General features: G+C 69.6%; 51 protein-coding genes and 2 tRNA genes (2 of these 53 running past the window's edge). 24 read left to right on the forward strand and 29 right to left on the reverse strand.

Annotation, left to right across the window (positions count from 1 at the left end):
• The 7 genes from DA085_RS09295 to DA085_RS09325 form a co-directional block, all read left to right on the forward strand.
• Window positions 1-421 carry the 3' portion of an ABC transporter ATP-binding protein gene (locus DA085_RS09295; protein ID WP_109472689.1) on the forward strand. It extends 290 nt beyond the left edge of the window, so the window shows 421 of its 711 coding nt (coding positions 291-711); its start codon lies off the left edge, out of view; its stop codon occupies window positions 419-421.
• Window positions 421-2,007, forward strand: a complete 1,587-nt coding sequence (locus tag DA085_RS09300) for an oxidoreductase (RefSeq protein WP_109472690.1) — start codon at window positions 421-423, stop codon at window positions 2,005-2,007. The genes DA085_RS09295 and DA085_RS09300 overlap by 1 nt, the downstream gene beginning before the upstream one ends.
• Window positions 2,008-2,153: 146 nt before the next feature.
• The gene (locus tag DA085_RS09305) at window positions 2,154-3,293 is read left to right on the forward strand and encodes an alpha/beta hydrolase (protein WP_109472691.1); all 1,140 of its coding nucleotides are present in this window, start codon (window positions 2,154-2,156) and stop codon (window positions 3,291-3,293) included.
• A 27-nt stretch (window positions 3,294-3,320) separates the two neighbouring features.
• Window positions 3,321-4,541, forward strand: coding sequence for a CaiB/BaiF CoA transferase family protein (locus tag DA085_RS09310; RefSeq protein ID WP_109472692.1), 1,221 nt, complete (start codon window positions 3,321-3,323; stop codon window positions 4,539-4,541).
• Window position 4,542: 1 nt separating this feature from the next.
• Window positions 4,543-5,499, forward strand: coding sequence for a beta/alpha barrel domain-containing protein (locus DA085_RS09315; protein ID WP_109472693.1), 957 nt, complete (start codon window positions 4,543-4,545; stop codon window positions 5,497-5,499).
• Window positions 5,496-6,185: a GntR family transcriptional regulator gene (locus DA085_RS09320; protein WP_161958465.1), complete on the forward strand. Its 690-nt coding sequence runs from the start codon at window positions 5,496-5,498 to the stop codon at window positions 6,183-6,185. The genes DA085_RS09315 and DA085_RS09320 overlap by 4 nt, the downstream gene beginning before the upstream one ends.
• Window positions 6,182-6,736, forward strand: coding sequence for an NADPH-dependent FMN reductase (locus DA085_RS09325; RefSeq protein WP_109472695.1), 555 nt, complete (start codon window positions 6,182-6,184; stop codon window positions 6,734-6,736). Before DA085_RS09320 ends, DA085_RS09325 begins: the two co-directional genes overlap by 4 nt.
• Window positions 6,737-6,834: 98 nt before the next feature.
• Here the strand turns inward: DA085_RS09325 and DA085_RS09330 are convergent, their stop codons facing one another.
• The 3 genes from DA085_RS09330 to DA085_RS09340 all read right to left on the reverse strand — a co-directional run bounded on the left by DA085_RS09330 (window position 6,835) and on the right by DA085_RS09340 (window position 10,511).
• Window positions 6,835-7,665: a mycofactocin-coupled SDR family oxidoreductase gene (locus DA085_RS09330; protein ID WP_109472696.1), complete on the reverse strand. Its 831-nt coding sequence runs from the start codon at window positions 7,663-7,665 to the stop codon at window positions 6,835-6,837.
• A 172-nt stretch (window positions 7,666-7,837) separates the two neighbouring features.
• Window positions 7,838-9,436, reverse strand: coding sequence for a S8 family peptidase (locus DA085_RS09335; RefSeq protein ID WP_202619170.1), 1,599 nt, complete (start codon window positions 9,434-9,436; stop codon window positions 7,838-7,840).
• A 166-nt stretch (window positions 9,437-9,602) separates the two neighbouring features.
• Window positions 9,603-10,511 carry a transcriptional regulator gene (locus tag DA085_RS09340; RefSeq protein WP_109472698.1) on the reverse strand — a complete coding sequence of 303 codons (909 nt, stop codon included), beginning with the start codon at window positions 10,509-10,511 and terminating at the stop codon, window positions 9,603-9,605.
• A 294-nt stretch (window positions 10,512-10,805) separates the two neighbouring features.
• On the opposite strand from DA085_RS09340, the gene DA085_RS09345 reads away from it, so the two are divergent.
• Complete coding sequence (locus DA085_RS09345) at window positions 10,806-11,309, forward strand: ferritin (RefSeq protein WP_109472699.1); 504 nt, start codon at window positions 10,806-10,808, stop codon at window positions 11,307-11,309.
• Window positions 11,310-11,326: 17 nt separating this feature from the next.
• On the opposite strand, the gene DA085_RS09350 is transcribed toward DA085_RS09345, so the two are convergent.
• Window positions 11,327-12,451, reverse strand: coding sequence for an aldolase/citrate lyase family protein (locus DA085_RS09350; RefSeq protein ID WP_109472700.1), 1,125 nt, complete (start codon window positions 12,449-12,451; stop codon window positions 11,327-11,329).
• Between the two features lie 100 nt (window positions 12,452-12,551).
• Between DA085_RS09350 and DA085_RS09355 the strand changes: the two genes are divergently transcribed.
• The gene (locus DA085_RS09355; protein WP_109472701.1) at window positions 12,552-13,949 is read left to right on the forward strand and encodes a DNA cytosine methyltransferase; all 1,398 of its coding nucleotides are present in this window, start codon (window positions 12,552-12,554) and stop codon (window positions 13,947-13,949) included.
• Window positions 13,950-13,958: 9 nt separating this feature from the next.
• Here DA085_RS09355 and DA085_RS09360 read toward each other — a convergent pair whose 3' ends face one another.
• The 5 genes from DA085_RS09360 to DA085_RS09380 are packed head-to-tail and all read right to left on the reverse strand — an operon-like array spanning window position 13,959 to window position 19,048.
• Complete coding sequence (locus tag DA085_RS09360; RefSeq protein ID WP_109472702.1) at window positions 13,959-14,240, reverse strand: hypothetical protein; 282 nt, start codon at window positions 14,238-14,240, stop codon at window positions 13,959-13,961.
• Window positions 14,237-15,112: a hypothetical protein gene (locus DA085_RS09365; RefSeq protein WP_109472703.1), complete on the reverse strand. Its 876-nt coding sequence runs from the start codon at window positions 15,110-15,112 to the stop codon at window positions 14,237-14,239. Before DA085_RS09365 ends, DA085_RS09360 begins: the two co-directional genes overlap by 4 nt.
• A 3-nt stretch (window positions 15,113-15,115) precedes the next feature.
• Entirely contained in the window at window positions 15,116-16,222 is a 1,107-nt protein-coding gene (locus tag DA085_RS09370) for a hypothetical protein (RefSeq protein ID WP_154402150.1), read from the reverse strand.
• Window positions 16,215-18,263 carry a Z1 domain-containing protein gene (locus tag DA085_RS09375; RefSeq protein ID WP_161958467.1) on the reverse strand — a complete coding sequence of 683 codons (2,049 nt, stop codon included), beginning with the start codon at window positions 18,261-18,263 and terminating at the stop codon, window positions 16,215-16,217. The genes DA085_RS09370 and DA085_RS09375 overlap by 8 nt, the downstream gene beginning before the upstream one ends.
• Window positions 18,260-19,048, reverse strand: a complete 789-nt coding sequence (locus DA085_RS09380; protein WP_154402151.1) for a sigma factor-like helix-turn-helix DNA-binding protein — start codon at window positions 19,046-19,048, stop codon at window positions 18,260-18,262. Before DA085_RS09380 ends, DA085_RS09375 begins: the two co-directional genes overlap by 4 nt.
• A gap of 1,143 nt (window positions 19,049-20,191) precedes the next feature.
• On the opposite strand from DA085_RS09380, the gene DA085_RS22015 reads away from it, so the two are divergent.
• Window positions 20,192-20,620, forward strand: coding sequence for a very short patch repair endonuclease (locus tag DA085_RS22015; RefSeq protein ID WP_109472707.1), 429 nt, complete (start codon window positions 20,192-20,194; stop codon window positions 20,618-20,620).
• 70 nt (window positions 20,621-20,690) lie between these two features.
• Here DA085_RS22015 and DA085_RS09390 read toward each other — a convergent pair.
• Window positions 20,691-20,766, reverse strand: a tRNA-Ala gene (locus tag DA085_RS09390).
• Between the two features lie 30 nt (window positions 20,767-20,796).
• On the reverse strand, window positions 20,797-20,937 hold the full coding sequence (locus DA085_RS21325; RefSeq protein WP_202619172.1) for a DLW-39 family protein: 141 nt from the start codon (window positions 20,935-20,937) through the stop codon (window positions 20,797-20,799).
• A 214-nt stretch (window positions 20,938-21,151) separates the two neighbouring features.
• On the opposite strand from DA085_RS21325, the gene DA085_RS09395 reads away from it, so the two are divergent.
• Window positions 21,152-21,412, forward strand: coding sequence for a hypothetical protein (locus DA085_RS09395; protein ID WP_109472708.1), 261 nt, complete (start codon window positions 21,152-21,154; stop codon window positions 21,410-21,412).
• A 164-nt stretch (window positions 21,413-21,576) separates the two neighbouring features.
• On the opposite strand, the gene DA085_RS09400 is transcribed toward DA085_RS09395, so the two are convergent.
• Window positions 21,577-21,653: transfer RNA gene (locus DA085_RS09400), tRNA-Ile, on the reverse strand.
• Window positions 21,654-21,796: 143 nt separating this feature from the next.
• Here DA085_RS09400 and DA085_RS09405 point away from each other — a divergent pair.
• Both DA085_RS09405 and DA085_RS09410 read left to right on the forward strand, forming a co-directional pair.
• On the forward strand, window positions 21,797-22,765 hold the full coding sequence (locus DA085_RS09405) for an ABC transporter ATP-binding protein (protein WP_202619173.1): 969 nt from the start codon (window positions 21,797-21,799) through the stop codon (window positions 22,763-22,765).
• Window position 22,766: 1 nt separating this feature from the next.
• Complete coding sequence (locus DA085_RS09410; RefSeq protein WP_161958468.1) at window positions 22,767-23,606, forward strand: ABC transporter permease; 840 nt, start codon at window positions 22,767-22,769, stop codon at window positions 23,604-23,606.
• Between the two features lie 107 nt (window positions 23,607-23,713).
• On the opposite strand, the gene DA085_RS09415 is transcribed toward DA085_RS09410, so the two are convergent.
• The 9 genes from DA085_RS09415 to dnaA form a co-directional block, all read right to left on the reverse strand.
• The gene (locus tag DA085_RS09415) at window positions 23,714-24,913 is read right to left on the reverse strand and encodes a ScyD/ScyE family protein (RefSeq protein ID WP_109472710.1); all 1,200 of its coding nucleotides are present in this window, start codon (window positions 24,911-24,913) and stop codon (window positions 23,714-23,716) included.
• A gap of 150 nt (window positions 24,914-25,063) precedes the next feature.
• On the reverse strand, window positions 25,064-25,681 hold the full coding sequence (locus DA085_RS09420; RefSeq protein ID WP_237565412.1) for a DUF3566 domain-containing protein: 618 nt from the start codon (window positions 25,679-25,681) through the stop codon (window positions 25,064-25,066).
• On the reverse strand, window positions 25,681-28,293 hold the full coding sequence (gene gyrA, locus DA085_RS09425; RefSeq protein ID WP_237565431.1) for a DNA gyrase subunit A: 2,613 nt from the start codon (window positions 28,291-28,293) through the stop codon (window positions 25,681-25,683). Before gyrA ends, DA085_RS09420 begins: the two co-directional genes overlap by 1 nt.
• A gap of 128 nt (window positions 28,294-28,421) precedes the next feature.
• Window positions 28,422-30,518 (reverse strand): DNA topoisomerase (ATP-hydrolyzing) subunit B, encoded by a 2,097-nt coding sequence (gene gyrB, locus DA085_RS09430; protein ID WP_109472868.1) that lies wholly within the window; start codon window positions 30,516-30,518, stop codon window positions 28,422-28,424.
• Window positions 30,519-30,735: 217 nt separating this feature from the next.
• Entirely contained in the window at window positions 30,736-31,326 is a 591-nt protein-coding gene (locus DA085_RS09435) for a DciA family protein (RefSeq protein WP_109472712.1), read from the reverse strand.
• Complete coding sequence (gene recF / locus DA085_RS09440) at window positions 31,326-32,660, reverse strand: DNA replication/repair protein RecF (protein ID WP_109472713.1); 1,335 nt, start codon at window positions 32,658-32,660, stop codon at window positions 31,326-31,328. The genes DA085_RS09435 and recF overlap by 1 nt, the downstream gene beginning before the upstream one ends.
• A gap of 40 nt (window positions 32,661-32,700) precedes the next feature.
• Complete coding sequence (gene gnd / locus DA085_RS09445) at window positions 32,701-33,831, reverse strand: phosphogluconate dehydrogenase (NAD(+)-dependent, decarboxylating) (protein WP_109472869.1); 1,131 nt, start codon at window positions 33,829-33,831, stop codon at window positions 32,701-32,703.
• Window positions 33,832-33,887: 56 nt separating this feature from the next.
• Window positions 33,888-35,021, reverse strand: coding sequence for a DNA polymerase III subunit beta (gene dnaN / locus DA085_RS09450; RefSeq protein WP_109472714.1), 1,134 nt, complete (start codon window positions 35,019-35,021; stop codon window positions 33,888-33,890).
• Between the two features lie 643 nt (window positions 35,022-35,664).
• Entirely contained in the window at window positions 35,665-37,212 is a 1,548-nt protein-coding gene (dnaA, locus tag DA085_RS09455; RefSeq protein WP_109472715.1) for a chromosomal replication initiator protein DnaA, read from the reverse strand.
• A 526-nt stretch (window positions 37,213-37,738) separates the two neighbouring features.
• Here dnaA and rpmH point away from each other — a divergent pair.
• From rpmH to DA085_RS09495, 8 genes are all read left to right on the forward strand, one after another.
• Entirely contained in the window at window positions 37,739-37,876 is a 138-nt protein-coding gene (gene rpmH / locus DA085_RS09460) for a 50S ribosomal protein L34 (RefSeq protein WP_109472716.1), read from the forward strand.
• Between the two features lie 68 nt (window positions 37,877-37,944).
• Window positions 37,945-38,262 carry a ribonuclease P protein component gene (gene rnpA, locus DA085_RS09465; RefSeq protein ID WP_419866506.1) on the forward strand — a complete coding sequence of 106 codons (318 nt, stop codon included), beginning with the start codon at window positions 37,945-37,947 and terminating at the stop codon, window positions 38,260-38,262.
• Window positions 38,259-38,546, forward strand: a complete 288-nt coding sequence (yidD, locus tag DA085_RS09470; protein WP_202619174.1) for a membrane protein insertion efficiency factor YidD — start codon at window positions 38,259-38,261, stop codon at window positions 38,544-38,546. The genes rnpA and yidD overlap by 4 nt, the downstream gene beginning before the upstream one ends.
• A 54-nt stretch (window positions 38,547-38,600) precedes the next feature.
• Window positions 38,601-39,611, forward strand: coding sequence for a membrane protein insertase YidC (gene yidC, locus DA085_RS09475; RefSeq protein WP_109472718.1), 1,011 nt, complete (start codon window positions 38,601-38,603; stop codon window positions 39,609-39,611).
• A gap of 208 nt (window positions 39,612-39,819) precedes the next feature.
• Window positions 39,820-40,443 carry a Jag family protein gene (locus DA085_RS09480; RefSeq protein ID WP_109472871.1) on the forward strand — a complete coding sequence of 208 codons (624 nt, stop codon included), beginning with the start codon at window positions 39,820-39,822 and terminating at the stop codon, window positions 40,441-40,443.
• Between the two features lie 166 nt (window positions 40,444-40,609).
• On the forward strand, window positions 40,610-41,458 hold the full coding sequence (rsmG, locus tag DA085_RS09485) for a 16S rRNA (guanine(527)-N(7))-methyltransferase RsmG (protein WP_237565413.1): 849 nt from the start codon (window positions 40,610-40,612) through the stop codon (window positions 41,456-41,458).
• Window positions 41,459-41,733: 275 nt separating this feature from the next.
• On the forward strand, window positions 41,734-42,747 hold the full coding sequence (locus tag DA085_RS09490) for a ParA family protein (RefSeq protein WP_237565414.1): 1,014 nt from the start codon (window positions 41,734-41,736) through the stop codon (window positions 42,745-42,747).
• Window positions 42,740-43,837 (forward strand): ParB/RepB/Spo0J family partition protein, encoded by a 1,098-nt coding sequence (locus DA085_RS09495; protein ID WP_109472720.1) that lies wholly within the window; start codon window positions 42,740-42,742, stop codon window positions 43,835-43,837. The genes DA085_RS09490 and DA085_RS09495 overlap by 8 nt, the downstream gene beginning before the upstream one ends.
• An 80-nt stretch (window positions 43,838-43,917) precedes the next feature.
• Here the strand turns inward: DA085_RS09495 and trxA are convergent, their stop codons facing one another.
• The 7 genes from trxA to DA085_RS09530 form a co-directional block, all read right to left on the reverse strand.
• Window positions 43,918-44,241, reverse strand: coding sequence for a thioredoxin (gene trxA, locus DA085_RS09500; RefSeq protein ID WP_109472721.1), 324 nt, complete (start codon window positions 44,239-44,241; stop codon window positions 43,918-43,920).
• A 105-nt stretch (window positions 44,242-44,346) separates the two neighbouring features.
• A complete protein-coding gene (trxB, locus tag DA085_RS09505) occupies window positions 44,347-45,351 on the reverse strand; it encodes a thioredoxin-disulfide reductase (RefSeq protein ID WP_109472722.1) in 1,005 nt (334 codons plus the stop codon).
• A gap of 188 nt (window positions 45,352-45,539) precedes the next feature.
• Window positions 45,540-46,337, reverse strand: coding sequence for a hypothetical protein (locus DA085_RS09510; RefSeq protein WP_109472723.1), 798 nt, complete (start codon window positions 46,335-46,337; stop codon window positions 45,540-45,542).
• A 241-nt stretch (window positions 46,338-46,578) separates the two neighbouring features.
• On the reverse strand, window positions 46,579-47,115 hold the full coding sequence (gene sigM, locus DA085_RS09515; RefSeq protein ID WP_337189774.1) for an RNA polymerase sigma factor SigM: 537 nt from the start codon (window positions 47,113-47,115) through the stop codon (window positions 46,579-46,581).
• A gap of 49 nt (window positions 47,116-47,164) precedes the next feature.
• Window positions 47,165-50,869, reverse strand: coding sequence for a murein biosynthesis integral membrane protein MurJ (gene murJ, locus DA085_RS09520; protein WP_109472724.1), 3,705 nt, complete (start codon window positions 50,867-50,869; stop codon window positions 47,165-47,167).
• Window positions 50,866-53,547, reverse strand: a complete 2,682-nt coding sequence (locus tag DA085_RS09525) for a DUF6049 family protein (protein WP_109472725.1) — start codon at window positions 53,545-53,547, stop codon at window positions 50,866-50,868. Before DA085_RS09525 ends, murJ begins: the two co-directional genes overlap by 4 nt.
• The gene (locus DA085_RS09530) at window positions 53,544-54,026 is read right to left on the reverse strand and encodes an NUDIX domain-containing protein (protein ID WP_109472726.1); all 483 of its coding nucleotides are present in this window, start codon (window positions 54,024-54,026) and stop codon (window positions 53,544-53,546) included. Before DA085_RS09530 ends, DA085_RS09525 begins: the two co-directional genes overlap by 4 nt.
• A gap of 63 nt (window positions 54,027-54,089) precedes the next feature.
• Between DA085_RS09530 and DA085_RS09535 the strand changes: the two genes are divergently transcribed.
• The 3 genes from DA085_RS09535 (at window position 54,090) to DA085_RS09545 (ending at window position 57,415) form a co-directional block, all read left to right on the forward strand.
• Window positions 54,090-55,637 (forward strand): CCA tRNA nucleotidyltransferase, encoded by a 1,548-nt coding sequence (locus tag DA085_RS09535; RefSeq protein ID WP_109472727.1) that lies wholly within the window; start codon window positions 54,090-54,092, stop codon window positions 55,635-55,637.
• On the forward strand, window positions 55,634-56,314 hold the full coding sequence (locus DA085_RS09540) for a YdeI/OmpD-associated family protein (protein WP_237565415.1): 681 nt from the start codon (window positions 55,634-55,636) through the stop codon (window positions 56,312-56,314). The genes DA085_RS09535 and DA085_RS09540 overlap by 4 nt, the downstream gene beginning before the upstream one ends.
• 129 nt (window positions 56,315-56,443) lie before the next feature.
• Window positions 56,444-57,415, forward strand: a complete 972-nt coding sequence (locus tag DA085_RS09545; RefSeq protein ID WP_109472728.1) for a quinone oxidoreductase family protein — start codon at window positions 56,444-56,446, stop codon at window positions 57,413-57,415.
• On the opposite strand, the gene DA085_RS09550 is transcribed toward DA085_RS09545, so the two are convergent.
• Window positions 57,334-57,520: the 3' portion of a glycosyltransferase 87 family protein gene (locus DA085_RS09550; protein ID WP_109472729.1), read on the reverse strand. 1,166 nt of this gene lie beyond the right edge of the window; the window shows 187 of its 1,353 coding nt (coding positions 1,167-1,353); its start codon lies beyond the right edge, outside the window; its stop codon occupies window positions 57,334-57,336. The genes DA085_RS09545 and DA085_RS09550 overlap by 82 nt on opposite strands.

Consider the following 57,520-nt stretch of genomic DNA (forward strand, 5'->3'; position numbering starts at 1 on the left):
CCTGCTCCTGGGTGCCTTCACCGTCAAGGACGCCGCCGTGCGCGAGGAACGCATGGACGGGGTCTTCGAGCTGTTCCCCCGGCTCAGGGACCGTGTCTCCCAGGCTGCCGGCACGTTGAGCGGCGGCGAGCGGCAGATGCTGGCCATCGGCAGGGCGCTGATGAGCGGTCCCTCGTGCCTCATGCTCGACGAGCCGTTCCTCGGCCTGGCTCCGGTCGTGGTGGACGACGTCGTCGACTCCCTGGCCCGGATCAACCAGGAGTCCGGCGTCACCCTCCTGGTCGTGGAGCAGAGTGTCCGCATCCTCGACATCGCCACGCACGCCTACGTCCTGCGACTGGGTCGGATCCACATCGACGAGCCCGACCCGCGCTCCCTCGTCGACGACAGCGGCCGCCTCGAGGCGTCCTTCATCGGCTGATGTCCCCCTATCCCCACCTCACCGCGCCCCTCGACCTGGGAGGGGTCACCCTGCGCAACCGCGCGGTGGTCACCGCACACGTGACCAACTTCGGGAGCCAGGAGCACCGGGCCACGCCACGCACAGCGGCCTACCTCGCCGAGCGCGCCAGGGGAGGGGTGGGGCTCATCGTCTCCGAGTCCCTGGCGGTGCACCCCACCGCCGGCCCCAACACGTTCTTCCTCCAGCTGTGGGACGACTCGGCCATCGAGCCGCTGCGCGCCGTCACGGAGGCGGTCCGGTCCGAGGGCGCAACCATCTTTGCGCAGCTCAACCACGGTGGCCGCGAGCACAACCCGCTGATCACCCGGCGGCCGCTCGTCGCGCCGTCCCCCATCCCGTCGCCGAAGGGCGGTGAGGTGCCGCACGAGCTGACCGTCCCCGAGATCGCCGAGCTCGTGCAGGCCTTCGCGGCGGCCGCCACCCGCGCGGTGGCGGCCGGCTTCCACGGCGTCGAGGTCCACGCCGGTCACGGCTACCTGATCCAACAGTTCCTCTCCCCGTGGAGCAACCACCGCGCCGACGCCTACGGCGGCGGCGTCGGAGACCGGATGCGCTTCCTCGTCGAGGTCCTCGAGGCGGTGCGGGCAGCGGTGCCACGGCCGACGGTGCTGGGCGTCCGGATCAGCGCCGACGAGTTCGCACCCGAGGGGGGTCTCGGCATCGGGGAGATGCAAGACATCGCCCGGCGCATCCAGGACCTCGGGCTGGTGGACTACCTGTCGGTGAGCCAGGGCAGCTATGCCGACCCAGGAAGCTTCATCCCCGACGCGAGCTACGGCCGGTTGCCGTTCGTGCACCTCACGCGCGCCATCCGTGAGGTCGTCGACCGCCTCCCGATCGTCGCGGTCGGCTCGATCATCACCCCGGACGAGGCCGAGTCCGTGCTGGCCGAGGGAGTGGCTGACCTCGTCGGCATGACACGCGCACACATCAGCGACCCGCACCTGATGCGCAAGGTCGGGCAGGACCGCGCGGACGACATCCGCCAGTGCATCCTGTGCAACGTCGGCTGCTTCGGCCGGCTCCTCAAGGGCCTCGACATCAGCTGCGTCCAGAACCCGGCTGTCGGGCGGGAGCTGGACTGGCCGGAGGATCCGGCGCCCGCCACCGACCGGCCACGTCGTGTCGTGGTGGTCGGCGCCGGCCCCGGAGGTCTGGAGGCGGCCTGGGTCGCCGCCTCACGCGGTCACCCGGTGAGCCTGCTCGAGGCCTCGGACTCCGTCGGCGGCTCGGTGCGTGCGCTCGCCACACAGGAGGACCACCGCGAGTGGGGAGAGATCATCCGGTGGCGTGAGCGCATGCTCGACGAGCACCGCGTCTCGGTGCACACCAGCTGTCCCGCCGACGCCGAGTCGGTGCTCGCCCTCGACCCGGCGGTCGTCGTGGTCGCCACGGGCGACGTCGGCGGCGGAGCCGCTCTGGCCGCTGCCCTGCGAGACCGTGCGGGCCCCGACCTCGAGGTGCTCACCGTCGGAGACGCTGCGGCACCGCGCGACACCCTGGCAGCGATCACCGACGGACACCGGGTGGGCCGTGAGATCTGAGCCGCCACCCACCTGACCGGGGGCCGACGCACCTGCCAGCCCCCCGGCATACCACCGACCGACCGGTCACCGACCGACCGGGCCACCGAGCTCGCTCCCGGGACCGCCGCCCACGACAACCGCACCCGACACCGAAGGACCGACGAATGACCTCACAGGAACTGCTGGCGATCCCGATGCCCTCCGGGGGCCGTCTCGACGTCTACTCGGGTGTCGCGCGGTTGGCCGGCAAGCTCTGGGCCAGCTGTCACCGCGCCCGGCAGGGGGAGAGCCGCACGGCGGTGCTCATCGTGCACCCGACGTCCAACTTCCTGGGTCACTATGCGCTGGAGCCGTTGGCCGAGCGCGGTGTCACGGCGGTCGGGATGAACACCCGCTACCTCGGCAACGATGCCGCGCTGATCACCGAGAACTGTGTCCTGGACGTGGGCGCGGGCGTCCGCTATCTGAAGGAGAACGGCTTCGACAAGGTCGTTCTCATGGGCAACTCCGGCGGAGGTGGCCTGGTCTCGCTCTACCAGAGCCAGGCCGAACGGCCCTCGATCACCGCGACCCCGGCCGGCGACGCGCCCGACCTGACCCAGGCGGACCTGCCCGCGGCCGATGGTGTGATCTGCGCGATGGCCCACCCGGGGCGGGCCTCGGTGTACACCGAGTGGCTCGACCCGGCGATCACGGACGAGGAGCGCCCCTTCGAGCGGGACCCGGAGCTGGACGCCTTCGACCCCCGCAACGCACCGCCCTACTCCGCGGAGTTCATCGAGCGGTACCGGGCGGCGCAGGTCGAGCGCAACCGCCGGATCACCGCCTGGGTGCGGCAGCGGCTCACCGAGCTGCAGGCCGAGGGCCAGGGGATCCAGGACCTGCCCTTCACGGTGCACGGCACCTGCGCCGACCTGCGCTTCCTCGACCCGGACATCGAGCCGTCCGACCGCGAGCAGGGCACCCTGTGGGGTGACCCGTGGGTGGCTAACTTCCTGCCCGCCTCGCTGGGCCACAACACGAGCCTGCGCTCGTGGTTGAGCCAGTGGAGCATCGATGAGAGCAACGCCGACGGCCCGTTCCACCTCGGGCGGGTCAGCGTGCCGGTGCTGGTGGCCTACGGGTCGGCCGACAACGCGGCCTTCCCCGCGCACGCGCGGGCGCTGTACGACGGCGTGGGGCACCAGGACCGGGAGCTCTATGAGATCCCGGGGGCCAACCACTACTTCAAGGACCAGCCGGAGCTGCGGGAACAGTTCGCGGACAAGGTCATCGACTGGCTCGACGCGCACAACCTGCGCTGAGCCACGACACGCACAGGGAGGACGGAGATGACTGCGCAGCAGAGCCAGAGAGCCGATCCGGGCGGGCCGCTGACCGGTGTCCGGGTGCTGGAGATGGGCCAGCTGATCGCCGGACCCTTCGCCGGGCAGCTGCTCGGTGACCTCGGCGCGGACGTGGTGAAGGTCGAGGACCCCGCACGCGGCGACCCGATCCGCAGCTGGGGCCGTGAGCTGCCCCAGGGCCAGTCGGTGTGGTGGTCGATCATCGGCCGCAACAAGCAGTCCGTCACGATCAACCTCCGCTCGCAGGAGGGGCAGGACCTGGTGCGGCGCCTGGTCACCGAGACCGACGTGCTCATCGAGAACTTCCGCCCCGGCACGCTGGAGAAGTGGGGCCTGGGCTACGACGTGCTCAGCGAGATCAACCCCGGGATCATCATGGTGCGGGTCTCCGGCTACGGCCAGGACGGGCCCTACGCCGGCCGACCGGGCTACGGTGCGATCGGCGAGGCGATGGGTGGGCTCCGGTACGTCGTGGGGGACCCGAGCACACCACCGTCCCGGACCGGGATCTCGATCGGCGACACGCTCGCGGCCATGTTCGCCGCGATCGGTGCCCTCGCCGCCCTGCAGGAGCGCCACGTCACCGGGCGGGGACAGGTCGTCGACTCCGCGATCTACGAAGCGGTCCTCGGGGTGATGGAGTCACTGGTGCCGGAGTGGACCTCCAGCGGCTTCCAGCGGGAACGGACCGGAGCGATCCTGCCCAAGATCGCACCGAGCAACGTCTACCCGACCCGCGACGACGGCTGGATCCTCATCGCCGCCAACCAGGACACCGTGTTCCGCCGGTTGTCCGAGGCGCTGGGAGCGCCCGAGCTCGCCGAGGACGAGCGCTACGCCACCCACGTCGCCCGCGGGGAGCACCAGGTCGAGCTCGACACGCTCATCGCCGACTTCACCCGCAGCAGGTCCCTGGAGGAGATGGAGACGCTGCTCAACGACTACGGCGTCCCGAACGGCCGCATCTACCGCCCCAGGGACATGGTCCAGGACGCCCAGTTCCTGGCCCGCGAGTCGATCACCTCCATCGCCCACCCGGTGCTCGGCTCGGTCGCCATGCAGAACGTCTTCCCCCGCCTGAGCCGGACCAGGGGCCGGGTCCGCTGGCCCGGTCCGCGGCTGGGCGAGCACACCGACGAGGTCCTGCGGCGCATCGGCCTCACCGACGACCAGGTCACCGCCCTGCACGAGGCAGGAGTGGTCTGAGATGGCCACGACCGGGACACTGCCCGAGACGATCCGGCTGGTCGAGGTCGGGCTGCGGGACGGGCTCCAGGCCGTGCCGGCGCCGCTGGAGACCGCGGACAAGGTGGCGCTGATCGAGGGGCTCATCGACGCCGGGCTGCGGGAGATCGAGGCGGTGTCCTTCGCCCATCCCCGCGTGCTGCCACAGCTGGCCGACGCCGAGGCGGTGATGGCGGCCGTGCCGCGCCCCGAGGGCGTCACCTACCGCGGCCTGGTGCCCAACCTTCGTGGTGCGCAGCGCGCGGTCGCCACCGGGCTCGACGAGTGGACCCTCGTTGTCGCCGCCGACGAGGAGACCAGCCTGCGCAACCAGCGGCGCACCGTCACCCAGATGCTGGGCGAGCTCGAGGACGTTGCCCGACTGGCCCGGGAGAACGGCGTGCGACTGGTGGTGGCCGTGGCGTGCGCGTTCTTCGCGCCGGCCCGCGGTCCGGTGCCCCGCGAGGAGTACCTGCGCGTGGTCGACGCCGCCGTCGACGCCGGTGTGCCGGCGCTCTACCTGGCCTGCACGACCGGACAGGAGCATCCCGTCGAGGTCGGTGAGCGGCTCACGGAGGTGCGCGAGCGGCATACCCATCTTGAGGTCGGTGTCCATCTGCACAACCGCAACGGGTTCGCCACGGCCAATGCCGTCGCCGCGATGCAGGCGGGCGCCGCCTGGCTCGAGGGCAGCTTCTGCGGTCTCGGCGGCGACCTGTGGTTCCCGGGCGACCCCAGTGTGCTCGGCAACGCCCCGTTGGAGGACCTCATCCACCTGTGCGACGGTCTGGGCGTGGCCTCAGGGATCTCGCTCGAGAAGTACCTGCCGGTGGCTCGCCGGGTGGAGGAACTGACGGGAGTCCCCACGACGTCGTTCGTCGCGCGCGGAGGCACTCGCCAGGACCTGGCGAGCGCGGAGTGGCCGGAGGAGCTGCCGTGACCGAGCCCGCAGGAGTGGAGAGCGAGGCCCAGGACGCGGCCGAGCGTGCCTACCGGGCCGTCCTGGCGCTGATCGTGACCGGCGAGGCGAGCGAGGGGACCTGGCTGCGCGAGACCACCCTCGCCGAGCAGATCGGCGTGAGCCGCACCCCGGTCCGTCAGGCGCTCAACCGGCTCGCCGCGGAGGGCGCGGTCGAGCTGCGCCCGCACCGCGGCGCGCAGGTCGCCTCGTTCAGCCCCGAGGAGATGGCCTCTCTGTATGACCTGCGGGCGCGGTTCGAGCCGCTGGCCGCGCGGCTCGCCGTGGAACGGCTGTCCGCACAGGACGTGGAGGAGCTCGTCGGGCTGGCGGCCCAGATGGAGGCGCTCGTCGGTGCGGGTGAGCCCGATCCGGCGGAGCTGGCCCGTCTGAACGACCAGTTCCATGCGGTCTTCATCCGCGAGGCGGGCAACCGGCACCTGACCCTCGCGATCCAGACCGTGACCCGGCCGGTGTTCGTGGCCCGGACCTTCCAGACCTACAGCAGACACGCCCTGGAACGGAGCATGCGCCACCACGCCGAGCTGGTCGACGCCGCACGGCTGCGCGATGGCGAGTGGGCCGAGGCGATCATGCGCGCACACATCCTGGCGGCCCGCCACGCCTCTGACGAACAGACACCCCAACACACACGAGGAGACACATGAAGATCGGCATCGTCATCGGCTCGGTCAGGGACGGACGCATCGGGGTGCAGGTGGCCAACTGGGTGCACGAGCAGGCCAAGGAGAGGGACGTGGCCTACGACCTCATCGACCTCAAGGAGTTCGACCTGCCCGTCTACACCTCCTCCCGCGTGCCCGCCGCGTCGGACAAGAACTACGGCGACGACCGGGTCAACCGCTGGAGCGGGACCATCGACGCCTACGACGGCTTCGTGTTCGTGACACCCGAGTACAACCACGGCGTGCCCGGCGGCCTGAAGAACGCCTTCGACTGGATCTTCCCCGAGTGGTGGAGCAAGGCCATCGCCTTCGTGTCCTACGGCGCCGCCTTCGGGTTCCGGGTGATCGAGCAGTGGCGTCCGATCGTCGCCAACGCCAACATGTTCGACATCAAGGCGCAGCTGTCGTTCAGCACCATGATCGACTTCGAGGACGGCATCCTCACTCCGGCTCAGCGGCACACCGACGAGGTGACCCGCCTGTTCGAGTCCCTGGAGGCAGCCAGCGGGGCCATGTCGACGCTTCGCCAGTAGCGGCGAGCGGCGGTCGCTCCGCTGGGCTCGGACGACAGGACGGCCGGCAGCTCGCGTGAGCTGCCGGCCGTCCGTCACCGCCTGGCCCTAGGGAGGCCTCAGAACCGCGCGAGCAACCCGGCGTCGACCGGTATCGCGATCCCCGTCACGTAGCGCGCCTCATCACTGGCCAGCCACAGGACGGCATTGCTGATGTCCTCCGGCTCGACCCACGCTGCGGGAAGCAGCGAGATGCCACCGAAGACGCGCTGCACATCCTCCAGCGTCGGCTCCTCGACGTCGGGGACGTAGGCCTTGAGCAGGCGCTGGTTCATCGCCATCTCCGTGTTGACCATGCCGGGGTTGACGGTGTTCACCCGGATGTTGCTCTTGCCCAACTCATTGGCTATGGTCCCCATCAGCCCCTGGAGGCCGTGCTTGGACGCGGTGTAGTGAGCCTGGTTCGGTGCGCCGACCAGACCCGCCGTCGAGCTGATGATCACGACGGACCCGCCACCGTTCTTGACCATGCCGGGCACGACTGCCTTGACTGCGTGCCACGCGCCGACGAGGTTGACCGAGAGGATCTGCTGCCACTGCTCGTCCGTCAGTTCGAGGACCGGGCTCTGGTTGGAGATGCCGGCATTGGAGACCAGGATGTCGATCCTCCCGAACTTCTCCTCGGCCTCGGCCGCCACCGCCTCGAGGGCGGACAGGTCCCGGACGTCGGCCACGCGAGCCAGGACCTGGCGCCCCGCGGCCTCGACCAGGCCGGCGGTCTCGGCCAGTTCCTCCGGAGTGCCTTGCGTGTAGTCCACACCTGTCTCATCGCGCGCCAGGTCGGTGATGACGATGTCCGCGCCCTCCTGCGCCAGACGCACGGCGTGGGCTCGACCCATCCCTCGCGCAGCCCCCGTGATGAATGCGACCTTGCCGTCCAAGCGAGCCATCGTCCTCACTCCTCCTGCGCATGCGCGCAAAACCTCGAATGTGTTGACGGTTCAACAAATTTCGCCTACCCCTTGTTCCACGTCAGACACGCTCGCGGCCGCTCGGACGACAGGACGGCCGGCAGCTCGCGTGAGCTGTCGGCCGTCCGTCACCACCTGGTGGCAGGGCCTGTCAGGGGCGGTCGAGGTCGAAGACGTAGCTCCCCGAGCCGCGGTAGGACTCCACGACCCACGAGTAGTAGCCCGAGGTGCCCGTGTAGGAGACCTGCTCGGTGCTGTCCGAGCTGATGCCCTGTGCGACGGTCACCCAGCTGGAGCCGTTCCACTTCTCCAGGATGAGATCGAAGTCGGTGCCGTCCGGGCCGGTCAGGCACGCGGTGTGCGTGCCCGAGCCGCTGTAGTACATCCCGCTGCTGCCGGGGTGGTAGGCGTAGGCGCCCGACCCCGACAGGCTGCCGGACTCGCTCTCGGGGAGGTCACAGCCAGGAGTCGGCTCGGGCTCGGGACCCGGGTCGGCGCCTCCGCCGAAGGTCGTGTGCAGCAACAGGTTCGGCGATCCCGTCCCGATGCTGCTCAGCACCCCTGACGTCGCACTCGACGTGATCGCGTTGCCCACCGCGGCCGGCGAGGCCGACGGGTTGTCCTCGAGATAGAGCGCCGCGGCTCCCGCCACGTGGGGCGAGGCCATCGAGGTGCCGCTGATGCTGTTCGTCGCGGAGTTGCTCGTGTGCCAGGCCGAGGTGATGCTCGACCCGGGGGCGAACAGGTCCAGGCAGCTGCCGTAGTTGGAGAACGAGGAGCGGGCGTCACTGCTCGTGCTGGATCCGACGGTGATGGCCTCGGCCACCCGGTTCGGCGAGCCGCTGCAGGCGTTGGCGTCGGAGTTGCCCGCCGCCACCGCATAGGTGACGCCGGAGCTGATCGAGTTGCGCACGGCGTCGTCCAGGGCGGTCGAGTTGCCGCCGCCCAGGCTCATGTTCGCCACGGCAGCGCCTGAGGCGTTCCGGGTGACCCAGTCCACGCCGGCGATGACACCGGAGTTGCTGCCCGAGCCGTTGCAGTCGAGGACCCGGACGGCGACCAGGGCGACGTCCTGGGCGACGCCGTAGGTCTCGCCACCGACCGTGCCCGCCACGTGCGTGCCGTGCCCGTTGCAGTCCTGTGCACCGCGACCGTCGTTGATGGCCGTGAAGCCCTCCGTGGCGCGGCCGGCGAACTCGTTGTGGGCCGTGCGGATGCCGGTGTCGATGACGTAGGCGGTGACCCCCTCGCCGCTGGCGGCGTAGGAGTAGCTGCCGTTGAGCGGGAGGTTGCGCTGGTCGACCCGGTCCAGGCCCCACGTCGCGTTCGCCTCCGAGCCGGAGCCGGTCAGGGCCACCGTCGTGTCCTGCTCGACATACGCCACGTGCGGGTTGTGGCGCAGGCCGTTGAGCGCCTGCTCGGGCACCTCGATGGTGAAGCCTGTCAGGACCGTGTCGTAGGTCTGCAGGACCCGTGCCCCGTCGGCAGCGGCCGAACGCTTGGCCGCCGAGAGCGCCTGGCCGGGAGCGTCCTTGTCGAGCACGACGATGTAGCGGTCCTCGATCGGGTCACCACCCTGCGGCACCACGAGCGGCGCCAGCCCGGATGCGGACGACTGGAAGGAGTCCGCTCGGTCCGGCGGCGCGGAGCGGTCGGGTGAGTCTGCTGCCGCGGCGGCTCCGAGGGGTGCCAGGGCGACCATCGCGCCCGCTGCGAGCACACCGGCCCGTCGCATGAATGATGTCGACATCGATTTCCTCTCTCTCCGCATCGTCGGTGACGCGGTGCCGACAACACTGGATCAGGCAATGGGGGCAGACAAGGCTTAACAATTAGGAGCGAGGTGTGACGAAACCACATTCAGGGGCACACCCGAGGGCACTGACCGGGCCTCACGACATACCGCCCCAGAGTCATCAGGCGGCATCGTCCGGCCACTCCCAGCGTGCCCCGACGACTCCCGGGCGACCGTCGATCTCGATGAGCAGCAGGCCGTGCTCGGGGTCCAGGTCCAGCGGCTCGACGGTGGGCTCTCCGTCGACCGGCTGGGTGTAGCTCTCACACCGGACGGGCAGCGCAGACGGGTGGAAGAGGACCTCCAGCTGGTACTGCCGGTTGCTGAACCTGCGCCGCCGCTCGTAGCGGTAGGCCGGGGGGAACGGCGGCGCCTGGACGCACTCGTACTCGACCGCGATGAACTCGCCGCGGCGCAAGGGGCGGGGCAGGAGCATCTCCGAGGTCATGATGCCCGAGCCCGGCACGCTGCTGATCCGACCCACCCGGCACCGGGTCAGGCCGCGCACCTCGGACACCGGGCAGGTGGGGTCGTCGTTGCCGTGCATGATCACGAACCGGTCGACGCCGTCCCGCTCGCTCCGCATGATCTGCCTGGTCCAGGTGCCGCGCTCGGTGCGGTCGGGGCCGACGTGCACCCGGTCGTGGTAGGAGATCCGGGTGAGATGGTCCTCGCTGCAGGCGTCGATCTGCTCGTAGGCGGTGACGACCGCGGGCACCTCGTCCCAGAGCTCTCCCCACGTCGGCCGCGGGGCGTGGCGGCCGCGCGGGGCGGGTCTCCCGACCTGTCCTGCGAGGCTTCCGGGCGCCAGCTCGAGGATCCGCTCCAGGACGCTCAGGCACTGCAGGGAGGTGCGCCGCCCCGGCTGGCTCCGCCCGGACTGCCAGTAGCTCAGGGTGGCGGCGCTCACCGGCGTCCCCGCCTGTTCCAGTCGCGCCACGATGCGTCCCAGACCCAGGCCACGGGCCTCGATGGCCTCGCGCAGAGTGGTGGCGAACGGTGCGTCGCTCGGCGCGGTGTCCACCGGCATGGTCGATACCCCCTTCGTAGGTGCGAGCACCCAGAAATGTCGGGCAGAAGGCACCTTACTGATGGGTAAGTACGGGTTGTGGGGAGCGTGCGCCAAGAATGCGTCAAGATTATTAGAGGGGTGTCAAGCCGCGGTCAAGAATGGCTCATTCAATGCCGTATGACGACGCACCAGTGACCTCTCTGGGCGTCACTGTGCGGTGGTCGGCCGGTGGAGAGGCAGCCGCCGAACGCCCCGGGAAGGGTCGCCAAACCTTGCTAGCGCGCACGTCGGGATGGGTCTACGTTCGACGGTATGGCTCTCAACGACACTCTCCTGACAGCACTGTCCGACCAGATCACGCTCGAGCTCGAGTCCTCGATCGTCTACCTCCAACTGGGGATCGCCCTCGAGGACAACGACCTCCCGGGGATGGCGGGCTGGATGCGGCTGCAGTCCGACGAGGAGCGGGCGCACGCGGCCAAGTTCATCGCACACGTCACCGACCGGGGCGGTCGTCCGCAGATCGGCGCCATCGCCGCGCCCCGGGCCGACGGCACCGGTGTGCTCGAGGCCTTCGAGGCGTCCCTGGCCCACGAGCAGAAGGTCTCTGAGGCGGTCCGCAACCTCTACCGGCTCGCGCAGGCGGAGGGCGACATCGACATGATCCCGCTGCTGCACTGGTTCATCGAGGAGCAGATCGAGGAGGAGGCCACCGTCTCCGAGATCGTCGGTCGGCTCCGGATGATCGGTGACGACGGCGCCGGCCTGCTGCGCCTGGACGCCGAGCTGGGGGCGCGCACCACCATCAACGAGTGAGCGGCCCAGCGGGCTGCCTACTTTCCGGTGCGGTCCGCTTCCGAGGCCAGCAGACGCGTGGCGGCCGTGTAGGCCGACAGTTCGACGATGCGCCCCTCGAACACGACCTGTGCCCGCCCCTCGGCCGAGGCCTGTTCGAACGCCGCGACCAGCCCGGCGGCCCGTTCCAGCTCGTGCCCGTCCGGCCCCATGGTGGAGTTGACCAGGGGTGCGTCCCCGGGGCGCACGAGTGACTTCGCGCGGTAGCCGAGCGCGGCGGACTGTGTCAGGTCGCGTACGGCTCCCTCCGCGTCGTCGAAGGTGAAGGGACAGTCCACCGCGAGGATGCCGGCTGCCGCGGCCTCGAGCCGGAAGCGGCTCCGCGCATAGTGCAGCTCGGTCGAGTCGATGGTCCGTGAGACGCCGAGGTTCGTCGCCAGGTCCTCACTGGCCAGGATCGCCGACGTGACGCGTGTGCTCGCCGAGGCGATCTCCTGGAGCCGAAGCAGGGCACCCGGGCTCTCGACCGTCGGGCAGACCTCCACCACTCCGTGCGCACGACCGGCGCGTCCCTCGTGGTAAGAGATGAGCCGGTCCAGTGCCCGGACCTCGTCGCCGTTCTCCGCCTTGGCCAGCACGACGATGGCAGCTCCTGCAGCCACGGCTGCCTCGGTGTCGACGTGACCCCCCTCTTCCAGTGGGCGTACGCGGACCGCGGGCTCCACGCCGTGCTCCATCCAGTGCGCGCAGATCTCGGCACTCAGGCCGCGTGCCCGCTCCTTGAGTGTGGCCGGAGTGAAGTCCTCCAGGTCCTGGATCGCCACGTCTGTGCCGCATGTGGCCGCTTGCAGCAGGGGCTCCCGGTCGGCGCCCGGGAGGAAGAGCCAACTCCGGCGTGCTGATATCAAGCCCATGTCGCGGGACCCTACCCGGTGCGCGGTGCGGACCCACCCACGAAGCGGTGTCGGCAGTGACACTACGGCTCCGGACCCTCGCGGCGGGCTCGATCGGTGCCCACGCCCCCGCGGCCCGGCTGCCGCGGCGGTCGTTCGAGGGTGAACCTGGACGCTGACGCCGCCGAGGAGGCGGCCACCATCGCTGCGCGCATCACCACTCTCCATGACGAGTGCCTCAACTCTGTCGGCGCTCGCGCGTACGGTCATAGCGAAGCGGCGCACGGTTGTGCGCTTGTCGGGGACATACAGGGGGACTCTCGTGAGGAAGTACTTGCGACGGGACTATGTGTCAGCTACTGTAGCTGACGTGAACACACCGACGGCACCGTTTACGTTTGTCGATCTGTTCGCCGGAGTAGGCGGTTTCCACGCCGCGCTCGGCGCCGTCGGCGGCGAGTGCGTGTATGCAGTCGAGAAGGATGCTGAAGCCGCTGCAGTCTATGAACGCAACTGGGGGATGGCGGCTCACGGCGACATCGTTAACGACACCGAGTCGACGATGCGCGTCCCTGAGCACGACGTCCTTGCCGCTGGCTTCCCCTGCCAGCCGTTCTCAAAGTCAGGCCTCCAGCGGGGCATGGACGAAGCACGCGGCACGTTGTTCTGGAACATCCTCCGTATCCTGGAGGCCCGTCGACCAACCGTCGTACTACTGGAGAACGTCCGCAACATATACGGACCGCGCCACAAGCACGAGTGGGAAGTGATCGTTCGCTCGCTCCGCGAACTCGGCTATCAGGTAGCGTCCCGACCGATCGTCTTCTCGCCGCACCTTCTTCCGCCGGAACGCGGGGGGCGACCGCAGATTCGTGACCGCGTATTCATCATGGCGACATATGTCGGCACGAGCAGTTCGTTCGTCGATGTTGAGCCATCCGTGCCCCATCTACCTGTTGACGGATGGTCACCGTCCGAATGGGACCTAGCGGAACATCTGCCGATCCAACCAGACCGCGAACTCGAAAACCAGCTGCACCTGAACCTCGGTCCGGCGGAGAGGACATGGGTCGAGGCGTGGAACGACTTCGTGGTCACGCTCCGAGCTGCCGGAGTCAAGAAGTTGCCCGGCTTCCCGGTGTGGGTTGATGCGTTCGTCCACGAGAGCCACCTAGTGGTTTCACCGGGAACCCCGGCCTGGAAGGCAGCGTTCCTTCGAAAGAACGCAGCCTTCTACACCGAGCATGAAGAACTCATCGAGTCCTGGCTTTCTCGTTGGAATTACCTCCGCGATTTCCCGCCGTCTCGAAGGAAATTCGAGTGGCAGGCGCAGAATGCCGAGTCGCTTGTGGACACAGTGATGCACCTGCGCCCCTCTGGATTGCGCGTCAAACAGGCGACGTACGTCCCTGCTTTGGTGGCAATCACCCAAACAAGCATTCTCGGTGATCGTCTCCGCAGGCTATCCCCACGAGAGGCCGCTCGACTCCAGGGTCTCCCAGAGTGGTTCGACTTCTGCAACCAGCCTGACTCCGCCACGTACAAGCAGTTAGGCAACGGCGTGAATGTCGGGGCCGCGTATCACGTATTCCGCGAACATGTTCTTCGCTCACTGGACGCAGTGCGTCGTCGTGCGCCCCGCCTCGCACAAGCCGTGGTGCAATCTGAGATGAGCCCTGACTCCGCAATCGAACGCTACCGTGAGCCACACCGCGAGGTCATTCTCAGGCGACGGCGTTCAGACGCAGTGCAACGCGTTGCAGGTTGAGAGAGGTCCTTAAGCGACGAAGTACTCTACTGCCTCGAGGACTGCCGCGAGACCGACCTTGGTCACCGTGCCGCCCCTAGACTCATAGTCAGCATTCCATGGCATCCCGGCGGCCTCGACGATCTTTCGAGCCATTTCCTGTTTCGTAAGCCGTGCATCGATGCCCAGGCCCAAGCAGTCATTCACTATCTCGAAGATCTCTCGCGGCTCGGTCGATCCAGTCGACATCTTCGGTGTTTCGACCCCAAGTTTGATGGCGATCCCCCAGACAATGTCTGCCTTAGTGCTCACAACTCTGCCGATCTCAACACGGGTCTCAGCGCGGCCGTCGTCTCGGCGGACCAGCCAGTATCGATACCTTCGCCGGTCCCACGACCCAAAAGATCCATCACCCGGATTCGGTCGATGACCATGACCACCGTGGTCAACTGACGCCACTCGGGTCCAGCCGACCGAATCGTTCCCGGAACGACCAACAAACTGAGTGGGTCGCTATCCATCGCAAGCCAACTTGCCCAGAGGCGGAGATCAATATCCGACGTCTTGGTGAACGTCTCTGCCTGGATCGTGCACTGTGCCAGCGCTACCGGGAAGCCAGGACGCCGATCGGCGAACTGGCGCCACGCGACGACGTCAACACCGCCGTCCTTGCGACGTGGCGGTCGGTATCCCCTTCCGGCCTCAAGCCCAATCTTCTCGGCCAACCAGATCACCGCTTGATCGAACGCCTCAGGGCGGCCATGCCTTGAGGGGTATCCGAACGACAGCGCTTGACCGCCGTGACCCCAGAAGTTTGCCAGTGCGACCTCGCTGATCACCTCCAGCAACTCAGCCATCACCGCTGTATCCGTCGAGCGCACAGTCTGACGGGCAACTGATCCCGGGGTGAGGTAGAGAAGCGACGTGTACTCGGCAGCATGTCGGCTCTTCTTGCGTAGGACTGCAATGTCACTGGCCGCAAAGGGGTAGGAGTCCCCGAGCACGCTCGACCGCCTAGCCATCGTGTCGAGGGCCATCGCCACCTTCGCTCGAGAAGCGCCGATCTCAACGCTAGCAAGGTCGTCCAACTTGTCCCGGCCGAAGTGCCCTGAGGCACTCGCCAAGAGGCTTGTCTCAATCCAGTCTGCTACTGCTTCCGTTGTCGAAACCTCCAAGTCGACCATACCCTAAAGACCTGACTCTGCCTCGATGTCGTCCACTGTCGACCGGATGCTTCCGACGAGCGATTCGATGTCGTCAACCAACTTCTTGATCTCGATGTCAGCGGCGAACTCAGCGATGTCGCTACTCGCCGCTGTCAGCGAGTTTTTGGCTGCATTCAACTTAAGGGTGAGCGCCTTTAGTGGGTCTAGTCCCTTCTCCTGAATGCGTTGCTTCGCCTCCTCGAGCGTCTTTCCTTCTCGAAGCGCTCCAAGTCCGACATCCGAGGCGATGACATTGCCGAGTTGCGAGATCTGCCGAGAATCCGAGATGAGCGACTCGTGTTCATCATCGCCAAATACCCATTGTATGACTTCCTTGAGCGCAGCGGCCTTGTCTGCCGGAACGGGGTCCTGTCCAACAACTGTCTGCGATCCCAATGGCGCGCCCACGTGGTTGCGGATCTTGGTGCTTCCCATCGCCACGGTCAGAAGTGAGAAAGCGCTCTCTACCTGCGAGGTTTCAAGTCCGAGGTTTGCTGCTTGGGTAAGTACTGCCTGATCGCGGTACAGGTCGGACGCCTTGCTCTTCGGAATCCCGATCAGGTCCGCAACTTCGTGCAAGGTCCGACCCTCGGCTACTCGGGCAGCGATGTACCTCGCCTGCATGAATGGCCGCCAGCCCAACTTCCCCACGACGTGGACGCGAGCAATCTCGGCGTGAGTTGTGTCCCTCGAGTCGTGTATCACGACGGGGACGTCCATGTCAGGGCTGATGGGCCGCTTGAACGCGAGCTTCTCCCACCGATCCGGTGTCGCGAACCCAGCGCGAATGTCTGGGTACGCCAGCCCGACAAGAGCCGTCAGGCGCCGATTCCCCTCTACCACGATCCACGTGTTCGCCTCATCGGCGTTCGGGATGACGATCAGGGGTTCTGCATTGAAGAACCCCAACTCCGCGATCGACTGGGCGACTGGGTAAGCCTCAAAACCCATCTCCAGAAGAGTGGCGAGTTCCGCAGTGTCCTTGGTCCGATGCGTCTCCGGGATACGCGGATTCTCGGGATCAAGCCGGAGTGCCGACAGAGGGACGCTGCCTGACCGCCCTGCGCTGACTGGAATGGACTTAGACATTCGATTCCTTTCTAACTACCAGCCCGGATCCGAGGTAGATAGCCAGGGCCAACACCTCACCGTCGGTTTCATGTTGTCGCACCTGCGTGCGATGGACTTGGATGACAATTTGATTCGGCTCCGTCTCAAGGTTCTCCACGAACCGATCGCCCGGGTAGTAGTCGCCGTTTGGCTGGGGCTTCAAGTCCCGGCCCTGGAAGAGGTTGACGAACCCAAGATCACCAGACCACTTGCGGGTCCGTGGGCCGTCTCCGTCCTCCATTAGCATCACGGTGGCCCGCTTGAGCTGCGCGAATCCACGAATGACAGCGTCGACGAACTCGTCGTGAAGCCAGCCCGGGCTGTACGGCGGGCGCGCCCATTCATTGAGTAGTTTCTCTATGGGTTCGATTGAATCCAAGTGGATCGTACGGAAGGACAGCCGGCCTTGGGGCGAGTGCGGGGCATCCATCAGGCCAAGTTGCGCGAGCAGACTGCGGTTGTAGGCAGTGTCCTCAGGCACACGGGACGGCGTCCGCATCTGGTGCCAGCCAAGCCCCATCTTTGACAGCGCTGTCACCACGCTCGGGCGGGTCGGTGTCATATCTTCTGGCAACAGGAGTCCGATCTCGCGCGCCCAAGTGTGCACTGACCCACCGCTCTCGACGTGATCCCGTAGGCGCGCACGAAGGTCCTCCTCCGTGTGGACTAATTCGGTCAATGACCTGACCGTCTTCTTGCTCGCGAAGAACTGGCAGTACGGCAACAGGTCGCCTCGGTATCCGAACGCACGAGCGCGTTGCTCCAAGGTGTCGACTTGAGGGCTTGCAGGTCGATTCATGTAGGTGACGGTCAGTCCCTCGACGGTGAAGCCGCGATCGAGCTTGTTGCCACCTACCAGAATGTGGATCGGCGAAACGTGCCAGTCGACTTTGTTGACGTCTGCCGCGCTGTTAACTAGCCACGTCATCGCCTCGAAGATCACAACCTTGAGTTTGTCCACGAAGTCTAGGTCGTCAACGTCCTCGGCTCCATTGCTCACTATGCGGCGACGCTCCTCCTGGATAACGTCCGCAACGGTGGCTATTTCTCCCGACACAATGGTTTTTCTCCATTGCTCAAGTTGCCGGCGAATCAGGAACTCATATCGCGCCTGCACGTCGTTTCGCGCCGTGGAGTGCACCAGCATGCTGATCGGAGGGCTCGCGGCATCGTGTAGGAGCAGCAGGGCGGATCCCGCCAGGAATGATGCGAGCGCATGGTGGAGGCTCTTCTGCAACTGCAGCGGTGGTGTCTTCGATGCCTGCTCGTCCAGGAGCGGGACGTTGCGAACAACGCGGTCCGCGTTGTCGATGAAGAACTCCTTTCCTCCGGTGTAGCCCTTGCCTGGTGTCAGGAACTCCACGTGCTGGGGACTGAGGATATCCGCCGCGTCGAGAAGCAAGGGCGCGTAGGGCGTCGCCGTGTATTGCACATAGAGGTGGCTCGGCACGGCCTTGCGAAGTTCCCGGATTGCCGAGTAGGTGCGGCTCTCTGCGTCCTTGCTCGTGTTCAACGACGCCTGATCAGCTTCGTCATCGATGATGAGGACACGGAGGTCGTCAGGGATCTTCTCCAGTTGCTTCGCGACTGCTCGGATGCGACCGGCATGCTTCAGGACCGGCACCAAGCACACACGCCCCATGTCAACAAACTTTCGAAGTTTCTTACCTGCTGCATCGGTCGCCGGGTTAGTCTCACTGACCCAGACGTAGTCGGACCTGGTCGTGATGCCCAAGGAAGCCTCCAGACGCTCACTGTTCTGGTCGAGGAGGAGGTTGGTCGAGCCGAGAAGCGCAACGATTACCTGGTAGCCAGCATCGGCAGCCGTTGCGGCGAGGGCGGTGATGGAGGTCGTCTTTCCGGACTGTACGTAGCCGAGTGCGAGCACGGTGGACTGAGTGGAGGTTCCTTCCTGTGGACCCTGCTCGAGGATCGCCTTCACGGACTCCCATATGCCATTACGAGTCTGTTCGTCGATGGTACCTGCGAGTACCCCATCGAGTCTCTCGATCTCGCTCATGTGGTCTGCCCCCCCTGCGCGAGAGCGCGTCGTTTCACTTCGGTCCAGGAACCGAAACGGTTGCGAAGAGTCTGGAAAGAAGGTCCGTCTGGAGCAACCGTCCGCCTCCACTCGTCGAAGTACCGAGCTGAAGTTGGTACGTTCGGATCTAGGAGATATTGGCGAGCAATCTGGAGCAGATCGTCGTCCGACCAGCGCGATTCGTAGTGCGATCGCATGGTTTTTCCGGGGACGACGCCTGCGGCCTCGCATGCTGAGGTCCAGGATCCAAAGCGCTGCCAGATTCGCGGCATCGACGGCCCCTGAACCTGCCCTTGCGATAACAGTTCGCCGTAATCCTTCGTAGTCAGTGGAAACTCGTACAACGCCGCCTCGCGGATCGCGTCAAGGATCGCCTCATCCGACCACTGGTAATCGTAGTTCCCTGGCGCATGCAGGCGCAAGTAGTCCAGGTCCTGCGGCCAGTTCTTGGAGACATCTGCTGAATCAAATCCGGTCACCTCAGCAACCTCGACGACTGTCTTTGCCGTGCGTTGATCCAGAGCATCGCGAACTGCAGCAGCAACGGCGGCTTCACGTTTTCGTTGCTCCTCGAGATCGCGGGCCTCGCGACGCTCTCGAACGTCTTGCCCAGTCGGCCCGCCGTGCTTCTTGAGCAGTTGGCGAATCCGCTCCCTCGTCAATCCATGAGCAGCCCCGATCTCACTGAGTGTGTCCCCGCGCCACCTCCGCTCGATCATGTCTGCGACATGTGGAGGCGTGTCGGAACTGCTCGACTTGGCCACCGTCCACCCCCGTTCAGCCGCTCCATCTCCTGACAGACAACACACTAATGCATCCCTCCTAGCCGGATAGGGGCAATCTGCACCACGGAGGGCGCAGGCAGCGGTCTACTTCCGCGCGCCAGACCCAGTTCCGATACCTCGGGACCCGGCACTGATAGCCAAGGCGCTGTGGCCTCATTCTCGAACTGAAGGGGAAGCGGTTCTTTCGCATTAGCCACGATCTACCGACCTGGTTCGGGCCGGGGTGAGCGCCCGGCGTCGCTGCCGGATTGTTCCACTGGTTGTTTGGTCGCGCAGCGGGTCCGGCGGAGGTGGTCACGACACGGGTGTTGGGGGTGACTTGCAGGTTCGGGCCAACAGGGTGGTCCAGGCTTTCGGCAATCTCCTGGAACCGTAGAGGCGTGATGCGTGGGGTGGTTCTGCTCACCCGGGGTCCCGCCAACTGGTCTGTGGCACCGATGTCTGACTCATTCCTCATATTTTTCATGGAGCGCCCTGGGCGGTCATCGGTCAGGACAGCTGGACACCAACCACCGTCACCGCTCGGGGGCTCAGCTCGGAGGTGACACGAGCAGAGGTGGCTGACTTTAGCTGGCCACCATCGCGGACCTCACTCAGCCACAAGTGGGACCTTTGCCGTAGCCACGGTAACTGGCGGGGTTCACCGAGATAGAAGTCGGGCGAACGTGCTCAAAGACCTTCAGACCTTCGATAGTCACCGTCTAGCCACCGCCGAAACGCGAGTCCGGCTGTCACAGTTTGCACCCAAGGTCAGGCCAGCCTTCTCAGCCAGGGCCTCGCCGACCTCGGGCATCGAACAGTGGGGACGCCCACCTTGACCGCCATTTCATGGACACGCGCGACGGGAGGCTGCTGCCCAACCCTATCGGCGCCCGGGGGTCCCTCAGCTCATCTCAGATGGCGTCGAACAGGTATTGCGTCGGACGCCCATCGTGGAAGCCGTACTCGCCTACGCGCGAGGTCGGCGCCTCTGCCGTCTTCGTGCACATGGCGCACCACGCCGTTCCACGCCGTGCCCACACTCGATTCCCAAGGTTTCCTCCGTGTCGTCATGGCACGGCACCGATCATGACCTACTTGGCCAGGCCCGACGGCTCAGCAACCAGTCGTTAGCCTTGGACGGTGGCTTCCGGCTGGGTCAGCACGACGCGAGGCCGGCACCTGGCCGGTCGGCGCAAGAGGGACACGTTGCCTGAGATTGTTCTCCGCAAGGCGATCCATGCGCAGGGTGGCCGATTTCGGCTGCACCGCCAGCTGGCCAAGGGCTGCACCCCGGACATCCTGCTTCCCGGACGGCATGTCGCTGTGTTCGTTGATGGCTGCTTCTGGCACGGCTGCCCCGAGCACGGTCGGAAGACCCCGTGGACCGGGCCCAACGCCCAGCTCTGGGAGTCCAAGATGCGCCGTAACGCCGAACGTGACCGTGTCTCAACGGCACTGGCGCAAGAGCAGGGGTGGCACGTCATACGCGTATGGGAGTGCGAGGTGTCCGCGGACGCCGACGCCGTCGCGACGCGGATTCTTGACAAGCGGCCAGTCACTAGTCGGTAGCCGCTCCAGTACCTATCTGGGTACGAGCACGTTAGAGGCCGTCCCGGATACCAGGAAGACCTCTAACCTGTGGTGGAGCCTAGGGGACTCGAACCCCTAACCCCCTGCTTGCAAAGCAGGTGCGCTACCAATTGCGCCAAGGCCCCGAAGGGTGCCGACCGGGGTCGGCGGGTCGTTCAGTTGCTGCTGGGCGGCGCGTCGGTGACCCCGTCGGTCGCCTCGGCCCACAGGTCGCGCTCGGCCTGCTCGTCCTGCAGCTTCTTGGCCACAGCGAGGACTCCGGCCGCGACGGCAACCATGGCCAGCAGACGCTTCATGAAGACTCCTCGAGGTGGTGTGGTGCTCCCACAGGATACCTGCGGGTGGGCGCTGGTTCCTAACCTGGCGTGGTCTCATCCGTGTCCGTCAACGCAGCGTTCGGAGATCGTCAGGATTTGTCAAAGCGAGGAACTCCTGTGCCCACGGGACGGTCCCTTCACCGGCCGGCAGCACTCAGGACTGCCGGCGCAGCCAAGACGAAGGGGAACGTTCATGAAGAAGATCGTGCGCAGCATGGCAGTGGCAGGTGTCGTGGGGGTCGCCGCGCTGTCGGGGACCGCTGCCAACGCAGTCGGTGGGGACGCGGCGCCGACCGCAAAGGTGGGCTACACGACGGTGTCGTACGGCTCGATGGAGGCCTGCTACTGGGACGTGCCGTGGATGTGGTTCTCGGGCTATGACCTGGTGCGTGGCTTTCACGCCTCGGGTGGCACCGTGAAGTCTGTCTGGCGCTACAACACCAGCGGGTGGTGACCATCGTTCTCCTCAAGTGAGAGCTCACCAGAGGAGGTAGTCATCGCCATGGGCCATCGCTCGAGCCGGCGGTCTCGCCGGGACTCGGCGGTGGCCCCTGGCAGAGCGAGCCGGCTCGTTCCACGTGAAACACAAGAACCGCAGACCGGAGGGTCTGCGGTTCGTGGTGGGCCTAACAGGACTTGAACCTGTGACCTCTTCCTTATCAGGGAAGCGCTCTAACCGTCTGAGCTATAGGCCCGGGGGGTGCTGTGCCCGAGGGACACGCGCCGCCCGAGATTACCCCATCACAGCCGCTGGCTCCAAAGCGAGATATCCGTTCCTGTGGACGTTCCCTGTCAACTACGTTGGACGCACCACCCACGGCGGCCGCAGGGGAGCCCGATGCCAGAGTCCGTTCCAGCGATCCGGACGCACAACCTGCAGATGCAGTATGCCGCGACGCGCGTCCTCGACGACGTCACCCTGACCATCGACCGGGGGGAGGTGGTCGCGCTCCTCGGTCCGAACGGCGCCGGCAAGACCACCACGATCGAGATCCTGGAGGGGTTCCGGGTGCCCTCCGGTGGTGAGGTGAGCGTCCTGGGCGAGACACCGCACACGGCCGGTGAGTCCTGGCGGGCCCGCGTCGGCGTGGTGCTCCAGTCCTGGCGCGACCACGGCAAATGGCGGGTCGAGGAGTTCCTGGACTACCTGGGTCTCTACTACACCGACTACGCCACGCCGGAGGTAGCGCGCCCCTGGCCCACCGCGGACCTGCTCGAGCGGGTCGGGCTGGCCGGCAAGACGCAGCGGCGCCTGGACCGCCTCTCCGGTGGCGAGCGCCGACGCCTCGACGTGGCGGTCGGACTGCTGGGCCGGCCCGAGGTGCTCTTCCTCGACGAACCGACAGCCGGCTTCGACCCCCAGGCCCGACGCGACTTCCACGAGCTGATCCGGTCCCTGTCCGACCTGGACACCACGATCCTGCTGACCACCCACGACCTGGCCGAGGCCGAGCTGCTGGCCGACCGGATCCTGGTGCTGGCGGGCGGGTCGATCGTGGCGGACGGGACGCCCGACGAGCTGCGGCATCGGATGTCCGCCACCGCCTCCGTCCGCTTCCGGCGCGACGGCGAGCTCCACACCGAGTCCACGGACGACCCGGTCGGCTACCTGCGAGGCCTGTTCGCCCGGCCCGGTGAGATCGCCGACCTGGAGGTCCGGCGGGCCTCGCTGGAGGAGGCCTACCTCACCCTCGTCCACCAGGTCGAGACCGGCGCCGACACCGGGCCGGCGACCCTCGGCATACCGCCGGGTCCCGAGCCCGATCCTGCTCCGGACCGTGTGCCGGCGACCCGAGAGGAGACCTGAGGTGCCCACCGTGCTGCGCGCCGGCCTGCGCCGGGCCCGGATCGAGCTGCGTCAGCAGATCCTGTCGCCGCTGGCGATCCTCGGGCTGCTCGGACCCGTGTTCATGCTCGTCGTCCTGATCTGGGCACGCGACTCCCAGGTGATGGAGTCCGCCCTGTCGCTGGGGCAGTTCCTGGTGCCGGCCTACCTCGCGTTCGGCGTGATCAGCGGCGGGGTGCTCGGCGTCTCCAGCGAGATCACGACAGAACGTGACGACGGCACACTGCTGCGCGCCAAGACCGTCCCGCACGCCATGACCGGCCACCTCATCGCCAAGTTCTTCGCCAGCCTCGTGACCACGCTGATCCCCCTGGCCGTCATCGTCGTCGGGGCCTCGTTCCTCGTCGACGGCGTGACACCGACCACCGCCTGGGGCTGGGTCCGCCTGTTACTGCTGTCGGTGCTGACGATCGCCGCCATGCTCCCGCTCGGGGCGGTGCTCGGCGCGATCTTCAAGGGACCGATCGCGATGCTGTGGACGACGCTGATCATCTACGGCCTGTGCGCGGTCTCCGGGCTGTTCTACCCCGTCACCGCGCTGCCCGGGTGGCTGCAGTGGGTCGTGCAGGTCTTCCCCGTCTACTGGCTGGGCCTGGGGTTCCGGTCGGTGATCCTTCCGGCCGACGCGGTCGCCCTGGAGATCGGGGAGTCCTGGCGCACCTGGGAGACCTTCGGGGTGCTCGGGGTGTGGGTGGTACTCGGCCTGGTCCTGGCGCCGGTCGCCCTGCGCCGTATGTCGCGGCGCCAGTCCGGCTCGGCCCTCGCCTCCGCACGGGAACGGGTTCTGACCCGCGGCTACTGAGGCACCGGGGACGCCCTCACGCGTCGGCGGGTGGCTCCCGGTCTGACCGGGAACCACCCGCCGTGGCCTCTCGCGACGAGCCCGTCAGGAGCTCGCGCGGAGCGTGGTCAGTCGAGGTCGAACCGGACCACCTCGCCGCCGCCCGGGACGACGGTGCCCGTGGTGACGTAGGCGTGGTCGTGGTGGACGGCGACCCCGTAGGGGGCGAACATCCCCGTCGCGATGACCTCGTGGGTGTCCGACCCCTCCATGATCCGCAGCAGGGAGCCGGTGAGGTCGCCGGACAGCAGGCCGTTGTTGGCGAGCTGCACGGCATACAGGCTGCCGTCCGGGCCGAACGTGAGGTCGGTGACGTTGGTGAGCCCGGTGGCCCACTCGGTTATCGTGCCGTCCGGCGCCACCCGCCAGATCGAGGACCCACCGACCGGGAAGGGGAAGCCGGTGAGCTGGCTGATGTAGACCGCACCGTCCGGGCCGCGCTCGACCGAGGTCGGGACCGGCTCCATCGGGATCTGGGTGCCGGGCGGCAGACCCAGGAACGGTGGGGCGTCGACCATCTCGTTCTGCAGCACGGCGACGAGGCCCAGGTCGCCCTGGTGGTCCAGACGGAGGATGTCGTTGCCGCCGGCGTCGGCCAGCAGCCAGCCGTTGCCGTCGGCGGAGATGGCGTTGGGGTTCGTGTCGAGGACGGAGTCGTGCGGGTTGTTGGCCGTCTCGAACGCCGCCAGGTCGACCACCTGGTTGACGTCCACCCGGTCGCCCATCATCTTGGCCTGCTGGACGGTCGCGAAGCCGGAGTAGAAGTCGCCGAAGAGGTCCACCATCATGTCCCGCGCCTCGGGCGGGGCGCCCAGACCGACGGTGACCATGAGCTTGTTGCCGCTGACCGAGACGTCGCTGGGGCCGAGCCCCTCCGCACCGTCGAGGAACGCGGAGGGCAGCCCGGTCACCACACGCTCCTGGCTGCCGGTGTGCGACACCCGGGTGATGGCACCGCTGTCACCCAGCGCGACCTCACCCCAGTCGGGGTGCTCCTCCGGGTCCCAGCTGCCGCAGGGGAGCAGCTCGCCGTTCTCGAACACGGGGGCGCCGTCGTCACCGAGGACGACGCAGTCGTCACCACCGGAGCCGGCCTCGGCGATGTAGAGGTCGCCGTTGGGGGCGACGGTCAGGTGGCGGGGGCTGTCCAGGCCCGAGGCGACGACGGTGCCGCCGGGATCATCCGCGGCGGCTGCGGAGGCGAGGGCGGTGGTGGCCAGACAGACGGCGGCAGCGCCACCGAGCACACGGAAGGACAGGGAAGGCATGGGTACTCCTCATATCGAGTTTTTTCACGGGTACTCGAAATGTAGGGAGGCACCGATCCGGGCGATATGGGTAGAACTACCCAGCAGCCGGGGCTTGCCACTCCGGTCGGAAGCGAGGATGATCCGCCGCCGCACCCGGTGCGGCTGAGCTCACTCGTCGGACAGCGTGAGCTGGGCGCCACCGACCAGCGCCGTGCAGACGTTGTAGAGGAAGGCCGTGAGGGTCGCCAGCGCCGTCAGGAGGATTACGTTGATCACGCCGATGACGACCGAGAGGGACACCACGCGACCGAAGCCGATGTAGTCCATCAGGTTGAACGTGCTCGCCGAGGTCTCACCCGTCGTGATCTCCACGATCAGCTCGTTGACCGTGGAGAACACGTTCATGCCGTTGAGGACCGTCCAGAGCACCGCGACCGAGATCACGGTGGCCACCCCGAGGGCGACCGACACCAGGAACGAGATCTTCATGACCGACCACGGGTCCACGCGCTGCAGCGTGAGCCGCACCCGGCGGGGTCCGGTGCGCCGAGGGGGCCTGGTGCCCGCGGTCCGCGGCGCGGAGGGGGCTCCGCCACCGCGCGCCCGGGCGGCTGCGGCACTCAGGTCGCGCCGTGGTGACGTGCGCGCCATGGCACCGTCCCGCATACCGCTGCCCTGGCCGGTCTGGGTGCCGGGGCGACGGATCTTCTGCGTCTCGTCGTCAGCGACCCGGCGCGCCGGAGACCCGGACGCACCGGTCGAGGTGCCCTGTCCAGTCGTGCTCACTACTCGCCTCCAGTGTCCGGCTCATCGGCGTCCGCGGCGCCGGCGTCCGGGGTCTGCTCCGGTCCGTCCGTCGCCTCGTCGACGTCCGCCGACTCATCAGACGGTAGTGCATCTTCCGGCGTGTCCAGGACATCGGAGTCGGCCACGGCGTCATCCGGCGTCGCGACGACGTCCGTCTCCTCACCCTCGATCGACTCGATCTCCTCGGCGAGCTCGGACTCCGCGTTGACCGCGACAGCCACGATCGAGTCGCCCTTGCCGGGGGTCGCGAACTTCACACCCGCGGTGTCGCGGCCGGTCACCCGGACCTGGTCGATGGAGGACCGCACGACGTTGCCGCGCTCCATGACCACGAGCACCTCGTTGCCCTCCTCGACGGTGAGCGCGCCCACCAGGTCGCCGCCCCGGTCCGTCGACTTGGCGACCTTGATACCCAGGCCACCGCGGCCCTGCACGCGGTAGGCGGAGACGGCCGTACGCTTGGCCATGCCGCTCTCGAAGACGACGAAGACGAAGGGCTCGCTGCCCGCCGTGATGACGGACATCGCCAGCAACCGGTCCTCGCCCCGGAACTTCATGCCGGTGACGCCGGAGGTCGCCCGTCCCATCGGGCGCAGCGCCTCGTCGGTCGCGGTGAACCGCACCGACTGGCCCTTCACCGAGACCAGCAGGATGTCGTCCTCGGGGCCGGCGAGACCGGCCCCCACGAGCTCGTCACCGTCGCGCAGGTTCACCGCGATCAGCCCGCCGGATCGGGGGGAGTCGTAGTCCACCAGCCGGGTCTTCTTGACCAGACCGTTGCGGGTGGCCAGCACGAGGTAGTCCGCCACCTGGTAGTTCTCCAGCGCCAGCACCTGGGCGATCTCCTCGCCCGGCTGGAACGCCATCAGGTTCGCGACGTGCTGCCCCTTGCCGGTCGGCCCGCCCTCGGGGATCTCGTAGGCCTTGGCGCGGTAGACCCGGCCCAGGTTGGTGAAGAACAGCAACCAGTGGTGGGTGTTGGTGGTGAAGAAGTGCGACACGACGTCGTCGGCGCGCAGCGCCGCACCACGGCGCCCCTTGCCGCCGCGGTTCTGCGGGCGGTACTCGGCCACCCGGGTGCGCTTGGCGTAGCCGCCGCGGGTGATCGTGATGACCACGTCGTCCTGGGGGATCAGGTCCTCCATGGACATGTCGCCGTCGAAGGCGACGATCTGGGTGCGGCGCTCGTCGCCGTACCTCTCGACGATCTCGGCCAGGTCGTCGCTGATGATCTGCCGCTGCCGCTCGGGCTTGGCCAGGATGTCCTCGTAGTCCAGGATCATCGCCTCGAGCTTGTCGTGCTCGTCGATGATCTTCTGACGCTCCAGCGCGGCCAGGCGGCGCAGCTGCATCTCGAGGATCGCCCGCGCCTGGATCTCGTCGATCTCCAGCATGTCGATGAGGCCGTCGCGGGCGTCCTCGACGGTCCGGCTGCGACGGATCAGCGCGATGACGTCATCCAGCGCGTCCAGGGCCTTGAGGTAGCCGCGCAGGATGTGGATCTGCTCCTCGGCGCGCTTGAGACGGAACTTCGTCCGACGGACGATGACCTCGATCTGGTGCTCGACCCAGTGCCGGATGAACGCGCTCAGCGGCAGCGTGCGCGGCACCCCGTCGACGATCGCCAGCATGTTGGCGCCGAAGCTCTGCTGCAGCTGGGTGTGCTTGTAGAGGTTGTTGAGGACGACCTTGGCGACCGCGTCGCGCTTGAGCACGATGACCAGGCGCTGACCGGTGCGGCCGGACGTCTCGTCGCGCATGTCCGCGATGCCCTTGAGCTTGCTGTCGTTGACGAGGTCGGCGATCTTCTTGGCCAGGGTGTCCGGGTTGACCTGGTAGGGCAGGTCCCGCACCACCAGGCAGGTCCGGCCCTGGATCTCCTCGACCTCGACGTTGGCCCGCATGACGATGGAGCCGCGCCCGGTGCGGTAGGCCTCCTCGATGCCCTTGCGCCCCATGATCTGCGCGCCGGTGGGGAAGTCGGGCCCCGGGATGATCCGGATCAGCGCCTCGAGGAGCTCCTCGCGGGTGGCCTCGGGGTGGTCCAGCAGCCACTGCACGCCCTCGGCGACCTCGCCCAGGTTGTGCGGCGGGATCTGGGTGGCCATGCCGACGGCGATGCCGGCCGAGCCGTTGACCAGGAGGTTCGGGAAGCGCGCCGGCAGGACCGTCGGCTCCTGGGTCTTGCCGTCGTAGTTGTCGGTGAAGTCGACGGTGTCCTCGGTGATGTCGCGGACCATCTCCATGGCCAGCGGCGCCATCTTGCACTCGGTGTACCGCGCGGCAGCGGCCGGGTCGTCTCCGGGGGTGCCGAAGTTGCCCTGCCCGTCGACGAGGGGGTAGCGCAGTGACCAGTCCTGCACCAGGCGCACGAGGGCGTCGTAGATCGCACCGTCACCGTGCGGGTGGTAGTGACCCATGACGTCACCGACGACGCGGGCACACTTGTTGTAGCCGCGGTCGGGGCGGTACCCACCGTCATACATGGCGTAGAGCACGCGGCGGTGGACGGGCTTCAGGCCGTCGCGGACGTCGGGCAGCGCACGGGCCACGATCACGCTCATGGCGTACTCGATGTAGCTGCGCTGCATCTCGGTGTTGAGATCGACTTCCTCGATGCGGTCGGTCTCCGGCGGGTTGATGTCGGTCACGCCTGTCCTTCGTGTATGTCGTGTGGTCCGGTCGGCGGTGGGGGTCCGGGGGCGCCGCCCCCGGACGTCTAGATGTCCAGGAAGCGCACGTCGCGGGCGTTGCGCTGGATGAAGCCGCGGCGCGCCTCGACGTCCTCACCCATCAGCACCGAGAACACCTCGTCGGCCTTGGCCGCGTCGTCGAGCGTCACCTGCAGGAGCACGCGGTGGTCCGGGTCCATCGTGGTGTCCCAGAGCTCGGAGTAGTCCATCTCGCCCAGACCCTTGTAGCGCTGGATGCCGGAGTCCTTGGGCAGGCGCCAGCCCTTGGCCAGGCCCTCCTTGACGAAGGCGTCACGCTCCCGGTCGGAGTAGACGTACTGGTGCTCGGCGTTGGTCCACTTGATGCGGTAGAGCGGCGGCTGTGCCAGGTAGACGTAGCCGTGCTCGATCAGGGGGCGCATGAACCGGAACAGCAGCGTCAGCAGCAGCGTGCGGATGTGCATGCCGTCGACGTCGGCGTCGGCCATGAGCACGATCTTGTGATAGCGCGCCCGGGTGATGTCGAAGTCCTCACCGATGCCGGTGCCGAACCCGGAGATCAGGGCCTTGACCTCCTGGTTGTTGAGCACCCGGTCCAGGCGGGCCTTCTCGACATTGAGGATCTTGCCGCGGATCGGCAGGATCGCCTGGTTGTAGGGGTTGCGACCGCGGACGGCGGAGCCGCCGGCCGAGTCGCCCTCGACGATGAACACCTCGCTGATCGACGGGTCGTTGCTCTGGCAGTCGCGCAGCTTGCCGGGCAGCCCGCCGGACTCCAGGAGTCCCTTGCGGCGGGTGGCCTCACGCGCCTTGCGGGCGGCCACCCGGGCGGCGGCGGCCTGGACCGCCTTGGTGACGATCTCCTTGCCCTCGCGCGGGTGCGCCTCGAGCCAGTGGCCGAGCTCCTCGGTCATGGCTGACTGCACGAAGCCCTTGACCTCGGAGTTGCCGAGCTTGGTCTTGGTCTGCCCCTCGAACTGCGGCTCGCCGAGCTTGACCGAGATCACGGCGGTGAGGCCCTCGCGGACGTCGTCACCGGTGAGGTTGGGGTCCTTCTCGCGCAGCACCTTGTTGGCGCGGGCGAAGTCGTTGATGAGCCGCGTCAGGGCCGCCCGGAAGCCCTCCTCGTGCGTGCCCCCCTCGTGGGTGTTGACGGCGTTGGCGTAGGTGTGGACGGACTCGCTGTAGGAGGTGGTCCACTGCATGGCCACCTCGACCGCCAGCATCCGCTCCTTGTCCTCGGTCTCGAAGCCGATGATCTCCTCGTGCACCGGGTCGGACTTCTTGGACTTGTTCAGGTGCTGGACGTAGTCGAGCAGCCCGTTCTCGTAGCAGTAGGAGACCGGCTTGCGCCGGGCCGCGCCCGTGGGGGAGGCATCGGGGGTGGCGTCCACGTCCTCCTGGTCGACCCCGTCGATCGGGTCGTCCTCGAGGGCGTCGATGTCCCGGACCACCTCGATGGGCCGCTCGTCGGTCAGCGTGATGGTCAGGCCCTTGTTGAGGAACGCCGTCTGCTGGACCCGCGCGCGGATCGTCTCGAAGTCGTGGTTGACCGTCTCGAAGATGTCGGGGGAGGGCCAGTACGTGATCGTCGTGCCGGTCTCGTCGTGCGGGATCTCCTCGTCCTGGGACAGGGGAGCCTGCGGCACGCCGAGCTTGTAGGTCTGGCGCCACACGTGACCCCGCTGGCGGACCTCCACCTCGAAGGTCTCGGACAGCGCGTTGACCACGGACGAGCCGACGCCGTGCAGGCCACCGGACACCTTGTAGCCCGACCCGCCGAACTTGCCGCCGGCGTGCAGCTGGGTCAGCACCAGCTCGACGGCCGGCTTCTTCTCCACCGGGTGGATGTCGGTGGGGATGCCGCGGCCGTTGTCGACGACACGGATGCCCCCGTGCTCCAGGATCGTCACGTCGATGCGGTCGGCGTGCCCGGCCATCGCCTCGTCGACCGAGTTGTCGACGATCTCCCACACGAGGTGGTGCAGACCACGTTCTCCGGTGGAGCCGATGTACATGCCCGGCCGCTTGCGGACCGCCTCCAGGCCCTCGAGGACCTGGATGGCGTTGGCGTCGTATGCCGAGTCGGTCGCCAATGATGCCGGCGCCCCTTCCTGAGGTGTCACCTCGGGGAGCTCCGGCATCTCCGGCTCGACGTCCTGGGGATTGTCTGGTCCGACAGTGGCCACGGGGCTCCTAGGAAGAGTGGGTGGGTGAGCCGTCCCAGTCTAGCCGTCGCGCCGTCCAAACCGTCCATCCACAGGCCCTAGATCGGCATTTTGCGGCCAGAAAGCCCCCGTCCCTGGGGTGGTCCCCGTCGGACGGGGCCTCAGACGGTCCTGAGGCGTCCCAGCCGACCGGTCAGCCGTAGGTGTCGCGGGGCCCGCGACCCTGGGCGCGCAGGCGCCCCTTGCGCCAGCTCGGGGCCGCCGGTCCGCGGACGGTGATCTCGGTGACGGCCCCCTCGCCCACCTCGGCCTCGATGCGGGTCAGGACCGAGTGGGTGAGCAGCCGCATCTGCGTGGCCCAGGCGGTCGAGTCCGCCTGCACGGTGAGGACGGTGCCGTCGAAGCCGAGGGGCCGCACGTGCTGGGCCACCTCGGCACCGACGATCGTCGCCCACCGCCCGATGACGGCCCCGACCTGCACGTCCGTGCTCCACCCGCGGGAGCTGACCAGTCGGTCCACCTCGGTGTCCAGCAGCCTCGGGTCCCGGGCCGCCCCCGCGCCGGTCCCCGAGCGGCGCTCGGCCAGGGCGTCACCGGCGGTGCGCCGCCGGTCGACCTGTCCGGGTCGCAGGCCGCGGGAGCGGGCGTTGGCCCGGGCGCGGGCCAGCGCGTCGGCGGCGGCCGCCAGCGGAGGTGTCTCGCCCGCGAGCGGTGGTGTCTCGGCCGCGCTGGTCTCCTGACCGGCATCTCCGTCCGGTGACCGCGGGTCCTCGGTGCTGCTCATCACGGTCCAGTGTCCTCGGAGGGCGCATCCTGCACCACGGCCGCCGCACCCGCCGAGGGCCCGTCCTCCTCCTCGGCAACGGCCTGACCAACAGCCGCCGCCGCACCCGCCGCCGGAGTGCCCTCCTGTCCGCGCGGCGTCACGGTGCCGTCCGCCACGTCGAGGATCGCGCCGCGGCCGGACAGCCACGCCGGCACGTCCTCACCCACCGCCGCGGTGATCAGCACCTGCTCGCAGTCGGAGACCAGCTGGGCCAGGCGCTCCCGCCGGCCGGAGTCGAGCTCGGCGAAGACGTCGTCGAGCACGAGCACCGGGTCCGTCCCGACGTCGTGCTGGAGCAGCCGGAAGGAGGCCAGCCGCAGCGCCAGCGCGATCGACCACGACTCCCCGTGACTGGCATAGCCCTTCGCGGGCAGCTCGCCGAGCGCGAGGACCAGCTCGTCCCGGTGGGGGCCGACGAGGGTGACCCCACGCTCCTGCTCGTCGCGGCGGCGAGCCCGCATGGCTGCCAGCGTGGCGGCATACAGCTCCTCCTGCTCCGGGACCTCCCCGGCAGCGATCCCCTCGGCGAGCGGCCCCTCCAGGCTGGACCGGTAGCTCGCGGCCGCCACGGCCCCGGCGTCGCTGATGGTCGCGTAGGCCTCGGACAGGTACGGCCCCAGGTCGCGCAGCAGACGCAGCCGCGCATAGGTGAGGGCGGCCCCCACCTGCGCGAGCTGACCGTCCCACACCTCCAGCGTCGACTCGGCGGCGGCACGCGCCTCCTCGACCGTCTCGCCGGGGGCCAGACGATGGTCCGTGCCACGCCGCCCGGTGCGCCACAGGTGCTGCCCGGAGCGCAGCAGGGCGTTGCGCTGCCGCAGGGCCTTGTCGTAGTCGCCGCGCACGCCCGCCCACCGGGGCTGGCGCGCCACGAGCAGGTCGTCCAGGAAGCGGCGGCGCTCGGACGGGTCACCCTTGACCAGCGCGAGGTCCTCGGGGGCGAAGAGCACCGTCCGCAGGGTCCCGAGCACGTCCCGGGGCCTGGTGAGTGGGGACTTGTTGAGCCGCGCACGGTTGGCGCGGCCCGGCACGATCTCGAGCTCGACCACGGTCTCCCGACCGTCCCGCACGACCGCGCCGCGCACGATCGCCGACTCCGCACCGTGCCGCACGAGGGGGGCATCCGTCGCGACCCGGTGGCTGGCCAGCGAGGCGAGGTAGCCGGCCGCCTCGACCAGGTTGGTCTTGCCCTGCCCGTTGCGCCCCAGCAGCGTGGTGATGCCCGGCGTCAGCGGGACCTCGGCGCGGTGGTAGCTGCGGAAGTCGCTGACACTGAGGTGGCGCAGGTGCACGGTCGGATCGCGGGAGAACGGGCCCGGGTATGCCGCGTGGCTAGCGCCGCGGGCCGGCGCCGGCGGGTCCGGTGTCGCCGGAACCGGACGAGGGGCCGGCCTCGGCGGCCTGCTCCTGGGCAGCGGGTCCGTGCGCGCCCTCCGTCTCACCGGAGCCCGAGGTGGGGCCGGCCTGGGCCGCGCCCTCGTCGTGCTGCTCGCCACCCGGGGCCTCCGCCCCGGCGCCGGGGCGGGCGGCACCCTCGTCGTGCTTGGGCTCGGCGCCCTTGTGGACCTGGGGTGCCTCCTCGTCGAGCATCCGCACCGCGTGACCGCCGAACTGGCCGCGCAGCGCGGCGACGGCCTGCATCGCGGGGGAGTTCTCCTGGCGGGAGGCGAACCGGGCGAACAGCGCCGCGCTGAGCACCGGCATCGGCACAGCGTGCTCGATGCCCTCGATGAGCGTCCACCGACCCTCGCCGGAGTCGGTGGTGTACTCACTGATCCCCTCCAGGCCCGGCGTCTCGTCCAGCGCCTTGACCATGAGGTCGAGCAGCCAGGAGCGCACCACCGTGCCGCGGGTCCAGGCCTGGAACACGCCCTTGACGTCCTTGACGGCATCCTTGGCGGTGAGCAGCTCGAAGCCCTCGGCGTAGGCGTGCATCAGGCCGTACTCGATGCCGTTGTGGACCATCTTGGCGTAGTGGCCCGACCCGACGTCGCCGGCGTGCACCCAGCCCTCCTCACGAGGACCCTCGGGGCGCAGGGTGTCGAAGATCGGCATGGCCTTCTCGACCCACTCGGGGTCGCCGCCGCACATCAGGCCGTAGCCCTCGGTGATGCCCCAGACGCCGCCGGAGACGCCGCAGTCGACGTAGCCGATGCCCTTGGCACCGAGCTGCTCGTGGTGCTTGACGTCGTCGCTGAAGTGGCTGTTGCCGCCCTCGATGACCAGGTCGCCCTCGTCCAGCAGCTCACCGAGCTCGTCCACGGTCTGCTGGGTCGGCTCGCCGTGCGGCACCATCACCCAGACGACGCGCGGGGCCTGGAGCGACTGCACCAGGGCCTGCAGGCTGTCGACGTCGCGGACCTCGGGGTTGAGGTCGTAGCCCACCACCTCGTGACCACCGTTGCGCAGGCGGTCGCGCATGTTGGCGCCCATCTTGCCCAGTCCGATCATTCCCAGCTGCATGGTCATGGCTCCTTCGTGGGGTGTTGGGGGTGGTTCGGGATGCGCGTCCGTTCTGGTCAGCCGGCGAACCGGACGGGCATCAACACGTAGCGGTAGCTCTCGTCGGACTCGCCGTCCATCTCGGCCTGGCCGGACAGGACCGCCGGCTTGGACGGCTGCGTGAAGCTGATCCGGGCGAAGGCGGTGCCGAGGGCGGACAGTCCGTCGATGAGGAACTGCGGGTTGAACGCGATCTCCAGCTCCGGGCCGGTCAGCACGGCCTCGATGGCCTCGCTGCCCTGGGCGTCGTCACCGGTGCCGGCCTCGATGGCCACCTGGCCCTCGGTGAACCGCAGCCGCACCGGAGTGTTGCGCTCGGCGACCAGCGCCACGCGCCGGACCGCCTCGAGGATCGTGTGGGTGTCCACGACGGCGGTGGTGTCGACGCTGTTCGGGAAGATCGAGGTGACCTTGGGGTACTCACCGTCCAGCAGGCGGGTGGTGGCGCGGCGGGAGCCGGCCTCGAAGCCGATCAGGCCCTCACCGCGGGCGGCGTCACCGAGCGCGACGTCGATGGAGCCGGCGGCGCCCAGTGCCTTGGCGGTCTCCGAGAGGGTGCGGGCCGGGATGAGCGCCACGTGCGAGACGTTCGGGTCCTGCGGCTTCCAGGTGAGCTCACGCATGGCCAACCGGTAGCGGTCGGTCGCCAGGAGCGTCATCTTCTCGCCCTCGATCTCGACGCGCACACCGGTGAGGATCGGCAGGGTGTCGCCGCGGTCGGCGGCGATGGAGACCTGGGCGACGGCGTTGGTGAACACGTCACCGGCGACGCTGCCGCTGGCCTCGCTGGAGGTGGGCAGCGACGGGTAGTCACCGACCGGCATCTGGATGAGCGAGAACCGGCTCGAGCCGCAGACCAGCTGCACCTTGGTGCCGTCGGTGCTGAACTCGACCGGCTTGGTGGGCAGGTTGCGGGAGATGTCGGCCAGCAGCCGGCCCAGGACCAGCACCTCGCCGCCCTCGGAGACGTCCGCCTCCACGGTGACGGTCGCCGAGATCTCGTAGTCGAAGGCCGACAGCGTCAGCGTGCCCTGCTCGTCGGCCTGCAGGAGCACACCGGCCAGCACGGGGACCGGCGGTCGGTTGCTGAGGCCGCGGACAACCCACGCGACGGCTTCGGACAGGACATCGCGTTCTACGCGGAACTTCACGACGGTCAGCCCTTCGAGTGCGGTTGGTTGGTCTGGTGCGCCCCCGCCGACAGGGGCGTCGGCGCGTGGAAGATGACATTAGCCTCCCGCATCGTCTGCGGCCAACACCGGCCAGGGTCACCTCCCAGAACTCCAGGGACGCGGGGCGAGGCCCTCCCAGAAGATAGTTCGTCATCGTCATAGGGGTTGTGGATCCTGTGGACAACCGTGTCCCGTCGCAGGTGGGCCCGGCGATTCACCCTGTGTATGCCGCGTGGACACCTCTGGGGACGGGCTCGGGTGCCTGGGGACGGAGGTGACTCGTCCACAGACGCGCGCCTCGGCATACGACGGTTGTGCCCAGGCTGACCTGCCGTTGGGCACAGGTCGTCCCCCGGGCATCCACAGGGGTGGCTGGGACGAGTGCTGTTCCACGGGGTGACACGCAGGTGGAGGGGTGGTGAACCGCCGGAGACTACCCACAGAGTTATCCACAGGCTGGGGATAAACTGGTGATGTCGCAGGTGACCGGCGGGGGGCGCCGGTGGATGGGCCTGTGAGATCAGCGTGGCGGCCCGGGCCGGGGAGTCGCGCGCCGAGGTGACCGAGCACCACAAAAGGGGGGTCTCGAGCGGTGTCCGGACGAGTGGTGCCCGGAGGTGCCTCAGCGGGCGGAGGCCTTGCGGATCAGCCCGGTCAGCTCGGTGATCTGGTCGTAGAGTGCGCGCCGCTCACCGATCAGCTGCCGGATCTTGCGCTCGGCGTGCATCACCGTCGTGTGGTCGCGGCCGCCGAACTTGTCACCGATCTTCGGCAGCGAGTCGTCGGTCAGCTCACGGCTGAGGTACATCGCGACCTGGCGGGCGTTGACCAGGGCGCGGGAGCGGGAGGTGCTGCAGAGGTCCTCGACGCTGATCCGGAAGTAGTCGGCCACCTCGGTCATGATCGTGCCCACGGTGATCGTGCCCGCGTCGCCGGTGGGCATGATGTCCTTCAGGACGTGGGAGGCGAGGTCGGCGCTGATCGGCTGGCCGCTCAGCGAGGCGAACGCCGTGACCCGGATCAGGGCACCCTCGAGCTCACGGATGTTGGTCGTGATCTTGCTGGCGATCAGCTCGAGCGTGTCGTCCGGGGCGGTCATGCCCTCCTGGGCGGCCTTCTTCTGCAGGATCGCGATGCGCGTCTCCAGGTCCGGCGGCTGGACGTCGGTCAGCAGGCCCCACTCGAACCGGCTGCGCATCCGCTCCGCGAAGCCGGACAGCTTCTTGGGTGGCTGGTCGGAGGTGATCACGACCTGCTTCTCGCTGTTGTGGAGCGTGTTGAAGGTGTGGAAGAACTCCTCGACCGTCTGCTCCTTGCCCTGCAGGAACTGGATGTCGTCGATGAGCAGGAAGTCCACGTTGCGGTACCGACGCTGGAAGGCTCCGGCGCGGTCGTCGCGGATGCTGTTGATGAAGTCGTTGGTGAACTCCTCGGAGTTCACATAGCGGACGCGCACGCCCGGGTAGAGGTTGCGGGCGTAGTGACCGATCGCGTGGAGCAGGTGGGTCTTGCCCAGGCCCGACTCGCCGTAGATGAACAGCGGGTTGTAGGCGCGGGCGGGTGACTCGGCCACGGCCAGCGAGGCGGCGTGGGCAAACCGGTTGGACGAGCCCGACACGAAGGTGTCGAAGGTGTACTTCGGGTTCAGCCGCGGGTCCATGTCCGCCGGTGCGTTGCGCTTGGGCGGGCGCTCCCCGCCACGCCGTCCCGGTCGTGGGCCGGTCTCGTCGGAGTCGCTGTCCGCGGTGGTCGCGTGGTGGATCGGCTGGCCGTCGGTCTGCTCGGTGACCCGGGCCTTGGAGGCGGCACGGGCAGCGTTCCGGTCGTCGTCCTCGTCCTCGCTGTCCTCGTCGTCCCCGGCCCGGTCGGTGCCCGGGAACGGGTCGGCCTCGCCCTCCACCTGCTTGCGCAGCAGGTCATCGACCGTGACCGCCAGGCGCACGTCGTGCTCGAGCACCGCGGACAGCGCGCGACGGACGGGCTCGCGCAGGCTGGTCTCCAGCGTCTCCTTGGTGTGCTCGTAGGGCACCGCGAGGAGTGCCGTCGAGTCGATCAGCCCGACCAGACGGACCATGGCGAGGTAGGCACGGTCACGCGGAGAGGTGTCTCCGTCCATCTGTCCGATGGTGTCGCGCCAGACCTGCGTGTAGTCAACCTCTGGCTGCGTCATCGGTGGTGGCGTCCTTAGCTGGTGGGCGTGCTCCGGTCCTTTACCGTACAACGGATATCCACAGGGTTATCCACACCTGTGCATAGGTCGGTGGACAGAAGAGGCCGAAGCCGGGACGCTAACAAGGAACACGGCCCCTGGGCAAGTGCGCTGGTCAGAAATTGACCATCGGTCCGACTGTCCCCGGCGTGTCGCCCGGACGACGGCCGGCAGGTGGGTCAGGATGGTCGGTTTGCCTCTGGTCCGTGCCGACCGTGGATCCGATCTCCCCGGGGCCGGAGTGGATCCACGCCTCGTCCGGGTGTGGCAGGTAGGTCCGGGTTTGACCAGAGGGACCCTGCTCACGTACCTTTGACGGTGGCCTGTTGTCTCGGCCGTTTTCGCCTGCCCACGAGTGGTGGCCCCGTGTGGGTCGCAACGGCGTGGGCTTTCGATTGCGGCCGGCCCACGGGCCGTCCGCCCTGATCCACCCACCAATAGTACGTGTCAGGCAGCACGGGAACCGTGCTGCGGTAACGGAGTTCTCGTGAGCAAGCGCACCTTCCAGCCCAACAACCGTCGTCGTGCCCGCGTGCACGGCTTCCGCCTGCGCATGCGCACCCGCGCGGGCCGCAGCATCCTGGCGTCGCGTCGCGCCAAGGGCCGCAGCAAGCTGTCTGCCTGAGCGTCCGAGCCGACCGCGCAGTGCTGCCGCGTCACCACCGCCTCACCCGACCGCGGGAGTTCTCCGCGGTGCTGCGGGGAGACGGCACCGTGACCGGCCGGCGCCGCGCCGGCACGCACCTGCTCGTGGTGCACCGCGCCGAGAGGACCGGCCCGAGCCGCCCCGCCCGGGTCGGTTTTGTCGTGTCCCGGGCCGTGGGCAACTCGGTGGTGCGCCACCGCGTCGTGCGGCGCCTGCGCGCCCTCGCCGCCGAGCGCCTGGCGTCGCTGGCTCCCTCGACCGACCTGGTGGTCCGGGCGAACCCGCCGGCGGCGACCGCCTCCTCCGCGGAGCTGGCCGAGGCACTCGACCGGGCACTCGCACGCGCCTGCCGGGCGGACCGGTGAGCACCGCGACGGCCCACGAGCCCCGAACCCTCGGCAGCTATCTCGCCCTGCCGCTCGTCGGCCTGGTGCGGATCTACCAGCTCCTCCTCTCACCGTTACTCGGCCCGACCTGCAAGTTCTATCCCTCCTGCTCGAACTACGCCGTCACGGCGCTGGTGCGGCACGGGCCGCTGCGGGGAACCTGGCTCGCGGCCCGTCGGTTGGGTAGGTGCCACCCCTGGAGCGATGGCGGCGTCGACCATGTGCCCGAGCGGGGACCTCGGCGCGACCACACTGACCACTGACCACTGACCGCGGGGCACCCGGCACGCCCGTCCCGCACCGACACCGAGGACCACATGGGCTTCCTAGACACCCTGCTCTGGCCTTTCACCTGGCTCGTCTCAACCATCATGGCCGGTTTCCACTGGCTGCTGACCGAGGTCGGCATGCAGGACACCAACGGGCTGACCTGGATCCTGGTCATCATCGGCCTGGTCGTCGTGCTCCGGCTGTTGCTGATGCCGCTGTTCGTGCGGCAGATCCACTCGCAGCGACGCATGCAGCTGATCCAGCCCGAGCTGATGAAGATCCAGCAGAAGTACAAGGGCAAGAAGGACGACATCTCCCGGCAGAAGATGCAGGAGGAGAGCTTCGCGCTCTACAAGAAGCACGGGACCAACCCGTTCTCCTCGTGCCTGCCGATCCTCGCGCAGATGCCGTTCTTCTTCGCCCTGTTCCGCATCCTCAACTCGGTGCCCAAGATCGCGGACGGCACGCACACGGTCCCTGGTTTCTTCACGCCGGAGCTCGCACGGGCGATGGATGAGTCCACCGTCCTGGGCGCGCAGCTGTCCTCCAGCTTCCTGCACAGCGACGACACCTCGGCCAAGATCCTCTCGGTCGTGCTGATCATCGCCATGTCGGTGACCACGTTCACCACGCAGCACCAGCTGATGCGCAAGAACATGCCGGCCACGGCGCTGGACAACCCCATGGCACGGCAGCAGAAGGTGCTGCTGTACGCCCTGCCGCTGATCTTTGCGGTCACCGGCGTGAACTTCCCGCTCGGTGTGCTGGTCTACTGGACCGCCTCCAACCTGTGGACCATGTGCCAGCAGTTCTATGTCATCCGGCGGATGCCCGCTCCGGGTTCGCCCGCGGAGAAGGCCCTGGAGGCGCGTCGCCTGGCCAAGGGCAAGCCGGTCACCAAGATGCAGCTCAGCACGAGCGAGGAGCCGACTGACGACGCTGCTGACACAACCAGCGCGTCCGCTGGACCCAGGACGGCGCAGGGTGGCGGTCAGCGCCAACAGCCCAAGAGCAAGAAGCGCAAGAAGAGCAGCGCCAACCGCCCCAAGGGACGCTAGCGTCCCCCGGTCGCCGGCTCCACCCGGCGATCCCTCCCACCCCCACCATCCGGACAACCGAGGAGCCTTGGTGAGCACTTCACCCACGACGCAGGAGCCGGCCGAGCACGACGCGACCGGCACGAAACCGACAGACGACCAGCCGGTCCAGGCCGCCGCAGGCACCGCCGGCGAGGCCGAGCGCGCGGAGACCGAGACGCCGGCCACGATCGAGCCGGGCACGACCGCGGAGACCGCCCTCCAGGCGCTGGAGAGCGAGCGGGAGGACGACGCTCCAGAGGATGAGGACGCCGCGGACGGCGACGCGGCCACCGCGTCCGAGAGCGGTGCTCTCGCAGCGCGGACCGGACGCTCGGGTCGGCGCGCGGACCTCGAGCACGAGGGTGAGGTGGCGGCGGACTTCCTGGAGCAGCTGCTCGACATCGCCGACCTGGACGGTGACCTGGAGGTCAACGTCGAGGGCGACCGGGCCGCCGTCTCCATCGTCGACTCCGAGGAGGGCCCGGCGCCGACCCGCCTGGTCGGTCGCGACGGAGCCGTGCTCGAGGCGCTCCAGGAGCTGACCCGGCTGGCGGTGCAGGCCGAGACCGGTGACCGCAGCCGGCTCATGCTCGACGTCGCCGGGCACCGCGCCGGTCGCCGCGCCGAGCTCGTGGAGCTGGCGCGCCGCACTGCCGAGGGCGTGAAGGAGTCGGGCGAGCGTGCCGAGCTGGAGCCCATGAGCGCCTTCGAGCGCAAGGTGGTGCACGACGAGGTGCTGGCCGCGGGGCTGGTGTCCGAGTCCGAGGGCACCGAGCCGAACCGCTACGTCGTGGTCCTCCCCAGCAACTGATCCTCCCGGTCCGCGTGCCCGGACCGAGCACACCCGGCTCGTCTCCCTGGTCGACAGGGGGACGGGCCGGAGGTGCTTTCAGGCGCGGTGGTGGCCTCCGGCATACTGGGCCCTCGCGGTGCCCTCGGGCGCCATCGGACGACCCGCTGACCGAAGGACGTTTCACGTGAAACACGACGAGGGCGAGGCAGCCGGCCTGCCCGACAGGCCCCCCTCCGTGGCCGGCGAGATCTTTGGCAACCGCCTCGGGATCGCGGAGCACTACGCCCATCTCCTCGCGGACACGGGCGTGAGCCACGGTCTCATCGGACCGCGGGAGACTCCACGACTCTGGGACCGCCACCTCCTCAACTGCGGGGTCGTGGAGTCGGTGCTCCCACACCGCACCCGGCTGATCGACGTCGGATCCGGGGCCGGACTGCCGGGCCTCGTCCTGGCCATCGCCCGTCCGGATCTGGATGTCGTGCTCGTCGAGCCGATGCTGCGCCGGACCAAGTGGCTCGAGGCGGCGGTCGAGGAGCTGCACCTGACCAACGTGCAGGTGCTGCGCGGCAAGGCCCAGGACTTCTGGGGCAAGCTGCGGGCACCCGTCGTGACCGCCCGCGCGGTGGCGCGCCTGGGTGAGCTGGCCGGCTGGTGTCTGCCGCTGCTCGACGGCGAGGGCCGCCTGCTTGCGCTCAAGGGGGCGACGGCGGAGCGGGAGCTCGCCGAGGAGGAGCAGGACATCCGGCGGGCCGGTGCCGTCTCCGGGCGCCTCCTGCTCGTCGGCGAGGAGATCCTCCCCGAGCCCACGCGCGTGGTCGAGATCCGCATCGGGGCCCACCCGGTGCGCCCGACGCAGGCTGCCACGCTCCGCAACGCCAAGGGGTCGTCCACCCGGAGCGGTCGTGCGACCCAGGCTGCCGACGCCCCGGGCACCTCGCCCTCACGATCGCGCAGGCGCACCGGACGCTCGGGGCCGGATCGGTCGCCCTCGCGGCGTGGGTCCCCGAAGAGCTCGGGCGACGGGCGATGATGGGAGCGATGAAGACGTTGACACTCACCACACCGGGCGGACGCCTGGGCTGGCCGCACACGGAGTCCACCGCGGCGCACCGCACGAACGGGACGTCCACCCCGGCTCTGGGATGGCCGACCGGACGCCGTCCCCTGGAGGGGCCGAGTGTGGCCGGAACGCAGCCCGGCAGCTCAGACACGGTCAGGCCGGCGCACCCAGAGGCAGCACCGGAAGAGGACGGCTCGGCAGTGGTTTCACGTGAAACTGAGCCCAGTACGCGCGCACAGGAGGCGGTGACGACGCCCGATCGGAGCTCGGCCGGCGATGTTTCACGTGAAACGGACGTCGCCGCCCCCGACGTGGCGGCAGTCGCCACCCGCGACCCGGGGCCAGCGGGTGAGGTTTCACGTGAAACGCGCCCGCCCGCTAACGCGCCGGCGGCTGCGCCCGAGGCCACCCCGGCGCGGGCGCCAGACCTTCCGCGACCGACCCGCGCGCGGGTCCTCACGGTGGCCAACCAGAAGGGCGGCGTCGGCAAGACCACGACCGCGGTCAACATGGCCGCCGCCCTCAGCCAGGCCGGACTGCGCGTGCTGGTGATCGACATGGACCCCCAGGGGAACGCGAGCACAGCACTCGGCATCCCCCACGGTGGCGACGTCACCGGGATCTATGACGTTCTCATCGACGGTGTCGACCTTGCTGACGTCGTGCAGGAGAGCCCGAGCATGCCGGGCCTCTGGTGCGCACCAGCCACCATCGACCTGGCCGGCGCAGAGATCGAGCTCGTGCCGATGGTGGCCCGCGAGAGTCGCCTGCAGAAGGCGGTGACCAGGTTCCTGGCCACTCAGGACCAGCGCGGCGACTCCTTCGACTATGTGTTCATCGACTGCCCGCCCAGCCTGGGGCTGCTCACGGTGAACTCCTTCGTGGCGGGGTCCGAGGTGCTCATCCCGATCCAGTGCGAGTACTACGCCCTCGAGGGGCTGAGCCAGCTGCTGACCAACATCGACCTGATCCGGGAGCACCTGAACCCCGACCTGGAGGTGTCCCACATCCTGCTCACGATGTATGACGGTCGGACCCGTCTGTCGGCACAGGTCGCCGACGAGGTCCGTGCCCACTTCACCACCAAGGTGCTCCGCACCTCGATCCCACGCTCGGTGCGCATCAGTGAGGCGCCCAGCCACGGGGAGACGGTCATCACCTACGACCCCATCAGCAGCGGTGCCCTCTGTTATCTGGAGGCCGCCAAGGAAGTCGCCCGTTCAGTGCGGGCAGGAGAGGAAGGCAGCACCGATGAGTGACCGGCGACGAGGACTGGGCCGCGGTCTGGGGGCGCTGATCCCCCCGGCACCCTCAGGCGTCGATCGGCCCAGCGACGTGTTCTTCCCCCGCTCAACCAGCGTTTCCGCAGGTCAGAGCGGCGCGACCGCTCTCCTGGCGCCCGCTGGGGAGACGGGCGCCGGTGTCAGCCCGGCCAGTGAGGCCGTTGCGGCTCCGACGGTGGAGGGCGTGGTCACCGGCAACACCGACGACTCGCTGGCACCGGACGGACCCGCCGGAGAACGCGTCAGCGGCACCGCGGACCTCGAGCCCGTGCCGGGTGCCCTGTTCGCCGAGATCCCCGTGGAGCAGATCGCGGCCAACCCCCGACAGCCACGACAGGTCTTCGACGAGGACGACCTCGCCGAGCTCGAGCACAGCATCCGTGAGATCGGCGTGCTCCAGCCCGTCGTCGTGCGGCGTGCAGTCGATGGCTACGAGCTCATCATGGGTGAGCGCCGGCTGCGGGCCACGCGCAACGTGGGGCTGCCCACGATCCCGGCCATCGTCCGTGAGACCGCTGATGAGGACATGCTCCGGGACGCCCTGCTGGAGAACCTGCACCGGGCCCAGCTCAACCCGTTGGAGGAGGCGGCCGCCTACCAGCAGCTGCTGGACGACTTCGGGTGCACCCATGACGAGCTCGCCGGTCGTCTCGGACGGTCCCGTCCCCAGATCAGCAACACGCTGCGTCTCATGAAGCTGCCACCTCTGGTGCAGCGACGGGTGGCCGCTGGTGTGTTGAGCGCGGGGCACGCACGAGCACTGCTCGGACTCTCTGACGGCGCGGCCATGGAGCGGCTGGCCCAGCGCATCGTGGCCGAGGGCCTGTCAGTGCGCACGGTCGAGGAGATCGTCGTGCTCGGTGAGCGAGGTGGCGAGCCTGTCGGTCGTCGCTCCACGTCGGCTCGGGAGCCGCAGCCGGAGCTGGAGGAGCACGCCTCGCGCCTGGCCGACCGGCTGGACACCCGGGTGGCGATCTCGATGGGCAGGCGCAAGGGGAAGGTCACCGTCGAGTTCGCCTCGCTCGAGGACCTCGACCGGATCCTGGGCCTCCTGGCCACCGACTGAGCAGTCCCGGGACCCACCCGGCACGCACGACAAACGCCCCCGACCATGAGGTCGGGGGCGTTCGTCGTCGTGGGACGGACTCAGCCGAGGTAGTCCTCCAGCTCACGGACCAGCTTCTGCTTCGGCAGGGCGCCGACCAGGGTCTTGACGACCTCACCGCCGACGTAGACGTTCATCGTCGGGATGCCCGTGATGCCGTACTTGCCCGTCACGGCCGGGTTCTCGTCGGTGTTGAGCTTGACCACCTGGATCTTGTCGCCGTACTCCTCGGAGAGCTCCTCCAGGATGGGTGCAACCATCTTGCAGGGGCCGCACCAGGGAGCCCAGAAGTCGACCAAGACGGGGGTCTGCTGGTCCAGGACGTCCGCCTGGAACTCGCTGTCGGTGGTGTGCTTCGTGGCCATGGGATTCCTTCCCTCGTGGTGTGCTTGCGTTGTTCGTTGAGGGGCCGGTCGGCCGGTCAACGGGCGCTACTTGTGTGAATTCTGTTGTGGCAGTGAGTAATTGGGTCAGTGAACGAGCTCGGCCACGGGCTGGTCGGCCTCGAGGACCGCCAGGTAGCGCTCGGAGTCGAGCGCCGCGGAGCAGCCGGTGCCGGCGGCCGTGACGGCCTGTCGGTAGGTGTGGTCGACCAGGTCGCCGCACGCGAAGACACCGGGCAGGTTGGTCTGGGTGCTCCGCCCGTCGACCAGGACATAGCCACCATCGTCCAGGTGCACCTGACCCTGGATGAGCTCGTTGCGCGGGTCGTGCCCGATGGCGACGAAGACGGCCGCGAACTCGGCGTCGGTCTCCTCGCCGGTGACGGTGTCGCGCAGGCGGACACCGGTCAGCTTGGGGTCGCCGTGGAGCCCGACGACCTCCGAGTTCCAGCGGAAGCTGATCTTGGGGTCGTTCTGGGCGCGCTCGGCCATGATCTTGGAGGCGCGCAGCTCGTCCCGGCGGTGGATCACCGTCACGGAGCGCGCGAACCGGGTCAGGAAGGTGGCCTCCTCCATCGCGGAGTCACCGCCGCCCACGACGGCGATGTCCTGGTCGCGGAAGAAGGCCCCGTCGCACGTGGCGCACCAGGACAGGCCGTGTCCGGAGAGGCGCTTCTCGTCGGGCAGGCCGAGCTCACGGTAGGCCGACCCCATGGCCAGGATGACCGCACGGGCGCGGTGCACCTGCCCCGAGGCGTCCGTGACCAGCTTCTCGGGACCGGTCAGGTCCAGGGCGGTCACGTCGTCGCGCACCAGCTCCGCGCCGAAACGCTCGGCCTGGGCACGCATGGCGAACATCAGGTCAGGCCCCATGATGCCGTTCTCGAAGCCGGGGAAGTTCTCCACGTCGGTCGTGTTCATCAGCGCACCGCCCGCGGTGACCGCGCCCTCGAACAGCAACGGCCGGAGGTTCGCACGGGCGGCGTAGACGGCCGCCGTGTAACCAGCAGGGCCGGACCCGACGATGATCACGTCGCGCACCTCACCGCCGTCGGTGACAGGCGTGGTCGGCTCCTCGGGAATGGTGATCATGCAGGACTCCAGTGTGCGTCGTCGGTGGTGGGGCCTCGCCGGGAGGCCACCCTCGTTGTCCTCAACCGATCCTACGTGCCGGATGTTCCCCGGGCGCGACCGCGCTGCTCATGCCGCCGGTCGGTGCGACAGGGTCAGGACGGCGCACGCAGCACGGGCAGGGCCCGGGGAGCAGTGTGGGTGCGGGGTCAGGGCAGCGGAGAGGGCCCGGAGAGCACATCCGCACAGTCCGTGCTCAGCACCCAGGCGGTGTCGCCCGAGGTGTCCTCGGCGACGACGAGGATCGCGGGCTGGTCGTCCCACAGCGCGTCGGACAGCACCAGGGTGGTGGCCCCCTCGGTGTCGAGGGCACCGGTCGCCACACAGTCGGTGGCCTCCTGGGTCGCCTGGTTGTCCGTGCTGTGACCCGGTCGTGCGTCCATCCAGGAGCTCACCTGCTCGCTCCACCCGGTGGCGGACAGCTCGACCGTGCCCGGCACGGCGGCAACCTCGGCTGCGGCACCGTCCCCGGCGCCCCCCACGGGCGCCTCATCGACCGAGCCCTGGGTCGACTCACCCTGGTCGTCGGACGCTTCGGGGGTGTCCTCATCGCCGGTGGAGCTGCCTGCCGTCTCGTTGTCGCCCCCCACGTCCAGGTCCTCGGCGCCGGCGTCCGCACCGCCCTCGGCGGAGTCGTTGGCTGCGGGAACCCGTGCGGAGACGCCGGTGTCGGTGTCGCTGCCACCGACCAGCTGGTTGACCGAGACCGTGGCCACCATGGCCACGGCGGCAGCGCCGCCCAGCCACAGGATGGTCCGACCAGGGCGCCGGCGCTGCCGCTCGGCCGTCAGGGAGACCACGCCACTGTCCTGCGCGTGTTCGGAGCCCACCGCCGACGGGGTCGCGCTGGCAGCCGCGGGGTAGGCGGAGTCGCCACCGCCGGACGAGCGTCGCTGCTGCTCGAGCTGCAGGCTCTGCGAGATGCGGGCCACCAGGTCCTCGGGCATCGGGCCAGGGTCCGGGAGATTGGCGAGCAGCGCCCGGACACCAGTGGGGTCAAGGTCGTCGTCTGAGCTGCGGGGTTCGGGTCGCGACCCTGTCACTGGAACCTCCTCACGAGGGCATCGAACGGGTTCGGTCGGCGGTGGTGCCAGTCAGCCCCACGGAGATACGACGTCCGGCCGGACGCACAGGTTCCCGACCGGTCCCGGCCGCTGCGTGTGAGGCGCGACACCTCGACGGTGGTCCTCATGCCGGCTCCAGCAGCTGGGCCATCGCACTGCGGCCACGTGCGCACCGGGACTTGACGGTGCCCTCGGCGACCTCCAGGATCTGCGCCGCCTCGGCGACGCTGAGCCCGTGCATGTCCACGAGCACCAGCGCGAGGCGCTGGCCCTCGGGCAGCTGCTCCAGGGCCTCGCGCACGTCCAGGCGGACCTCGACGCTGCGGTGGTGGTCCCGCGTCTCCACGGGGTCGTGGTCGGCGATGTCGGCCGTCGGCTTGATCCGGCGCAGCCGGTCCAGGCACGCGTTGACCACGATCCGGTGCAGCCACGTGGTCACGGCGGAGTCGCCGCGGAAGGAGTCCGCGCGGCGGAAGGCGTTGATGAAGCCGTCCTGCACCGCGTCCGCGGCCAGCTCGGGGTCGCGCGCGGTGCGCAGGGCCACCGCCCACATGCGGTCCTTGTGGCGCCGGAAGAGCTCGCCGAAGGCGTCCGGGTCACCGTCCTTGTGCAGCTGCATCAGCTCGTGGTCCGAGCGTTCCTGCAGGTCCGGGGTCACCACGACGCCACCCCGACCTGGGCGGGGCGGCGACCGCACGGCATACGGAGGGTCATGACCGGGCCGTCACCTCGGAGACGCGGACGATCTCGCCGCCGGGGCCGGCCCACGCGCGGTCGAAGTAGATGACGACGTAGCGGCCCTCGGCCGGCTCGTCGGGGCTGACCGTCCAGGTGCCGGAGGCATCGTCGGAGGTGCCGATCTCGGTGCCGGAGTTGGTGGGCTCGTCGCTGACGAAGACCGTCGCCCCGTAGTCGCCCTCGGGGAACTCGACGGTGACCTCGGAGACGGTCGTGGTCTCGCCCATGTCCAGGGCCAGTCCCACGCCCTCCTTCAGTCCGCCCCAGTTGGGGGTCAGGTAGGTGAAGGTGTTCCAGGCCGTGTCGGGGTCGCCGTCGATGGCGTTGCCGGTGAGCTGCGGCTTCTCGTCACCGCCGGTCGAGTCGAAGTCCACCGCGTCGGTGAACTCGATCTCGGCCCCGGGCTCCGGGGCCTCGGTGGTCGTCTCGGCGTCGTCGGTCGCGGTCCCGGACGGGGACGGCTCGCCGGACGTGCTCGGCGTCTGGGTGGAGGTCGGCAGCGGACGCCTGTCGTCGGAGGCGGTGCCGCCGTTGAGGGTGCTGCTGATGGCGCTGTAGGCGACATAGGCGGCAACAGCGATCAGCGCCGCGATCACGAGGAGGACCACCCCGGTCTGCCCGCGCGGGGTCTCGCGGCCGCGCACGCCGGGTGGCAGCCCACGGTCGGGGGTCTGCTCGTAGCGGGCGGCGAGGTCCTGGTCCTCGGCCTCCTCGGGGGTGTAGGACGTGCCACCGGCGCGGTAGCCCTCGTCGTCCACCTGGGTGCGGAAGTAGGAGCTCGGCTGGCCCTCCACCGGCATCGCCGTGGTCCCGGCGTCCTCTGGTCGGCTCGCGGCGGCCGCGCCGATCGCTGCGGCCGCAGCTCCCCCTCCGGAGGTGTCTGTGGCCGGCTCCGGCTCCTCGGCCGGGCCCGCCGGGGTGGGCCGCTGCGGCGCGCGGGGCGCGGGCGCCACGATGTCCGAGGACCACGGGGAGAGCTGACGCGCGAGCTCGCCGGGCGTCTGAGGGCCGTCAGCGGGGTCGTAGTCCAGACCGAGCATGGTCCGGCACAGCGCGTCGAGGTCGCCGGGCACGCCCGCGACCACCTCGGAGGGGGCCGGCAGCGAACCGTCGGCCAGCCGCCGGGCCGAGGCCAGGCCCTCGATCTCGTCGCCCGGCCAGCGGCCGGTGATGCCGGTGTAGAGCAGGCTCACCAGGTCGGCCGTGTCGATGAGTGAGGCCTCGCGGGCCGCGATGTCGTCGGTCTGCTCGATCGCGGCGGTCACCCCGACCCCGGAGACCTTGATGCTCCCGTCCCGGGTGCGCAGCACCGAGTGCGGGTTGAGGTAGAGGTGGTGCAGGCCGCGCCGGCGGGCCGACTCCAGACCGACGGCCGCCTCACCGACCACGCGGCGGGCCTCCTCGGCGGGCAGCTCGCCCTCGCTGGTCAGCGAGGCCAGGGACTCGGCGTCGGGCAGGCCCTCCTCGACGATCCAGCAGTAGCCGTTCTCCTCGCCGACGTCCAGCACCCGGACGAGCCGGGGGTCGTCGACGCCGGCGGTGCGCCGTGCGCCGTCCAGCACGGCGTGCGCCAGGATCGCCCGGTCGCCGGTGGACGGCAGCACGGTGACAGCGACCAGCCGCTCCAGCGTCGAGTCGACGGCCGACCAGTACTCGAGCACGTCGCCACGCTGGGCCAGCAGCTCCTCAAGGGCGTAGCGTCGCCCCAGCAGTGTGCCCGGCTCGAGGCCCATGCCCCACACCTCCCAGTCCTGTGCGTGCCCGGATGCTGCGGCTAATCCTATGGCGGGATCGGTGGTGCTCCGTGACGAGGAGCCCTGCTCAGCGTGCCGCAGGTCCTCGTATGCCGTGGGCCGGGCCGCGTCGTCGTCCTCCTGTGCGCTTCCGTCCGGGCTGTCGTCCGACCCGTCGTGGGCCCGGTCGTCCGGCGTCGGTGGCCCACCGCTCGTCCCCGGCGCCGGCGCCGTCGGCCCTGCGGCAGGTGGGGTGCGAGGGGCGGTCCCGCCGCGACCGAGGCGGCGCAGCAGCGGCCCCGCGGCCTCGGCCAGCTCGCTGACGCCCAACCGGTGGGCGAGTAGACCGTAGACCGCGAAGAACAGGGGCCCCCCGACCAGCAGCGCGACGAGGGAGGCCGGCCGCCCGTCGAGCAGCACGTTGCTGCCCAGGACGACCAGCACCAGGACGGCTGCAGCGGCCAGCGCGGCGAGCACGATGCGGCTGTAGCCGCGCACCACGTCGCCGAGCGGAAGTCGGCCGAGTCGCCGCCGGACCCAGAGGATGCCCAGGACGGCGGCGCACCCCTGGCCGAGGGTCTGGGCCAGGCCGACGCCGATGGCCGTCCGGGTCGGCGGGAGGGTCGCGGCGATGAGGATGCCGACGATCGAGACGGCCGTGATGACCAGCTGCAGCCGGAACGGCGTCCAACCGTCCTGGAAGGCGTGGAAGATCCGGTTGGAGAGGATGTAGACGGCGTAGGGCGCCAGCCCGATGACCATCGACATGGTCACCCAGGCCGTGGCGAGGGTCTCCTCCTGGCTGTTGTTGAAGAACAGGACGCTGCTGATGGCGGGGGCCAGGATGAGCATGCCGATGCTGATCGGCACCATCGCGACCCCGAGCAGACGCAACCCGTGGCGGTACTGCGCGCCCAGCCCGGCCAGGTCCTCCTCGTGGGCGGACCGGGACATCTGGGTGAACATCGCGGTGATCAGCGACGTCGCGATGAGGCTGTGCGGCAGGATGTAGATGAGGAAGGCGTTGTCGTAGAGGATCCGCCCGCCGGCGTCCGGGTCGAGGTCGCTCGCCCGGTTGAGCACGTTGCTCGACAGCCACATCCCGACCTGGGACACGCCGATGATGGCCAGCATCCACAGCGCCATCCGGGAGGCCGCCCCCAGCCCGACACCGCGGAAGCCCCACCGGGGGCGGTAGCGGAACCCGCTGCGCCAGACCGGCCACAGCAGCGCGCCCGCCTGCACCATCACGCCGAGGGTCGCCGTGCCGGCCAGCAGCCAGATCATGTCGCCGGTCCACTCGCCGGGGGCGAGCGTCCTGGCCTCGGGATAGAGCACCATGAACACGGACACACCGGCGATCGCCACGATGTTGTTGGCGACCGGCGCCCACATGTACCACCCCCACTTCTCGCGGGAGTTCAGGATCTGACCGAGCAGGGTGTAGAGGCCGTAGAAGAAGATCTGGGGCAGGCACAGGTAGGCGAAGGTGATCGCCAGGGCCAGCTGGTCGCCGGACCAGGACAGCGCGTAGAACTGCGTGAGCAGCGCCCCACCGGCGGTGAACAGCACGGTGACCAGCAACAGACCGCTGAGGGCGAGGGTGATCAGCCGGTCGGTGAAGTCCCGCCCCTTCTCGGGGCTCATGGCCATGGCGCGCGTGAGGGCCGGGACCAGCACGACGTTCAGGACGCCCCCGGCCAGCAGGATGTAGATGGTGTTGGGCAGCGTGTTGGCGGTCTGCCATGCGTTGCCGGACGGGGACAGCAGCCCGATGGCGCCGGCGAGCAGCAGCGCCCGGACCATGCCGAGGATGCGGGACACGAAGGTGCCCGACGCCATGAGCGCGCTGGCCCGGGCCAGGGACGCCGACGAGTGGCCCGTGCTCCCGCTCGTGGGCCCAGGGTCCGCTCCGGCACCCAGGGGGGTGGACTGCTCGCTCAAGGACTCTCCAGGTCGGGCCCCGGGGGCGCGACGTTCTGCTCGTGGGTGGTCTGGCCGGCACCGTCCTGCCCGGTGCCTCCGGGCGAGGTCCTGCCGCCGGCCGGGCGCAGGGCGCGCACCAGGCCGAGGACAAGGATGACACCTGCGACGCCGCCGAGCAGCCAGTAGATCCAGACGCCGGTGGGCTGCACCCGCACGACGGTCTCCTCGGCCGTGCCGACCTGGGTGCCGTTCGGGGTGCTGAGACTGGTGTGCAGCGGGACCTGGCCGGCGGCCACCGCCCGCGCCCGGAACTGCACGGTCGCCCGGGACTCCGGGCCGATGGTGATCGGGTCGGGCTGCCCCAGCACGCGCAGGCGCCCGTTGCCCGGGTCCACGCTCATCCGCAGCCCCTCGATCGGCAGCGGGAGCTCGTTGACGACGGTGATCTGCATCAGGCCCTCGTCGGCGAAGAGGTTGATCGTCGTGGGGTTGATGGACAGGCCGTTGAGGATCTCGCCGGCGAGGGCCTCGGCGTCCTCGACCGGCTTCTCCCAGCCCTCGGCCGTCCTCCAGCTCGTGGAGTACTGCCGGTCGAGCACGCGCAGCCAGGTGTCGCGGGCCTCCTCGGTGCCGGGCACGATCGCGGAGACGCCGACCACCTCCTCCCGGGTCAGCTCTGTGCGCCGCACCCGCGTCATGGTCAGCGGGCTCTCGCCCGGCTCGGGGTATGCCGTGAGGTCGCCCGGGACGGCCGACCCCGGACCGTCGTCGGTCGCCCGGGGCCCCTCCTCGCCGGGTGACTCGACCGTCGTCGTCTCGGAGGTGCTGGCAGCGGTCAGCAGCTCGCTGGCGGTGCTGCTCTCCAGCCACGGCGCCCTGCCCGCGGCAGCGGTCAGGGCCTGCAGGGTCGGTGCGTCCACCTGGGCGGTGCGCGGGATCGCGATGACGATCGAGCGGTCCGTGGCCGGGCGCTCCTGGTAGACGGCGAGCGTCTCGGCGAGGAACCGCTGGACGGCGCGACCGTCGCGGTCCTCGGCGCCCGAGGCCGCCACGACGGCGCTGAGCCGCTCGTCGTAGCCGATCAGCTGTGGGCCGGAGGCGTGCGGTCGGACGGCGTTGCCGGTCAGTGCCACGTCCTCCATGACCTGGGACGGGACGACGGCGGCACCGAGGCTGCCGTTGCCGTCCCCCGCCGCGCCCGTGGCACCGCCGGCCGCCGACCAGACCGCGCGCAGCGACTCGATGAGGTCGTCGGAGAACGTCCGGGCGACCGGCCAGGCGACGTCGGTGCGGCCCGGGGCGACCAGGCCCTCGGCAGTGTCCCGCCCCACGAGCGCAGCGATCTCGCCCACACCGGCCCCCAGGCCCAGCAGGGCCGCAGCGTCCGTGTCGCCGACGGGGAGCCACCACAGCTGTCCCTCGGGGAGCTCGCGGATCTGCTGGGTCAGGGCCTCGACGGCGCTCGCGGTGGTGGGCGGTGTCGGCGGGACGACCGGCTCCGGCGCCTGTGTGGGCTCCTCCGAGTCGTCGGGCGGGCCGGTCGTTGCGGTGGAACCGGGGGACCGGGTCGCGCCCGAGCCGTCGGGGCCGGTGGTGCCGGGTCCCGACGGGCCGGTGGTGCCGGGTCCCGATGGGTCGGTGGCCGCACCGTCGCCCGAATCGGCGTCGCTGCCCGCCGTCGCTCCTGCGCCAGGGGCGTCCGGTGCGGACGCGGACGACGTGGGCGGCGTGACGGGTGGTGACGGGGACGGCTGGGACGGGGCCGGTGGCGTCACGCCCGGGTCGGTCGGCTCCGGCTCCGTCTCCGTCGGCGGGGCCTCCTCACCGGGCAGCACCACGGCCTCGGTCAGCGAGGCGACCGGGTCGAGGGGCTCCAGCAGCGCCGGGTCCACCACGAACGTCGCGTCGGTCCCGGCCAGCCCCTCGAGCAGCTCGAGGTTGCGGGACCCGGGACCGATCGCCTCGGCCCAGGCGTCCGCCCGGGTCCGGTCGTCCGGATCGACCAGGTCGGGCCCACCGGGCAGCGTCAGCGGAGCCAGCCAGGCGATCCGGACCGGGTTGAACGCGGCGTCGTCCGCGTCCCGCCAGGGCAGGAAGGTGCGCAGCTCGCTGCCGGGCAGCGCGGCCCCGGCCACGGCGCCGCTCTCACCGGGGTCCGTGACGGCGGAGCCCTCGTCACCGGAGTCGGCGCCGCCAGCGTCCGGGCCCTCCTGCGCCGCGTCCTGGGCCAGCACCTCGACCCGCAGCGGCAGCGTGGCGAACTCGAAGCCCGGGGCGAGTGCGTCCGGCGGCACGTCGACGAACCACCGGACGGTCGAGCCCGGGGCGAGCGCGACACCCACGTGGTCCTCGGCCAGCCCGATCGGTGTCTCACCCAGGCCGACCTCGGCCCACTCCTGGACGGCCTCCCGCGTGTCCAGCCCGCGGTAGGCGGTGCTCACGCGGACGCTGTGCACGGGGACCGGGTCGGCACCGGTGTTGCTCAGGGTGCCGGAGAGCCGGATGGTGGTGTCAGGGGCGGCGATCGCCGGTGACACGACATCCAGGCGCACCTCGACCAGGGCGTCCTCGGCAGCCACCGCCGCGGAGGTGACCCACGTCAGCGGTGCGATGAGGACCGCAGCCTGCAGTACGGCATACGTCAGGAGCAGGGCGACCAGTCCGCGCAGGGACGGCGCGGGGCGGTGGTGGCTCACGCCGTCCCGGCCAGCCGCGCCCAGGCGACCTCGGCGATCCGGCGCTCGTTGGGGAAGGTGAGCACGCGGTGCGCCTCCGTCAACGGGCACCAGATGGCGTCGATGGCCTCCTGGTCGGGGTCACCCTCCACCGACAGCTCACCGCCGGTGGCCTCCAGCAGGTAGTGGTGGACCCGCTTGTGGATGCGGTGCTGGGGGGTGGAGAACCAGTAGTCGACCGTGCCCAGGTCGACCAGCACCCGGCCCACGATCCCGGTCTCCTCGGCGACCTCGCGCTCGGCCGCCTCCCGGAGCGTCTCGCCGGGCTCCATGTGGCCCTTGGGCAGGCACCACTCGATGCGGCCGGCGCGGTTGCGGCGCGCGATGATCGCGATCCGTGCGGCGCCCTCGTGGATGTCGATGATCACGCCCCCTGCCGAGGTCTCCTGGACCGAGGGCAGGTGGTGCTGCCAGCGGCGCGGAGGCGGAGCGGTGGTCATCTTCCTCACTCTAACGAGCCACCGCCCCGAAGCGGGGCGTGCCGGGCCGTAGGCTTGACCCTCGTGTCCTCCACTCCGTCCGAGCCCGAGCTGCTGGCCCGCGCCGTCCGCCACCTGGCGCCGGTGCTGCCCCTGCTCACCGAGCTCGGCGAGCGGTTCCGTGCGGCCGGGCACGAGCTCGCGCTGGTCGGCGGGCCCGTCCGCGACGCCTTCCTGGGCCGCACCTCCCCGGACCTGGACTTCACCACCTCCGCCGGCCCCGAGCAGATCGAGGCGACGCTGCAGGGGTGGGCCGAGCAGACCTGGGACATCGGGCGGGCCTTCGGGACGATCGGCGCGCGGCACCAGGGGCGCACGGTCGAGATCACGACCTACCGCGCCGACGCCTACGACGCCGCCTCGCGCAAGCCGGTCGTGGCCTTCGGCGACAACCTCGAGGACGACCTGGTGCGGCGGGACTTCACGGTCAACGCGATGGCCCTGCGCCTGCCCGACCTGCTCTTCACCGACCCGCACGACGGCCTCGGTGACCTGGCCGCCGGCGTCCTGACCACGCCGCACACGGCCGAGGTGAGCTTCTCCGACGACCCGCTGCGGATGATGCGGGCGGCGCGGTTCGCCTCGCAGCTCGGCCTGACGGCCGCTGATGACGTGCGCGCCGCGATGACCGACATGGCGGGCCGGCTGTCCATCGTCTCGGCCGAGCGCGTGCGTGACGAGCTGAGCCGGCTGCTGCTCGGGGCCGACCCGCGGGCCGGGCTGGAGCTGATGGTCGACACGGGGCTGGCGGACGTCGTCCTGCCCGAACTGCCGGCGCTGCGGTTGGAGATCGACGAGCACCACCGGCACAAGGACGTCTACCAGCACTCCCTCACCGTGCTGGAGCAGGCGATCGCGCTGGAGGACGAGCCGGGCGCCGAGGGACCGGACCGGGTGATCGGACCGGACCTCGTGCTGCGGCTGGCCGCGCTGCTGCACGACATCGGCAAGCCCGCGACCCGACGCTTCGAGAAGGGCGGGGGCGTCAGCTTCCACCACCACGAGATCGTCGGCGCCAAGCTCACCCGGGCGCGGCTGCGCGCCCTGCGCTACGACAAGGACACGGTCCGCGCGGTCTCCCGGCTGGTGGAGCTGCACCTGCGCTTCCACGGCTACGGCGACGGCGAGTGGACCGACTCGGCCGTGCGTCGCTACGTGACCGACGCCGGGCCCCTGCTGGGGCACCTGCACAAGCTGACCCGCTCGGACTCCACCACCCGCAACCGGCGCAAGGCCGAGCGGCTGGCCCGCACCTATGACGACCTCGAGGCCCGGATCACGCGGCTGCGGGCCGAGGAGGAGCTCTCGGCGGTCCGGCCCGAGCTCAACGGCAACGAGATCGCCGAGGTGCTCGGCATCGCCCCCGGTCCCGTGCTGGGCCGGGCCTACAAGCACCTGCTGGCCGTCCGGCTGGACCAGGGGCCGATCGGTCGCGAGGCGGCCGAGGCCGAGCTGCGGCGCTGGTGGGCCCAGCAGCCGGAGGCCGACGAGCCCACGACGGGTCAGCAGGAGGCCGAGCAGCCCACGACGGGTCGGCAGGAGGCCGAGCAGCCGGAGGCGGACCAGCAGTGAGCGGCGCGGGCCAGGGCCGGATGGGCGGGACGCCGGAGCGCCCGGCACGCTTCTTTGCCTCCGCCGAGGAGTTCGACGCCTGGCTCGCCGCCCACCACGACACCGAGACCGAGCTGTGGATGGGACTGCACCAGAAGCACGTCCCGGACCGTGGGCTGACCTGGGCCGAGGCCGTCCCCGTGGCCCTGTGCTGGGGCTGGATCGACTCGAAGTCCGAGCGGATCGACGAGGACTCCCGCCGGCAGCGGTGGACGCCACGCCGGCCGGGCAGCAACTGGAGCACCGTCAACATCGCCCACGTGGAGCGGCTCATCGCGCAGGGACGCATGCAGCCGGCCGGCCTGGCCGCCTTCGAGGCCCGGCGCGAGGACCGCTCGGGTTACCCCTACGAGACCCGGGACCGCGAGCTGCCGCCCGAGTATGCCGCCCGCCTCGCGGCCTCGCCGGCCGCCACCGCCTTCTGGGAGGCCGCGACGCCGTCCTACCGCAAGCTGGCCGTCAGCTGGGTGCTCACCGCCAAGCAGCAGGCGACCCGTGACCGCCGGATCACGCAGCTCGTCGCCGACTGCGCCGCCGGCCGGCTGATCCCCAGCCAGCGCTACGGCGCGACCCCGAAGTGGCTCGAGCGCGCCGCCGCGGCCGCTGCCGCCGCCACAACGGCTGGCAGTTCGGGCTGAGCCGCCGTCCCCTGAGCACGACCGACCGCCGCCGGGACGCGAACTGCCAGTCCGTGTGGCGGGCCCGGGCGCAGGACGCAGCCAGCCGCTCGGCATACTGGGGCCGAACCCGAGATCCTGGAGGCAGACGTGCGTGCAGTAGTGGTCAGTGAGCAGGGCGGACCCGAGGTGCTCGAGCTGGTCGAGCGGGAGACCCCCGAGCCCGGCGAGGGGCAGGTGCGTGTCGACGTGCAGGCCGCGGGCGTCAACTTCATCGACATCTACCAGCGGTCCGGCGCCTACGCGATGCAGCTGCCGTTCGTGGCCGGGTCGGAGGGCGCCGGCACGATCAGCGCCGTCGGGCCGGGGGTCGCCGACCTCGCCGTCGGTGACCTCGTCACCTGGGCCATGGTGGCCGGCACGGGCTACGCCGAGCAGACCCTCGTCGCGGCCGACCGGCTGATCCGGGTGCCTGCCGGCGTCGAGGCCGAGCAGGCGGCCGCCGTGATGCTGCAGGGCATGACCGCCCACTACCTCGTCGAGTCGACCTTCCCCGCGCGTGAGGGGCAGACCGCGCTCGTCCACGCCGCGGCCGGCGGCGTGGGCCTGCTGCTGTGCCAGATGCTGGCGGCCAAGGGCGTGCGGGTCATCGGCACGACCTCCACGCCCGAGAAGGCCGAGCTGGCCCGGGAGGCGGGCGCCGACGAGATCGTGTTCTACCGCGAGCAGGACGTGGTCACCGAGGTGCGGCGGCTCACCGACGGTGAGGGTGTCCATGTCGTGTATGACGGCGTGGGCGCCTCGACCTTCGACGCCGGCCTGGACGTGCTGCGGCCGCGCGGGACGATGGTGCTCTTCGGTGCCTCGAGCGGTGCGGTCGCCCCGGTCGACCCGCAGGTGCTCAATGCCAAGGGGTCGCTCTTCCTGACCCGGCCCTCCCTGGCCCACTACGTGGCCGACCCGGCCGAGCTGGCCGAGCGCGCCGGCTCCGTGCTGGGGCAGGTGGCCGACGGCACGCTCACCGTGCGGATCGGTGGCCGCTATCCGCTGGCCGAGGCCTCCCGGGCCCACGCCGACCTGGCCGGTGGCGGCACCACCGGCAAGCTCGTGCTGCTGCCCTGAGGCGCGCCGCGGCCGGGCGTCATCCAGGCCATCCCGAGCACCCACGCCCAGCCGCTCATCCGCAGCAGGATGGCGATCGCGTAGGCCTCCGGCGGCAGCCCCTTG

This window comes from Ornithinimicrobium cavernae (genome assembly GCF_003121625.1).
Taxonomy (GTDB): domain Bacteria; phylum Actinomycetota; class Actinomycetes; order Actinomycetales; family Dermatophilaceae; genus Ornithinicoccus; species Ornithinicoccus cavernae.

Bases quoted from the DNA above. Each gene is read 5' to 3' on its own strand.
- DA085_RS09300 (WP_109472690.1), top strand. From the start codon at position 421: ATGTCCCCCTATCCCCACCTCACCGCGCCCCTCGACCTGGGAGGGGTC.
- DA085_RS09305 (WP_109472691.1), top strand. From the start codon at position 2,154: ATGACCTCACAGGAACTGCTGGCGATCCCGATGCCCTCCGGGGGCCGT.
- DA085_RS09310 (WP_109472692.1), top strand. From the start codon at position 3,321: ATGACTGCGCAGCAGAGCCAGAGAGCCGATCCGGGCGGGCCGCTGACC.
- DA085_RS09315 (WP_109472693.1), top strand. From the start codon at position 4,543: ATGGCCACGACCGGGACACTGCCCGAGACGATCCGGCTGGTCGAGGTC.
- DA085_RS09325 (WP_109472695.1), top strand. From the start codon at position 6,182: ATGAAGATCGGCATCGTCATCGGCTCGGTCAGGGACGGACGCATCGGG.
- DA085_RS09330 (WP_109472696.1), bottom strand. From the start codon at position 7,665: ATGGCTCGCTTGGACGGCAAGGTCGCATTCATCACGGGGGCTGCGCGA.
- DA085_RS09335 (WP_202619170.1), bottom strand. From the start codon at position 9,436: ATGTCGACATCATTCATGCGACGGGCCGGTGTGCTCGCAGCGGGCGCG.
- DA085_RS09340 (WP_109472698.1), bottom strand. From the start codon at position 10,511: ATGCCGGTGGACACCGCGCCGAGCGACGCACCGTTCGCCACCACTCTG.
- DA085_RS09345 (WP_109472699.1), top strand. From the start codon at position 10,806: ATGGCTCTCAACGACACTCTCCTGACAGCACTGTCCGACCAGATCACG.
- DA085_RS09350 (WP_109472700.1), bottom strand. From the start codon at position 12,451: ATGACCGTACGCGCGAGCGCCGACAGAGTTGAGGCACTCGTCATGGAG.
- DA085_RS09365 (WP_109472703.1), bottom strand. From the start codon at position 15,112: ATGGTCGACTTGGAGGTTTCGACAACGGAAGCAGTAGCAGACTGGATT.
- DA085_RS09370 (WP_154402150.1), bottom strand. From the start codon at position 16,222: ATGTCTAAGTCCATTCCAGTCAGCGCAGGGCGGTCAGGCAGCGTCCCT.
- DA085_RS09375 (WP_161958467.1), bottom strand. From the start codon at position 18,263: ATGAGCGAGATCGAGAGACTCGATGGGGTACTCGCAGGTACCATCGAC.
- DA085_RS21325 (WP_202619172.1), bottom strand. From the start codon at position 20,937: ATGAAGCGTCTGCTGGCCATGGTTGCCGTCGCGGCCGGAGTCCTCGCT.
- DA085_RS09395 (WP_109472708.1), top strand. From the start codon at position 21,152: ATGAAGAAGATCGTGCGCAGCATGGCAGTGGCAGGTGTCGTGGGGGTC.
- DA085_RS09405 (WP_202619173.1), top strand. From the start codon at position 21,797: ATGCCAGAGTCCGTTCCAGCGATCCGGACGCACAACCTGCAGATGCAG.
- DA085_RS09415 (WP_109472710.1), bottom strand. From the start codon at position 24,913: ATGCCTTCCCTGTCCTTCCGTGTGCTCGGTGGCGCTGCCGCCGTCTGT.
- gyrA (WP_237565431.1), bottom strand. From the start codon at position 28,293: ATGCAGCGCAGCTACATCGAGTACGCCATGAGCGTGATCGTGGCCCGT.
- gyrB (WP_109472868.1), bottom strand. From the start codon at position 30,518: ATGCCGGAGCTCCCCGAGGTGACACCTCAGGAAGGGGCGCCGGCATCA.
- DA085_RS09435 (WP_109472712.1), bottom strand. From the start codon at position 31,326: ATGAGCAGCACCGAGGACCCGCGGTCACCGGACGGAGATGCCGGTCAG.
- gnd (WP_109472869.1), bottom strand. From the start codon at position 33,831: ATGCAGCTGGGAATGATCGGACTGGGCAAGATGGGCGCCAACATGCGC.
- dnaA (WP_109472715.1), bottom strand. From the start codon at position 37,212: ATGACGCAGCCAGAGGTTGACTACACGCAGGTCTGGCGCGACACCATC.
- yidC (WP_109472718.1), top strand. From the start codon at position 38,601: ATGGGCTTCCTAGACACCCTGCTCTGGCCTTTCACCTGGCTCGTCTCA.
- DA085_RS09495 (WP_109472720.1), top strand. From the start codon at position 42,740: ATGAGTGACCGGCGACGAGGACTGGGCCGCGGTCTGGGGGCGCTGATC.
- trxA (WP_109472721.1), bottom strand. From the start codon at position 44,241: ATGGCCACGAAGCACACCACCGACAGCGAGTTCCAGGCGGACGTCCTG.
- trxB (WP_109472722.1), bottom strand. From the start codon at position 45,351: ATGATCACCATTCCCGAGGAGCCGACCACGCCTGTCACCGACGGCGGT.
- DA085_RS09510 (WP_109472723.1), bottom strand. From the start codon at position 46,337: ATGCCCGAGGACCTGGTGGCCCGCATCTCGCAGAGCCTGCAGCTCGAG.
- DA085_RS09530 (WP_109472726.1), bottom strand. From the start codon at position 54,026: ATGACCACCGCTCCGCCTCCGCGCCGCTGGCAGCACCACCTGCCCTCG.